Origin of the sequence: Streptomyces sp. NPDC006516, assembly GCF_040611875.1 — a bacterium.
Classification (GTDB): domain Bacteria; phylum Actinomycetota; class Actinomycetes; order Streptomycetales; family Streptomycetaceae; genus Streptomyces.
The window spans coordinates 172,222-228,527 of record NZ_JBEXPD010000005.1 but is presented as its reverse complement, the minus strand read 5'-3'; the positions used below and the strand labels follow the sequence as shown (position 1 = coordinate 228,527).

Below are 56,306 nucleotides of genomic sequence, written 5' to 3'. Positions count from 1 at the left end.
CGCCGATGACGCCGATGACGGCGAGCTCGGTGCGGGGGACGGCCGGTGGGCGTGCTCACTCCCGCCGCTCGGGACACTCTTGCCACTCATGCCCGCGAAGGTAGCCCGGCGCGACTGTGCGTGCACAGCACGCCACGGTGCGTGCACATGTCGGCGTCGGGGCTGTCCGGAGGTGCCCGCACCGCACTGACCACGGAAAACGCAGGTGAGAGGCACCCCAAACCCCTGGTATTGTTTTCTTTGTCGCCGCGGGGAACACCCCGGGACGACAGACACCTTGTCCGGGTGGCGGAATGGCAGACGCGCTAGCTTGAGGTGCTAGTGCCCTTTATCGGGCGTGGGGGTTCAAGTCCCCCCTCGGACACCAGCGAGGACCCCAGTTCATCTGGGGTCTTTTTGCGTTCCCCGGGAGCGCCGGCCGCCGCGCCTGCCGTCTCACCCTCCGACATCACGATCCGGTCTCGTCCCGCCGTCGGGTACTTGTTTTCCTTCGTGTAATCGATTCCAATCTCCCATGTAATCGATTCCACGCCCTTCCAGCTGGTTTCGAGGCTACGGAAACCACAAGGAGGTGGTCCCGGACATGGCGAGCATCAAGGATGTCGCGGCCCAGGCAGGAGTCTCTGTCGCCACGGTCTCCCGCGTACTCAACAGCCATCCCTCCGTCAGCCCGGACGCACGCGCCCGCGTCCTCGCCGCCGTCGAAGCCCTCGGCTACCGGCCCAACGCCGTGGCCCGTTCGCTGCGCACCGACCAGACCCGCACGCTCGGCCTCGTCATCAGCGACGTGCTCAACCCGTACTTCACCGCGCTGGCCCGCTCCGTGGAGGAGGAGGCCCGTGCGCTCGGCTACAGCGTGATCATCGGCAACGCCGACGAGAAGCCTGACCAGCAGGACCATCACGTCCGTACGCTCCTGGACCGCAGGATCGACGGGCTCCTGGTCTCGCCGGCCGACGGCGGGTCCCCGCTGCTGCTGGACGTGGCCCGCACCGGCACCCCGATGGTCTTCGTGGACCGCTGGATCCCCGGACTGGACGTCCCCGTCGTACGCGCGGACGGACACCGGGCCATCCAGGAGCTGGTCGCCCACCTGTACGCCCTCGGCCACCGCAGGCTCGCCATCATCGCCGGCCCCGCCGCCACGACCACGGGCAACGAGCGCGTCGAGGCGTTCCGCGAGGCGATGCGCGCCCACGGGCTCGCGCTCCCCGCCGCCTACATCGGGCAGGGCGACTTCCAGGCCGACAGCGGCCGGCGCGTCACCGAGCACTTCCTGTCGCTCCCCGAGCCGCCCGAGATCGTGTTCGCCGCCGACAACCTCATGGCGCTCGGCGCCCTGGACGCCATCCGCGCACGCGGCCTGCGCGTCCCCGAGGACATCGGGATCGCGGCCTTCGACGACATCCCGTGGTTCGTGCACACCGGCCCGCCGATCACCGCCATCGCCCAGCCGACGGGCGACCTCGGCCGTGCCGCCGTGCGCGCCCTGGTCGACATCGTCGAGGGCCGCCCCCCGCAGTCCGTCACCCTGCCCGCCGCCCTCGTCGTACGCAGCTCCTGCGGCGAGCGCACCTCCACCCCGGGAGCAACGAGTGAGTGAATCGGTCGAGTTGCTGCGCATCGAAGGCGTACGCAAGACCTTCCCCGGTGTCGTCGCCCTGGACAGCGTCGACTTCGATCTGCGAAGCGGCGAAGTGCACGTCCTGCTCGGTGAGAACGGTGCCGGCAAGAGCACCCTCATCAAGATGCTCTCCGGTGCCTACCGGCCGGACGCCGGCCGGATCTTCGCCGGCGGCCAGGAGGTGCGCATCCACGGCGCACAGGACGCCGAGAAGCTCGGGATCGCCACGATCTACCAGGAGTTCAACCTGGTGCCCGATCTGACGGTCGCCGAGAACATCTTCCTCGGCCGCCAGCCCCGCCGCTTCGGAATGATCGACCGGCGGACCATGGAGGCCGACGCCGAGGTGCTCCTGCGCCGCGTGGGCCTGCATGTCTCGCCCAGGGCCAGGGTCCGCGAACTGGGCATCGCCCGGCTCCAGATGGTCGAGATTGCGAAGGCGCTCAGCCTCGACGCACGAGTCCTGATCATGGACGAACCGACTGCCGTCCTCACCTCCGAGGAGGTCGACAAGCTCTTCGGGATCGTGCGCCAACTCCGCGCGGACGGCGTCGGGATCGTCTTCATCACCCACCACCTCGACGAGATCGCCGCCCTCGGCGACCGCGTCACCGTCCTGCGTGACGGCCGGAGCATCGACCAGGTGCCCGCCTCGACCCCCGAGGCGGAACTCGTCCAGCTCATGGTGGGGCGCAGCATCGAGCAGCAGTACCCGCGCGAACGCCCCGAGGCCGGCGCCCCGTTGCTCTCCGTCCGTGGACTCACCCGCGACGGGATCTTCCACGACATCAGCTTCGACGTGAAGGCGGGTGAGGTCGTCGGCCTCGCCGGACTCGTCGGAGCGGGGCGCACCGAGGTCGCCCGCGCCGTCTTCGGTGCCGACCCCTACGACACCGGCACCGTCGACGTGAACGGCGAGCGGCTGGGCAAACACGACGTGACCGCCGCCATGGGTGCCGGAATCGGGCTCGTCCCCGAGGACCGCAAGGGCCAGGGCCTCGTGCTCGACGCCTCCGTGCAGGAGAATCTCGGCCTCGTCACCCTCCGCTCGGCGACCCGCAGCGGAATCGTCGACGTCAAGGGGCAGCGCACCGCTGCCGCGCGCATCGCCGAACAGCTCGGCGTACGGATGGCCGGCCTCGGCCAGCACGTCCGCACGCTGTCCGGCGGGAACCAGCAGAAGGTCGTCATCGGCAAGTGGCTCCTGGCCGACACCAGGGTGCTGATCCTCGACGAGCCGACGCGCGGCATCGACGTCGGCGCCAAGGTCGAGATCTACCAGCTCATCAACGAGCTCACGGCCTCCGGGCACGCCGTCCTGATGATCTCCAGCGACCTGCCCGAGGTCCTCGGCATGAGCGACCGCGTCCTGGTCATGGCCCAGGGCCGCATCGCCGGGGAACTCGCCGCACACGAAGCCACCCAGGACGCCGTGATGGCACTCGCCGTCAGCTCCGCACCCGTCATCACACCCACCGAGAAGGCAGAGGAGGGCCCCCGTGGCCACTGACACGCATCCGAGCAAGGCGGGCGCGGGCGGCGCCGGACACACCCTTCGCCGCCTCCTGCTCGACAACGGCGCACTCAGCGCCCTGGTCGTCCTCCTGGTGGCGATGTCGCTGCTGTCCGGCGACTTCCTCACCACCCAGAACCTCCTGAACGTCGGCGTCCAGGCCGCGGTCACCGCGATCCTCGCGTTCGGTGTCACCTTCGTCATCGTCTCGGCGGGCATCGACCTGTCGGTCGGCTCGGTCGCCGCGCTCTCCGCCACCGTGCTCGCCTGGTCGGCGACGTCCGCCGGCGTTCCCGTCTGGCTGGCGGTCATCCTGGCCGTCCTCACCGGCATCGCCTGCGGTTTCGTCAGCGGCGCCCTCGTCGCCTACGGGAAACTGCCCTCGTTCATCGCGACCCTGGCCATGCTCTCGGTGGCCCGCGGGCTGTCACTCGTCATCTCCCAGGGCCGGCCGATCCCCTTCCCCGACTCCGTCTCCGTACTCGGCGACACCCTCGGCGGCTGGCTGCCCGTCCCGGTCCTCGTGATGATCGCGATGGGCCTGATAGCGGCCCTCATCCTGGCCCGTACCTACATCGGCCGCTCCATGTACGCGATCGGCGGCAACGAGGAGGCGGCCCGTCTCTCCGGGCTGCGGGTCAAGAAGCAGAAGCTGGCCATCTACGCGCTGTCCGGTCTCTTCGCCGCCGTCGCCGGTATCGTCCTCGCCTCCCGTCTGGTCTCCGCGCAGCCGCAGGCCGCACAGGGGTACGAGCTCGACGCGATCGCCGCGGTCGTCATCGGCGGCGCCAGCCTCGCGGGCGGTGTCGGCAAGGCGTCGGGCACGCTGATCGGCGCGCTCATTCTCGCGGTGCTGCGCAACGGCCTCAACCTCCTCTCCGTGTCCGCCTTCTGGCAGCAGGTCGTCATCGGTGTCGTGATCGCCCTCGCGGTGCTGCTCGACACCCTGCGCCGCAAGGCCGGATCAGGCGCCGCGTCCGCAGGCGGCTCGTCCGCCGCCCCCGGTGCACCCGGCAAGGGCCGAAAGGGAGCGATGCAGATCGGCATCGCGGTGGTCTGCCTGGCCGCCGTCATCGCCGCCGTGACCTTCTTCAAGTCCGGTTCCTCCGGCACCACCACCAAGGTGGGCATGTCGCTCTCCACCCTGAACAACCCCTTCTTCGTCCAGATGAAGGAGGGCGCGCAGGAGGAGGCCGAGAAGGCCGGGATCGACCTCACCGTCACCGACGCCCAGAACGACGCCTCGCAGCAGGCCAACCAGCTGGAGAACTTCACCAGTTCCGGGGTGGACTCCGTCATCGTCAACCCGGTGGACTCCGACGCGGTCGGCCCCGGCGTCCGGGGCGCCAACAAGGCGGGCATCCCGGTCGTCGCCGCCGACCGCGGCGTCAACAAGGCCGAGACCGCGACGCTCGTGGCCTCCGACAACGTGGCGGGCGGCAAGCTCGCGGCCAAGACACTCGCCGACCGGCTCGGCGGCAAGGGCAGCATCGTCGTCCTCCAGGGAACCGCCGGCACCTCCGCCAGCCGGGAGCGCGGCGCGGGCTTCGCCGAAGGCATCAAGGCCTACCCGGGCATCAAGGTCGTCGCCACCCAGCCGGCCGACTTCGACCGCACCAAGGGCCTGGACGTCATGACGAACGTCCTCCAGTCCCACCCGGGGATCACCGGTGTCTTCGCCGAGAACGACGAGATGGCGCTCGGCGCCGTGAAGGCACTCGGCAGCAAGGCCGGGAAGTCCGTCGCGGTCGTCGGCTTCGACGGGACCCCGGACGGTCTGACGGCCGTCGAAGCGGGCACGCTGTACGCCTCCGTGGCCCAGCAGCCCGACGAACTGGGCAGGATCGCCGTGCAGAACGCGGTCCGCGCCGCGGAGGGCAAGAAGATCGGCAGCATGGTGAAGGTGCCGGTCAAGGTCGTCACCCGGCAGAACGTCGCCGACTTCTCCTGATCACGGAAGGCACCCCCACCATGTACGAACACGAGGACTCCGTGCCTCCCCGCTACGACCTCCTGGTCGTCGGCTCGGCCAACGCCGACCTGGTCATCGGCGTCGACCGCCGCCCCGGGCCGGGGGAGACGGTGCTCGGCTCCGACCTCGTCGTCCACCCCGGCGGCAAGGGCGCCAACCAGGCGGTCGCCGCCGCCCGCCTCGGCGCTCGAACAGCGCTGCTGGCCCGGGTCGGCGACGACGCCCACGGGCGGCTGCTGCGCGACTCGCAGCAGGAGGCGGGCGTCGACACCGGCGGAGTCCTCGTGGGCGGGGCGCCCACCGGCGTCGCGCTCATCACCGTCGACCCCTCGGGCGACAACAGCATCGTCGTCTCGCCGGGCGCCAACGCCCGGCTGACCCCCGAGGACATCGAGGCGGCGGGGGCACTCCTCGCGGCGGCACGCGTCGTCTCCGTACAGCTGGAGATCCCGCTGGAGACCGTCGCGGCGACGGCCCGCGCCCTGCGCCCGGGCGCCCGGCTGGTCCTCAACCCCTCACCGCCCGCACCGCTTCCCGACGAGGTACTGGCCGCCTGCGATCCGCTGGTCGTCAACGAGCACGAGGCTCGCTCCATCCTCGGGGAGAGCGCGGGCAGCACCCCGGAGGCCTGGGCGCGAGGGCTCACCGCCCTCGGACCCCGTTCGGTCGTGATCACGCTGGGCGCCGAAGGGGCGCTGGTGTCCGACACCCGGGGCGCCGGCGCCGTACGCGTGCCGAGCCCCCGGGTCGACGCCGTGGACACGACGGGCGCCGGCGACGCGTTCACCGCGGCGCTCGCCTGGCGGCTCGGCCTCGGTGAGGACCTCGCCGAGGCGGCGGCCTTCGCCGTGCGCGTGGGCGCGGCAGCCGTCACCAAGGAGGGTGCGCAGGCGTCCTTCCCGAGCGCGGAAGAGGTCGCGGCGCTGTGAAGAAGGCAGGCATCCTCAACCGGCATCTCGCCGGAGCAATCGCTGAGCTGGGCCACGGCGACGGTGTGCTGGTCTGCGACGCCGGCATGCCGATCCCGCCGGGGCCGCGCGTCGTCGACCTGGCGTTCCGCGCGGGCGTCCCGTCGTTCGCCGAGGTCCTGGAGGGACTGCTGGCCGAACTGGTCGTGGAGGGGGCGACCGCGGCCGAGGAGACACGGCGGACCAACCCGGAAGCCGCCGGCCTCCTGGCCTCCCACTTCCCGGACCTGACGCTCGTGCCCCACGAGCGGCTGAAGGAACTCACCGCGTCCGCCCGCCTGGTGGTGCGGACGGGAGAGGCGCGCCCTCATGCGAACGTGCTGCTCAGGTGCGGCGTGTTCTTCTGACCGCGCCCGGCCGCCGTCACTCGAGGCCGTTCCCGCCGCCGTCACCCTCGGCGGCCGGGACCCGGCTCCCTCGCGTCGTAGTCCGTCCTCGCCCGGTCGACCTCGGGCAGCCGCTCGGCGGCCCACCCGGCGAGCGTCGCGAACAACGGCGCCAGGCTGCCGCCCAGTTCGGTGATCTCGTACTCCACCCGAGGCGGGACCTCGGCGTGGTACGTGCGCAGGACGAGCCCGTCGCGCTCCAGCTGACGCAGCCGCTGCGTCAGCACCTTGGGGGTGATGGTGGCGAGACGGCGTTCGAGCTCGACGAACCGCTGCCGGCCGTGTTCGTGCAGCGCCCACAGGATCGGCGTGGTCCACCGGCTGAACACGATGTCGACCACCGGCGCGATCGGGCAGGCCAGTTCGGGCGCCGGCTCCGGACGCATCCGCAGTGTGGCGTCGGTCACAATCGGCCTCTTTCCCCGTTACTTTCCTCTAGGTACCTACTATCCCGGCGGCGGTAGCTTCTCACTCGTCCACAGCGAACGAGAACAAGGGGAGCGAAATATGATCGTGGTGACCGGAGCAACGGGCAATGTCGGGAAGCCACTTGTCCAGGCACTCGCCGCCGCCGGCGAGCAGGTGACGGCCCTCTCCCGGAGCGTGCCGGCAGCGGCCGGGGCCTTCCCGGCCGGCGTACGGCACCGGCCGGCGGACCTCACCGACCCGGCGAGCCTCGCAACCGCCTTCGAGGGAGCCCAGGCGCTGTTCCTTCTGGTGACCGGGGACTGGATGGCAACGTCCGGCGGCCCCGGGGCGATACTCGGCGCGGCGCGGTCCGCCGGTATCCGGCGGATCGTCCACCTGTCCTCCCAAGGGGTGGCCACGCACCGGCACCCGCCCGCGCTGGAGGACGCCATCAAGCGGTCGGGGCTGGAGTGGACGATGCTGCGACCGGGCGGTTTCAGCTCCAACACCTTCCGGTGGGCCGCGGACATCCGCGAACGTCGGGCTGTCGTGGCACCCTTCGGCGATGTCGCGCTGCCGGTCGTCGACCCCGCCGACATCGCGGAGGTGGCCGCCCTCACCCTCCTGGAAGCGGGGCACGAGGGCAGGTCGTACGTACTCACCGGACCGGAACCCGTGACGCCGCGGCAGCAGACGGCGGCCATCGGAGAGGCGCTCGGCGAGGAGGTCCGGTTCGTCGAGCAGAGCCGGGCGGAGGCGCGGGCCCAGATGCTGCGCTTCATGCCCGAACAGGTCGTGGAGAGCACCCTCGACATCCTGGGCACTCCGCTGCCCGAGGAGCAGCGTCCGGCCGCCGACGCCGAAAAGCTCCTCGGCCGCCCTGCCCGTACGTTCGCGACGTGGGCGCGGCGCAACGCGGCCGCTTTCGCGTGAGCCCGGAGACGGTCCTGTCCTACGGCTTCAGCACCTCCCGGAAGGTGTACACGCCCGACGGCTCCATCCGTACCAGCGCCATCGGCTTCCTGTCCGGATTGCCGTCGGACGCGAAGGAGATGGGACCGCTCAGGCCCGACACGGCCTCCCGCCCGCTGAGCTGGAGCAGCATCTGCAACGTGGCGCCCGTGTTGACCTGTCCCTTGCCGTCCGGGCCCGCCGCGTTGCGTACGGCCACCCCGAGGGTCCACAGCGCGTCGTGGCCCAGGATGACCTGGCCGTCCTGGAGCACCTGCATCGTGGTGTCGGAGGCCCCGCCGAACTCCGTCCTGTACAGGGAGAGGAAGTCCGGCAGCGGGTTGTTCGGCGCGGCGTAGACCTTGCCCGCGAGGGCGGGGTGCCCGAGCGAGGTGTAGAGGACGGTCACCCTGCTGTCCGTCCACTCCGTACGGAACTTCTCGCGCCTGGCCTCGCTCTCCAGCGATCCGTAGTACGTGCCGACCGCGTCGTCCCCGGTGACCAGAGTGACCGGGCACCGGCGGTCGGGGGCGGACATGGAGTAGATGAAGTTGCGGATGTTGACGCCGCGCCCGGCGAAGAACACCGCGTCCGGCCGCAGATCACACACCTTGTCGGCGACGGACGAGAAGGCGTTGGACACGCCGTCCACCCCGGAGAGGAACTCCAGCGGGGTGCCCTCGGTCCTCAGCCCCCGCTCGGCCGCCGCCGAAGCGAAGGCCGTCGACATCGAGGTGTTGTAGATGTCGTCCTCGTTGCGGTCGCGGATGACCGCGACCTTGAAGCCGGGGTCCTCCTGCTGTCGCTTCCTGAGGTAGTTGACGGCGGCCCTGGCCTGGTCGCGGTTGGGCGCCGAGGTGCGGAAGAAGCCGGGACGGGCCGCGTCGGAGAGGCCGTCCGCGGTCACCGTCGCCCCCATCATGGGGATGCCCGCGTCACGCAGGGCGTCCACCGCGTTCCTCGTGCCGCCCCGGCTCTGGCCGAAGCCGGCGACGGCGACCAGGCGGTTGTCGTCCTTCGACAGGGCGACGAGGTCGTCGGTGAGCGTCCGCCACTGCTCGGAGCGCAGCCCGAGATTGCCGACGAGCAGGCGGATCTGCGGAAGGTCGCCACGCCCGGCCCCCAGATCGGGGTCGTTGAGCTCCCGCTGCGCGAGGTAGGCGCCGATCAGCTCGCCGCGCAGCCCGTACTTGGCCTCCTCCTCGCCCTTGACCGTGGTCAGCGGTTCCACGTACGCGACGGAGACGTACGCGCTGCCGGACTTCTCGACACGTTCGTTCTCCTCCTTGATCTTGTCCATGACCTCGGTCAGGGACGAGTCGAAGGCGAACGAGCCGTCACTGACGCCGATGCACTCCTCGCGGACGCCCTTCTTGAGGATGCCCGGAGCACACTCCACCTTGTTGTGCTGCCAGGCCTGATACGCCTCCACGCCGCCCCACACCGCGGCGGCCAGCACGACCACGCCGGCGACGACCCACGGCGCCTTCGGCCGGGGCGGACGCGGAGGGACGAACGTCTCGTCGTCGTCGAGGGCTACCACCACGGCTTCCTCTCGTAGCGCTGGGCCATACGCAGCAGCACATGGCGGTCGTGTTCGTCGCCGATGGGCCTGCGGAGCGTCAGGAACTCCTCGACGATGTCGGGATACAGCTCCGCGTACGGATCACCCAGCGGGTCGCCGTAGGGCTGCGCGGCCCCCTCGGGCCGGGGATGCGGGGTGATCCACCCGGCCGCCAGCAGCCGGGTGATGGCCCGACGGGTGGCGTCGCCCCCGGCGACGCCGACCAGGCGTTCGTACCGGTCACGGGCCGCTTCCGGCAGCGCACCGTACCAGCGGCACGGCGCCCGCTGGAGCCACGCCAGGTCCGCGCACCACTCGTCCGCACCCGCCTCGTCGAAGCGGTCCCGCAGATAGTCGACGGCGGAATCCAGGTCGTCCAGGGCCAGATCGTGGTACGCCACCGACCGCAGGTCGCCCCGGCCCACGGCCGCCGCGCGCAGTGCCCGGTGCGCCCCGCCCCAGGAGCCGGGGCCGCCGTCGTCCGGGGCTCCGTCGAGGCGCCGCAGCAGCAGGAAGCGCGTGAGCCGGTGCAGGGCGGGGAGCCCGCCGTCCGGCTCCGGCACGGTACGCAGGTCGTCCGCGCAGTAGCCGACGAACTCGCGCAGCACCGGCTCCTGCCCCTCCCAGAGCGACTCGCACGTCTCCGCCCGGCCCAGGGTGACGCCGGCGGCGGCCCTGGGCATCAGCCGGGCCAGCTGCGAGGAGCAGTCCTTCAGCAGCAGGTCGAGCAGTTCCGGCGCCGCCGACAGGGAGGGCACGGGCAGGACACTGCCGTCGGCCGGAGCGAGGCAGCGGCGCACGCGGTCGTCCCAGGGCAGGCCGGCGGGCATGCGCCGGAGGTTGTCGAGTACGGCGGCTGTGCCCGCGGGATGGCCCCGGGTGATCTCGTACACGATCCAGCCGAGCCACTGCACCGCGTTGTCGGTACGCGGCAGCACGGAGCCGGCCGGGAGCGTGTCCAGCACGGCCGCGGCGTGCGCCTCGACCTCGCGGCGGCTGAGATCGCGCAACTGCCCCGCGGAGACCAGCGGTCCGGCGGACAGCGGCCGGAAATGGGCCGGCTGCGGCCAGCTCTCCCGGTAGTCGGGGCGGCGCCCGCTGCCGGTCTCCGCGCGGACGAGCGTCTCGGGGCGCCTGCGTGCCGTCGTCACGACGAGGAGCGGATCCGGGCGCCCGGAACGCTCCCGCGACTCCAGCAGCAGCGTCAGGAAGGCCTCGCCGGCCGCCGAGTCGACGTTGTCCAGCAGGGCGAGGCAGTGCGTGGTCCGCAGCCGGTCGGCGCGGCCCGAGGCGTACGCGCCGCGCAGGTCGGCCAGGAAGGAGTCGAGCAGTACCCGTTCGGCCTCGGCCCGCTGGGCGGGGTAGCCGTGGTACAGCCGGTTCACACCGACGAGGAAGTCCGCCGTCGCCCCGCGCCCCGGCCCCGAAGCGGACGTGTCGGCCAGACGCCGGCGCAGCCGCACCCCCAGTCGCATGCGTATCCCGCCCTGGACGAGTGGCATCACGACCGAACTCCAGCCGGGCAGCCCGATCCCGGCAAGCTGGGCGACCCCGTCCACGATGCCCTGCAGTTCCTCGTACGAATGCTCCCGCGCACGCCCCGCCCGCAGCGCTTCCGCCATTTCGCGGACGGCCTGCTCCCGGCTGCGCGCGTCCACCGCTGTGCCGACTGCGGCGATCAGCGAGCCCAGGGCGGGGAAGCCCAGTTGGGGGATGCCGTCGTGCCGCGCGCCGAGCTGGAACGCCAACTCGATCAGCACGTCGATGGGCGTCCCGCCCCGCTCGCCGACCGGCTCCAGGTCGATGCTCGCCAGCGGCACCCGCTGGGCCCACCGCCGCAGATGCCCGGTGAGCGCGGTCTTGCCGCTGCCCCGAGGCCCGAGCAGCATCAGCGTGGGCAGGGGGCGCAACGGGCCCTGCTGTCTGCTGAGGATCTCGGCCACGCGACGGCGCACGGCGATGTCCCGTTCTGATCTTCCGGCTCTGTCGTCGGCCATCCAGCTCCCCCCGCCGACTGAACGATTCCCCGTTCTGAAACTCTCGAACTCACGTGTCACAGAACGTTATTCGCTCCGGCGCGCCGGCGTGGCCCTGTCGCTTGAGGCGCCCCCTGCGCGCCTCACGTGCGCCCCGAACGCGCCCCTTCGCTCGGTGTGCACTGCTACGCTCCGAAGGTGACTGCCGGGTCGGCCATGGGCCACGTACGAGTGAGGCGCCCGGCTGACGCATGAGCGCGTGGCGGGCCAGAGCCCCGCCCGCCCTGTCGTGCACCTCCCGCAGGCGCCCCGTACGGCGCCCCGTCCCAGCGGAACCCACGACACGGAGATACGTCAGTCATGCCGCACACACAGCACCCGGACGTGCAGGAGACCCGGCAAGGGGTCGACGCCGTCCAACTGGACCACCACGCCGTCTACGCCAGGGACCGCAGCCTGTCCGCGGAGTTCATCGCCACCGTCCTGGGCCTGGAGGTGGGCCGGCCGTTCGGGCCGTTCCTGCCGGTCGACCTCGGGAACGGTGTGACCCTGGACTACTACGAGCTGCGGGACGAGCCCGTGCAGCCGCAGCACTACGCCTTCCTCGTCCCCGACGCGCAGTTCGACACCATGATCGCCAGGCTGGCCGCTCTGGGGGTCACCTATTACGCGGACCCCCGGCACGGCGAACCTGGGCAGATCAACCGGCTCTTCGGGGCCGGGGGGCCTACTTCAAGGACCCGGACGGTCACAACATGGAGATCATGACGAGGCCGTACGCCCGGCCTCGCTGAGCGGCTCCCCTCAGTCCTGAGAGGGCAACTCCTCCGCGAGGCCGTCCGCCAGCGCGGCCAGCGCCGAGGCGAGCGCGTCGAGCCCCGGCCCCGCCGGGCCGCCGGGCTCGGTCATGTAGAGGTCGCGCCGGATCTCGATCATCAGGGCGCTGACCCGCCTGTCCTTCCCGTAGTGCTTCAACGGCACGTACGTACCGGGGAACGGGCTGTTCAGTCCCGTGCCACCGAATCCGGCGAACGCCGCCTCCGCCCGGGCCAGGAGCCCGGGCGGGGTGTGGAAGCCGTCGGTGCCGAGGCAGACCGGCGGACGAGGTCCGGTGCCGTGCAGTTCGTAGGGGAGCGCGGCGGTCGGATACGAGTGGACGTCGATGACGACCGCCCGCCCCGTGGCGGCCAGCCGTTCGTCGACCGCCGTGGTCATCGCCCGCGCGTACGGGTGGAAGTAGCGGTCGAGCAGCGGCCCGGGGTCCTCCCCGGGTGCGCGGAGCGGCTCGCGGTGGGTGGTGCGGGTGTAGACCGCGCCCATCCCCACGGCCAGCATCTCCTCCCGGTCGTCGGGAAACCGTTCGGGATCGACGACCAGCCGCGACAGTCCGTTGACGAACCGCCATGGAGCCACCGTCGCCGCCTCACAGGCCCTCGCGGCCAGTTCGGCGGTGTGCGCGTCGGTGATGTGGTCGAGCTCGGTCGCGAGCGCGGCGTCATCGAGCACGAGGGTGTCGCGCACCTGCGCCGGGACGACCCGGGAGGAGTGGGGAACATGCAGCAGCACCGGCGACTCGGCGGCGCCGGGCACCAGCTGGAACGGGCGGGGCTGGAAAAGGAGGGAATCAGGTCTCACGGGGCGGTCCTCGTACGTGCGCCGGGGCGGAAGGAGATCTCGTGCTCGCCTGCCACGCTCAGCCGACCGCGCCCGGGCCGCCCGAGGCGAGCCGGTCGTTGAGGTCATGGGCCAGGGAGGAGCCGAGAGACCGGGCCCTGGACAGATGACGCTCGAACGAAGTGATCCGGCGGAACGTTTCGCTGTACGGCACCTGGTCCTCCAGCGGGAGCTGGAGGACGGAAAGACGCCGCACGTCCACACGGGCGGAACTCGACGCGTGGGTCCCGGCATGGCGGCCGTTCGCCGGAGCCCGGAGGCAGCCGGCCAGGAAATGGGCGTCCAGCTTTCCGGGCTCCACGCGCAGGGCGAAGAGCTGGGCCCCCAGGGCGACCGGTGGCCCCTGGTGCACCCAGGCGTCGAACGCCCTGACCACACCCGCCACGATCACGTCGCCTTCCTCGGCGATCGCCGGATGGGCGTCGGGGGACAGCCAGGCACTGGGCGAACCGTCCAGCAGGAGGTCGGGCACGGTGAGGAGCGGCACCGACTCCTCCCGGGGGTCCCGGAAGACCTCCTCCGACTCCGTGGGATGCGCACCCGGTCGCAACGTGACGGCGCCCGCCCTGACCAGCTCGCCGACCGTCACCGTGGAGGGGCGGCGTCCCTGGGCGGGACTCGCGGCGTCCAGCGGTGCGAGCGCCGCGCCCAGTTCACGCAGTGACGAGAAGACGGCGTCCAGTTCGTTCCAGCGCGCGACCGACTCCCTCCCGAGGACATCGGGTCTCGCGGCCACGTGGCGGCCGGGCGTCACATCGACGTCGTCGTCCAGGAGATCCAGCAGCGGGACACGGACCGCTCCGTGCGGGAGAGCGGCTCCCGGCCGGTCCAGGCCCTCCAGCGCGGACAGCGTCAGGTCCTCGGTCGCCTTCCAGTCCGGCCCCCGGCTCCCGGGCCGCGCGTGCCGCGAACCGTCGACCAGCAGGACGTCGGCGGCGCCACGGCCCTTGCCGGCCTCCGGCGCACGCAGAACCCAGAGCTGGAGCGACACGCTGTGGGGCTGCGCGCAGCCCTGCGGCAGAGCAACCACGGCGCGCAGCAGGCCGTTGCGGAGCAGGGAACCACGGATGCGGCGGCCCGCTCGGCGCGAGGCCACGGCGGGCGGAAGCACCACGACGGCGGCGCCGCCCGGCCGCAGGCGGGCCAGCAGGTGCTGCACCCAGGCGAGTTCGGGTTCCGTCCGGGGCGGGAGCCCGTGCACCCACCGGGGGTCGGTGGCCAGCTCCTCGTAACCCCAGTCGCGCTCGTTGAACGGGGGATTGCACAGAGCGATGTCGGCTCTCAGGTCCGGGTACGGGTCGGCGCGCAGCGAGTCGCCGGTCGCGATCCCCGCCCGGACGTCCCGGTCGTCCCCGGTGAACTCCAGGCGTGCCCCGCCCAACGCCGCCAGCGTCGCGTCGGCCTCGCAGCCCAGAAGCTCATACCGCCCGCCGTTCCCCACCGACGCGGCTGCCGAGAGAAGACGCGCCGAGCCGCACGCGGGGTCGAACACCGTGAGGGCGCCGTCCCGTTCCGTCGCCGACCGGGCTCGCATCGCGATACGCGCCATCAGCGAGGCGAGCCGGGTCGGAGTCGCACTGATCTGGCGCACATGGGCGTCGAGCCAGCGCTGCAGCAGGAAGTCGAAGGTCTCGAAGGCCCCTTCGCGTCTGCCGATCTCCGCCGTCTCGGCCACCAGGGCACGGGCCTGCGCGGACAGGAGCGGGGCGCCGGGCCGCTGAGCCGCACCGCGCATACGGTGCGCCGCCTCGGCGATGGCCAGGCCCGACTCGTCCCGGCCGGCCAGCGTCTCGAACCGTGGCCACAGCAGCTCGCGCCCCCCGGCCACCTTCAGCTTGCCGTTGTCCCTGAGCCACTGCTCCACCTCGGTCAGGGCGAACTGCGGTTTGACGTCGCTGCCGCCCACCCGGGCGGGGAAGGAGTCGTGACGCCGCCGCCAGTTGCTCACCGCCGCCCGGCCGACTCCGGCGATCCGTGCGATCTCGGCCAGACTGACCGGCACGGCGTCGGGGGGCGTCATCGGAATCTCCACGGTGCTGGAAGGCATGACAAGGGAAGCCACTCTGGGTGGCACGCTACTACGCCGTTGACTTGGTTCACAGTGCGATGTGGGCGTGCGCGGCAGATCGAGGTGTGCCGGAGTGCCTCCGGGCGCCCTCCGGCTCTTCCCCGGGCGGCAGTTCTGCCGTGCTGTGGAGGCCTCGTCCTAGCGGACGGCCGACGCCACGAACGCGGCCCACCCACAGTGCCCGACGCGCAGCACCGGACCGTCGCCGCCGGCCTTCGAGTCCCGCACGAACACCGCGCCGGAACCGGCCGCGACCTCCACGCAGTCGCCACCTCCGGATCCGCTGTAACTGCTCTTGAACCAGGCCGGTTCGTCCGCGTTCCGGGGTACCCGCTCCACGTTCATGTCTCTCCCACCAGCCGTTCGATGAGCCGCGCAGACTCCACGCCGTTCAGCGCCTGCGATCGCAGCTTGCCATAACGCATGCCGAACGCGCTGACCTGAGCCGGTTCCCGGACGACGCAACCGACTTCCTGCGACTCGATGTATCCGAGGTGCCGGTGCTCATCCGTCTCCAGTACCACGAACGGCCCGTTCAAGCCCGCGTGGAAGCCGGACGCGGCAGGCATGACCTGCACTTCCACGTTGCGCATCAGGCCCACCTCCAGCAGGCGGCGCCACTGTCCGCGCATGACCTCCGCCTCGCCCACCGGGTTGCGCAACGCCTCCTCGCTCACGATGAACGACAGCTCCGCCAACGGCACCCGCGTCAGCAGTTTCTGCCTGCTCAGCCGTGCCTCCGTGTGCTGGTCGACGGTCTCCTCGCTCAGCGGTGGGCAGCGGCCCGCGAACACCGCCCGTGCGTACGCCTCCGTCTGCAACAGCCCTGGCACCAGCAGGGGATCGTAGGAGAACCGGCTCACCACCTCGGCCTCGATGAGCGCGAAGTTGCGGAAGAACTGGGGAAGTTTCGCCCGGTCCACGTCGTCCTGGAGCACTGCCAGGACCCCTGCCGCGTCCAGCACCCGGTCGGCCGCCTCGGTGAACGCCTCCTTCGCGGGGCGTCGGCCCTGCTCGACCGAGGCGACCTGTTCCAGCGAATAGCCGATGGCCTGCCCGAGACTCTGCTGGTTCAACCCGGCCCGCCGGCGCAGGTGCTGGAGGAGCTTGCCGTACGCCACCCACACGCCGGGCAGATCGCCGTCCTCCTTGGCCCTCGCCTTCGTCGCGCGCCCGTTCCCGGGGTCCCGCATCGCCGCCACGCCCCTCTCCGCCACCGCTCCTCCTCCGCACGCCCCGCACCGATCCCCGATTCGCCTCTTCGGGGTGAGGTTCAACGGGAGGGTCGTTTCCCGGGACACGGCTGCCGCTCGTACAGCACCCGTACAAGGCCCGTACAAAGCGGTCGGAGCGCGGAGGGCACCAGCCGTACCGCGCCTCGTCGTACGGACGACGTGCCTGGCAGGGGCGGTTTCCGCCTCCCACCATGGCACCGTGAAGCAACAGGAAGACAGACGCGAGAGCTCATTGCCCGACGCCTTGTTCAGCCTCCGGCTCAGCAGCACACCACGAGGTGCGCGGCTCGCGCGCACACTGGCCGTGCAGCAGCTGGCCGAGTGGTGCGGCGGGGCCTACGACACGGACGCGGTCCGGGCGGTCGCCCTCGTCACGGCGGAGCTCGCCACCAACGCGATCACGCACGGCCGCCTGCCGGGGCGCGACTTCCGGTTGACGCTGCGGCTCATCGCGCGAGGCGTCCGGATCGAGGTCACGGACACGCGTCCCGAGCGCCTTCCACCCATCGCACCGGCCGAACCACGGTGCTCCGAGGCCGATTCGGGACGAGGGCTGCTGCTCGTCGAGGCGTATGCGGACCGCTGGGGCTGCTCCGCTCCCGACGCCTGGACGAAGACCGTCTGGGCGGAGGTGCGGCTGAGCTGACGCCCACCACTCGTGCGCGGCGGGCGACGGCAGGTGGCGCGGGGGAAGGGAAAAGCGGGGTGAACGCCCGCGCGGGCCGACGGGTCGTCTCCGACCTGCCGGCCCGCGCGGGCAGGGTGGATCAGCCCGCCCAGACCTCGGCGTCGTCGGCCGGGACGGTGGTGGCGAGCTTGAGCTCCTTGCGCGCACCGACCGTCTTGTTCGGGTCGATGCCGGTGAACGCCACGTCGTACGCGATGTAGAAGGCGTCCGTGTCAGCGGCCGATGCGGCGTCCTTCCACGAACCGGCGGCCTTCTCCAGCTGCTCGGTGAGCTTGACGGTCTCCGGCTTGACGATGCCCTTCAGGTTCGCGAGGTGGGCGTCCAGCGCAGTGGAGACGGCCTTGGCCTGCTTCTTGTACCCGTCCAGGTCGTCCTCGATCTGCTCCGCCTTCGGCTGGTTCGCCCACAGCGCTTCGTAGACGGCGTTCGCGCCCTTCAGGTACGCGAGCTGGTCGGCGTTCAGGGACTCGTTCTTCAGGGAGTCGGTGAACGTGCCCGTCTCCTTCGCGTACGTGCAGCTCACGGACCGGTCGCCGGTCGCCCAGCTCTCGGCCGTCGGGTAGTAGTAGAAGAGCTCGACACCCTCCGGAACCGCCCAGGTGTCGGAGATGAACTTCAGCGACTCGGCAGGGCACTGCTCGTCGGCGATCTTCGACGCGCCCTCGTCGCCGGGGTACTTCGACTCGCCCTCGATCGAGAACTCGCCGACGACCTGGCCCTCGTGCGCTTCCTCGCAGGGGACGATCTCGACGCTGAACTCCTCGCTCTCGGTCGCCCCGCTGTTCGGGTTGTAGCAGTCGCCGGGCGTGAGCGAGAAGACCGAGCGCTGACGGACGACCTTCTTGGCGCCGGCGGTGGCGCTGTCGATGGCGTCGGAGCAGCCCACCGCACCGATGGCGAGCAGGGCTACGGCGGCGGATATGCCGCGTGCGGAGCGAGACGTGACACCGAGAAACATGGCTGGGGCATCCTCAAACAACGGAAAATCTGTGAACAGGTGTGCGCATCGTATGGCATGGATGCGACATTGCTGTGTTCAGGTCATGTCCGGAGGTCAGTGCGGGGAGCCGCCTCACTTGCGCGGCACCGGCGCTGACCAGCCAGAAGACGGAAGAGGCCCGGCGTGAAAAATTCTTGTGAACTCAGTCAATGACTGACATCCTTGGGGTGAGTGACAGCGTCGGGGGCGCGTGGTTCGTGGCGGCCTCCCTGAGGGGAGGGTGTTCCGCATGTGTGTTTCGCGTCGCCGTTCGGTGCAGGAGGAGTCGAGGGGCCTCGGGCCCCGTCCTCCCACTGGGCGCGTTACGCCATTCTCCTGACAGGCGCTCGGCGAGGCGCGCGCGTATGCTCGCTGCGGCGTCGGGCCGGAGCACGCCGCAGGGGAGGGACAGCCGACGAGGACGCCGGTGCCCGTCTCCGACATCGAGGGCCGGCCGGGGCGCCGAAGCCGCCCTGGGTGCGGGACACGTGTGAGGAGCCGGACATGAGAACCCTTCAGACCGCGGCGCTCCTCGCGTCGGCCCTGGGAGCCGCCCTGATGGCCGGGCTGTTCTGCGCGTTCGCCTACGCCGTCATGCCGGGCCTGTCCCGCACCGACGACCACGCCTTCGTACGGAGCATGCAGCACATCAACCGGGCCATCCTCAACGGCTGGTTCCTGGTGCCCTTCCTGCTGCCCCTGCCGCTGCTCGTGCTGGCGACGGTCCTGGCGGCGATGGGGCACAGCCCGGGTGCCCTGCCGTGGATCGTCGCGGCCCTGGCTGCGTACGCGGCGGCGTTCCTGGTCACCGGCACACGGAACGTCCCGCTCAACGACGCGCTCGACAAGGTCCCGTCGGACGCCGCCCCTGACCGGCTCAGGGAGGCGCGTGCGGCGTTCGAGGACCGGTGGGCCGGATGGAACACCGTGCGGGCCGTCCTCCACACCGCGTCCCTCGGTGCCCTGCTCTGGGCGCTTCACCTGCACGGCTCGGCGTAGACGCGCCGGTCGTGGTCCCGTGGGGCCCCAAGAAGTCCGTCAGGCAGCCACGGCGAGAGCCGGCTTGACGAGGGCGGGGGCGGGGGCGCCCACCGGAATCGCGGCCGGGGCGAAGACCACGATGCGCAGCAACGCGAAACGCCCCACCCCGGCCACGGCGGAGGCCGACAGATACACGGTCTGCTCGACCAGCGCCGAGGGGGAGTCCTGCACGGCGTGCAGCACGAGCAGGGCCGCCGTGGTGAACACGTAGCTGACGGCCACCGTGAGCCCGGACTGCAGGTGGACCCGCCACCCCCTGCGCTCGCTCCTGAAGGAGACGCGGCTGTGCAGTTCCGTGGCGATCACCGTGGAGACGACGGTGATCACCGCGTTGGCGACGACCAGCGGCAGATGAACGGCGAGCAGCACCAGTGCACCACTGGAGGCCAGGCCCACGCCGCCTCCGCAGACGACGAAGCGTACGAAGGCCGCGACGAGCGGGTGGGCGGTGCGCGGCACGGGGCGGTGCGCTGGGGCGGTCACGGGAAGAGCCTCCGGTCGGAGTGCGGAACGGTGTTCTGATTCCACCTCACAGTCTGGGTCTTTCGCGTCCACCGAACGATCCATCCAGACCCCCTACTTATGTGGGGGTAGCCCCCCGGTGCGCCCTGGGGGACAGCCCTGCCTCAAGGTCAGGGAGAAGGCCGGGCCGCGTGACCCCACGCCCCTTCTCTCGTTGACCAAGGCCGCCGCCGTCCGTCGTCCGGCGCAGGTGAGGAGCGGTCATGCACGTACCCCAGCCGGTGCGCCCGGCGCCCTCCGGTCCGGAACCCGCTGCCCCGGCTCCCGCCCGCTCGCGCGCCGCCGGGCCGACCACCTCTCTCCCGCCGGCCGGACGGGGCAGGGGCTCGCTGCTGTGGCTGACGGTGGTCGCCATGGCCTTCGCGGCGGTCCAACTCGCCTTCGTCGTACCAGGATCAGGGCTGTCGTGGGACGAGACGGTCTACGTCAGCCAGGTCGGAGGCAACGTCCCGCCCGCCTTCTTCAGCGCCCCGCGCGCCCGCGGCATCACCTATCTGGTGGCTCCCGCGGCCGCGCTCACCGCCTCGACCACGACGCTGCGGATCTACCTGGCCCTCCTGTCGGCCGCCGGGCTGCTCGTCGCTCTCGGGATCTGGCGCAAGGTCCTGCCCGTACCCGTACTGGCGGGCGCCGGGGTGCTGTTCGCCGGGCTGTGGCCGACGCTGTTCTACGGCCCGGCGGCGATGCCCAACCTGTGGTGCGCGCTGGGAGCCCTGGCCGCGACCGGCTGGGTCGTCAGGGCCCTGCGCGGAGGGACCGGCAGAGCGGAGGTGATCGGGGCCGGAGCGGCGGTGGCACTGGTCGCGCTGATGCGCCCCGCCGACGGATTCTGGCTCGCGCTGCCGACGGCCGTCATGGCCGTCCTGCTGCCGGGCCGGCGGCTGCCGGGCATGTGCGCCGCGCTTCTCGCCGGACTGGCGGCGGGCTGCGCCCCCTGGGCCGCCGAGGCGTACGCCCACCACGGGGGTATCGCCGCCCGGCTGCACCGGGCCGGTGAGATCCAGGGCGGGCTGGGCTGGAACATCGCCGTCGACGACCATCTGCGCGCCCTCGCCGGCCGCACCCTGTGCCGCCCCTGCGACATCGGCTGGGAGAGCCCGGCCACCGCGGTCTGGTGGGTGGCGCTGCCGGTGCTCACCCTCGGCGGGGTCCTCGCGGCACGCAGGGCGGGCCGGGGTGCCGCCGCGCTGGTGGCGGCGGTCAGCGGGGCCGCGATGGCGCTGCCGTACCTCTTCCTGGTCGGATACGCCGCGCCCCGCTTCCTGCTCCCCGCCTACGCGCTGCTGTCCGTCCCGGCGGCCGAATGCGTCGCGCACCTCTTCACCCGGACGCTGCGCGCCCGCAGGCCAACCGGTGCCGCCCTGCTCGCCCTTGCCCTGGCTGCGCATCTCACCGTGCAGTTCCTCGTCCTGAGCCACGTGGTCCGCATCAGCCACGCCACCACCTCGGACTTCGCCGCGGTGGCCCGTGCGCTGAACCGTGCGGGGGTGCGCCCTCCGTGCGTGGTCAGCGGGGACCAGGCCGTGCCGGTCGCGTACTACGCGGGTTGCGCCTCGCGCCAGACCGCCGGCCACGACACGAGCGTCACCACAGAAGCCCTGCGGGCAACCGCACGTCACCTGCCGACAGCCGTCCTGGTCCAGGAAGGGAACGATCCGCCCGCCTTCGCCCACGGGACGCGGACCGTACCCCTGCCTTCCGGCAGAGGCGCCAGGGCTCTCCAGGGGTATCTGCTGCCGGCGTCCGGCGCGCACCTCACCGCGACGGCGACCGGACGCTCCGGCTGACCGGACCGTGTTCTCCTGCCGCGCCGAGCGGTGGGGGAGCGAACGGCGGGTCGAGGTCACGGCCGTCCGAGGCCTCCGGGAGCGCCGGGGTGCGCCCTCCGCCACGCTGCCATCGAGAGGTCCCACTCGTCCCCGGACAGCGCGGTCAGTGAGGCCGGGAAGAGACCGTCCTCCTCCTTGGCGATGTGGTGGTGCAGCTCGTCCACAGCCGCACGCAGTTGTACGACGTCGTCGGCGCGTGCCAGATCGACACGGCCGAGGAACACGGCGAGTTCGCGGTGTTCCCGTACGAGAGCGTCGATGTATCCGGAGTACTCCGGATCGCCGCTCATCACCGCGAAGAGCCCCTGCTCCTCACCCTGCCAGTGGGCACGCAACTCCCGCTCCATGCGGGCGACCAGTTCCCCGGCCAGGGTGCTGTCGCCCTGGTCCAGGGCGCGCAGGGCGTCGCCCGCAGTGTCGGTGACGGACTCGTGCTCCGCGATGAACTCCTTGATCAGAGGGATCTCGCGGCAGCCGCAGTAGTGGCACATCAGCCCACCGTAGCCCGGAAGATGGCTTACGGGCGGTTTGTTCATTCCGTCGGTCGCCGCCACCGTGCCGGGAGCGGGGTCAGAGCTTGGTCAGTACGCCCCGCCATGTCCATCCCGCGCCGAGCACCGCCTCCCGCAGGGGGTCCTTCATCTCGGCGGGGTCGAAGCGGAACACCTCGGTCGTCCGCAGACGGCCGTCGGTACCCCGCCCGAGGGTCCACTGCCGGGAGACCGCGGTCACCTGTCCCCGCGCGTACTCACCCGACATCCTGAGCCGAGGGGTGTCGCCGGCCCAGGTCACCTCCCATTGCTCGTCGAAGGTGCGGACCTCGCGTTTCTCAGGGACCAGACGCATCCGGGTCTTCAGCGTCCGGTCCAGCCGCGTCCGCACGAAGAAGGGCCGCATCGCGGGCTCCGTGATCCGCCACTCCGCGACCAGTCCGACACCCTCCTCGGGCGTGGCACCGCGCACGCGGTACGGCACCTCCGGCCCGTTGACCGCGAGCAGCGCGGCCCGGACCTCCTGCTCGGAACGCGGAGTGATACCCCTCTCGGGATGCCTCGTGCCGGTCAGCCTGTCGAAGATGCCCATCAATTCGTCCTGTCCACTCGGGGGCGGAGGGCCTCACGACTCCGGTTCAGGCGCCGGCTCCGGGCGAGAGGGCTGGGCTGCGACCGGGTGGATGCGCGCGCCCACGCGCAGCAGGTGGTCCCGGTAGTCCCGCGTGTCCAGAGCCAGTGAGCGGTCCAGGCGTGCGGCGTTGAAGAAGATCTCCTCGTGCTCCAGCACCCCCGGATCCACGACGAGTTCGAGATCAGGGTGGAAGCTGAAGGGGAGGATGGTGCCGCTCACGCTTCCCGAGAGCTCCTCCGCCCGTTCCGCCGAGGCGAACGAGACGTAGCTCCCCTCGGCCAGCGCCTTGAGGCCGGGCAGGTCGACCCGGGCGTCCCCGGGGACCACGGCGAGGAAGTACCGCTTGGTGCGCTTGCCGGTCTTGACCATGACGACCAGGCACTTGGCCCCTCGGGAGACCGGATGCCCCCGGAGTGCGCTGACCTCCTCGGTGCGTCCCTCGGGGGCGTGGTCGATGACGCGGTACCGGGCGCCGTGCTCGTCGAGCAGCGACACGAGCCGCAGATAGGCGTCGCCGCCGGTGACGTCCGCGGACTCCTGTGGGGCGGACGCAAACTGCTGGGGCACGGTGACCATCCTTCGTCGAACAACCGCGGGGCCTGGGTGAGGCGTTGCCGTCACGACGATAGAGGGTGCGCACGCGGTGTCGCGCACCACCCGAAGTGGTTCCGCCCGATCGTATGTCGGCCGGCACGCCCACAGGAGCCTCGCTCCCGATGCCCGCACCGTCCACGTCGACAACGGGCGGGCATCAGGAACGGCGCGGGACGGCGACGGTCCGGGCCGGTCGTAGGGCGCGTCGGCGGGCCCTGTCACCGCCCGCGTGTTACGAATGCCGGGCCGACGGACGACCGCCTCCGCGCCCCACCCGGGCGCCGCCTGAAACGCGCCGGTAATCCGCTCGGCGCGGGAGTTTCCTACCCTCGCTCGGAAAACGTCGGAGCAGCAGACGGAGGCGGTGCCGTGGCCGGCGCACCAGCACGCGGACGACAGGCCGGACGCGGCACAGGGCTGTCCCACCGCACCATCCACGGCTACCGCCGTGCGTACCGGATGGCGGGGGAGGGGCCTGCCATCCTCCTGATCCACGGCATCGGCGACTCCTCCGCCACCTGGGCGGAGGTGATCCCCGAACTGGCACGCCACCACACCGTGATCGCCCCCGACCTCCTCGGGCACGGCTCCTCCGACAAGCCCAGGGCCGACTACTCGGTGGCCGCCTACGCGAACGGCGTCCGGGACCTGCTGGGCGTCCTGGGCATCGAGCGCGCCACCCTGGTGGGGCACTCGCTCGGCGGTGGCGTGGCCATGCAGTTCGCCTACCAGTACCCGGAACGGACCGACCGGTTGATCCTGGTGAGTGCGGGCGGCGTCGGGCGGGAGGTCAACCCCGTGCTCCGGGCGGTGTCCCTCCCGGGCGCCGACCTGATGCTGTCCATGCTGCGCCTGCCCGGCATGCGTCACCAGGTCGGCCTCTTCACCCGGCTGATCAAGCTGCTCGACACCGACCTCGGCCAGGACGCGGACGAACTGCTCGACCTCGTGGACGCCCTGCCCGACTCCACCTCCCGCAGTGCCTTCATCAGCACCCTGCGCGCGGTCGTCGACTGGCGCGGCCAGGTCGTCACGATGCTGGACCGCTGCTATCTGGCCCAGGGGATGCCCACACTCCTGCTGTGGGGCTCACGGGACAGCGTCGTCCCCGTCCACCACGCCTACGGCGCCCACGCCGCCATGCCCAACAGCCGCCTGGAGATCTTCAAGGGCGCGGGGCACTTCCCCTTCCACACCGATCCCACCCGCTTCCGGGACCTGGTCGAGGACTTCATGCGCACCACGGCGCCCGCCGACTGGAGTCAGGAACGCTGGCGCGAACTCCTCCGCGCCGGCCGCCCGGGCACCACGCAGGGAGCACCCGACCCCGCTTTCGACCGGGCCGTGGAGCGAGGCCTGCGGGAGGCGAGCGAGCGCAGCGCCACCTGAGGGGGCGTACGGCCGCGGGCCTCCCGCTCCCGCTACGCCTTCCGGGCCACGGCGCACCACATGGGCAGGCTGTCGTCCGGCGTGTCTCCCGGGGCCGGCCGCCAGCGGGTCAGGGTGACCACGCCCGGCTCCAGGATCTCCAGACCGTCCAGGAAGCGCTCCACCTCCTTCTGCGCGCGCGGGGTCGCCGAAGCATGGCTGGCGGCGCGCTCGTTGTAGATCCGCATGGACTCGGCCACCTCGGGGGCGGTGACGTCGGCGGCCGGATGCGACAGGACGAGGAAGCTCCCGGGCGCCAGGCGGTCCAGCAGACGGCGGGTGATGTCCCACGGGTCCTCGGCGTCCTTGATGTACTGCAGGATCGCCACCAGCATGAGGCCGACCGGGCGGCTCAGGTCCAGGGTGCGGGAGGCCGCGTCGAGGATCGTGTCCACGTCCCGCGCGTCGGCCTGCACGTAGTCGGTCTGGCCTTCGGGGCCGCTGACCAGCAGGGCCCGGGCGTGGGTGAGCACGATCGGGTCGTTGTCGACGTACACCACACGCGATTCGGGTGCGGCCTGCTGGGCCACCTCGTGGGTGTTCTCGGCGGCGGGGATTCCCGTACCGATGTCGAGGAACTGACGGATGCCCTCCGAGGCGAGGTGACGCACCGCCCGGCCGAGGAAGGCCCGGTTGGCCCGGACCGACGGCACGATGGTCGGATTCGCCCGGGCGGCGAGCTCGGCCGCCTCCTGGTCCACCGGGTAGTGGTCCTTGCCGCCCAGCCAGACGTTGTAGACGCGGGCGGGGTGGGCGTTGGTGGGGTGGGGGGTGGGCAGCGCGTAATCGTTCATCGTTCGTCACCTCGTGCGGCCAAGACGGCCAGATCGGCCTTGTGTTCGGCCACGGTACCCCGCTGATCCACATCGGATCGCCGACCAGGGCGAACGTACGGGGTACGGCGGGTGACGTGGCGAACTCCCCTGCCGCGCCCGCCCGATGCGCTCCGTGTACGCCCGGGAGCCCGGTGGTCCGCCGGGACTGCGCGCGCACGCCCCGTCCCGGCGACGGCGCCCCGCCTCACGTCCCGGGCGCATGGGGAAGCGGCGGTGCGGCGGCTCGGTGATCCGGTTCCGCGATGGGCCCGGTGTCCGGCACGTCGTGGGCCGGGCCCGGCGGGGCCGGTGCGGCCGCCGGCCTGACGATGCGGTGCTGGGCCAGGCAGACGGCCACCAGCGTGGCCCCCAGCACCGGCCAGGCCACCGCCCCGACACTCACGGCGGCTCCGACGACGACGGGGCCCAGGCTTCGCTGTGCCGACTGGGCCAGGCCGTGCACACCGAGGTAGGCGCCCTGCGCCTCACCGGGGGCGAGAGCGACGGAGAGCTCCCAGGAGGAGAGGGCGTGCAGGATCTCGGCGATGCTGAACGCGACGGCTGCGAGGAGCACCGCGCCGGTGGCGAACCAAGGTCCGCCGTTCGCCGAGACCGCGAGCGCCACCCCGCCCGTCAGGAACGCGGCGCCGATCGGCAGGAGCAGCCGGCGCGCGCCCGCTCGCGTCTCCCCGAAGCGGGAGAGAGGTACCTGGAGCGCGATCACCAGCACGCTGTTGAGGACGAGGACAAGGGGCGCCAGGCCGGCCGGGGCGGTGGTGGCGTGGACGATCCACAGGGGGAAGCCCACCTGGAGCAGACTGTCGTCCAGGAACAGCCAGACCTCCGTACCGGTGAAGGCGAGATAGCGACGGTCGCGCCAGGGGGTCACCGCACCCGCGGCGGCGACGGGCCGGTCCGCCGAGGCGACGACGCGGCTGGGGGCGGGCGGCTCGGCGCACCGGAGGGTCAGGAGCGCGATGACGAGATACGAGGCGACGTTGGCCACCAGGAGCGCCTGGTAGGACCCGGTGGTGCCCACGGTGAGCGCGGCGGCGGCTCCCGCCGCGCCGACCGCCCATCCGATGTTCACCGCTGTGCGCTGGATGGCCTGGTAGCGGACGCGGTGCGGACCCGCGATCCGTGCGGCGAAGAGTTTGGTCAGCACGCTCGACGCACGGTCGGGCAGCGCCCCCAGCGCCGAGAAGAGCGTCAGCAGCACGGGGTCGTGCGTGGTCAGGAGGGCCAGCAGGGCCGCACCCCGCGCCAGTTGGGCGACGACCAGCACGCGCGTCACGGGGAAGCGGTCGGCCAGCCGCCCGGCGAGCGGTGGGCCGGCGATCCCGAGGATCCCGGACACCCCCAAGAGGACGCCGATCTGGGCCACCGACAGGTGCGCGACGTAGATGAAGTAGAGCGTCGAGGCTCCGCTCCACAGGCCGGTGCCCACCTTGTCGATGACGGCGACCACCAGCATGCGCCTGCCGTCCCGGCCGCCCGGCACGGCGAACCGCCGGGCGAACGGGATGCGGCTCGATGTGGGTTCCATCAGCCCCCCTTGACATCATCTTTGTATCGGTACAAACTCTGTTCTGTGGCAGAACAATATGGCATCGCTGGTGGTACGGCCAGGGAGATTTCGGCGTCCGTGGAGAGCCGCGTGGCCGACGGCACGCTCGGCCCGGGCTCCGCGCTGCCCCCGGTGCGCAAGCTCGCCGAGGATCTCGGCGTAAGCGCCGGCACGGTCGCGTCGGCGTACAAGGAGCTGCGCGGGCGCGGCGTGGTGGTGACCCTGGGGCGCGGCGGCACGGTGGTGGCGTCGGTCCCCGCCGTCACCTCGCGGCGCCCTCCCCGGGTGCCCGAGGGGCTGCGGGACCTGGCGGGAGGCCACCCCGACCCCGCCTGCCTCCCGGTGCTGAGCCCGCCCGCGAGCGTTGCCCCCGCGCCTGGGTCGCACCGTGCGTCCCCGAGGCTCGCGGCACTGGAGGACGCCGCCCGCGCCTGGTTCGCCCGGGACGGGGTGCCGACCGGTTCGGTGACCTTCGCGCACGGGGCACTGGACTGCATCGGCCGGCTGCTGTCGACCGAGCTCAGGCCCGGCGACTCCGTGGCCGTGGAGGACCCCGGGTTCCATCACCTTCTCGACCTCGTGCCCGCCCTCGGTCTGCGGATGCTGCCGGTGACCGTCGACGACGAGGGCATCCGGCCCGAGGCGCTCCGCGCCGCGCTGCGGGCCGGGGCCAGGGCCCTGGTGTGCAGCCCGCGTGGCCAGAGCCCGGCCGGTGGACGCTTCACCCCGGCCCGGCGTGACGAACTCCTGTCCGTGCTGGGTGACTTCCCCGAGGTCCTCGTCGTGGAGGACGACCACAACGCGGAGATCGCCGGCGCGGACGCGGTGACCCTCGTGTCCGGAGGGCTGCCCCGCTGGGCCCAGGTGCGTACGGTGTCCAAGCATCTCGGCATCGACCTGCGATGGGCCGCCCTCGCCTGCGACCCGGCCACTCTCGCCCGTCACGACGGACGTCTGCTGCTGACCTCCGGATGGGTGAGCCACATCCTCCAGGCCACCGTGGCCGACCTGTTGGCCGATCGGTCGGTCACCCGGCTGGTGGCCGACGCGGCCCGCACCTACACCGCCCGCCGCGAGGCCCTGCGCTCGGCGCTGGCCGAGCACGGCATCGAGGCCCGCGGGGTGAGCGGTCTCAACGTATGGGTACCCGTCCGCGACGAGTCCGCCGTCGTCAACGGGCTGCGCACCCGGGGCTGGTGGACGGCGGCGGGGACCCGCTTCCGCATCGCGACCCCACCCGGGGTGCGCGTCACCACCGCCACTCTCACCCCGGCCGAAGCGACGGTGCTCGCCCGCGACTTCGCGCAGGCTCTCGCCGAGTCACAGGCGGTGTACGGAGGTTAGGCGCCGCCGACGCGGGGCGCCGCGGGTCAGGGGCTGCGGCGACCTGACCCGGCATGCGGGCCGCCGGATCTGAGCGGCGGCCGTCAGGCGGCGGCGGGGGTGCGGATGGCGGCGATGTCGAACTGGAGCCGGAGCCGCTCGCTCACCATGGCGCCGCCCTCGGCCAGCCGGGCGTTGTAGGTCAGTCCCCAGTCGGAACGGTTGATGGTGGTGGTCCCGTCGAAACCGACGCGCTCGTAGCCGAACGGGTCGGTCACATAGCCGATGTAGGTGAGATCCAGGGTCACGGGACGGGAGATACCCCTGATCGTGAGGTCACCGTTCATGCGGTAGACGTCCTTGCCGACGAGCTGCACGTCGGTGCTCACGAAAACGATCCGCGGGTGGCTCCTGGCATCCAGGAAGTCGCGGCCGACCACATGGGCGTCACGTTGTTCCACGCCCGTGTCGACACTGGCCGTGGCCAGCGAGATCTCAGCCCGGGACCGCTCCGGACGACGCCCGTCGAAGTAGAGACGGCTCTCGTACTCCAGAAACGCGCCGCGAACCGTCGTCACCATCGCGTGCCGCACCGAGAAGCCGATCCTGCTGTGCGCGGGGTCGATCATCCACTCTCCGGTGAGAGCCGCCAGTCGCGGATCCGGCGAAACGGCGGCACCGGCGGCCACCGGAGCGACGGACGGCTCCTCGGTGCGGGGCTCCGGGCGTCGGAGCAAGGAGCTGCGGCTGAAGAGGTTCATGACAGTTAGTTACTCTGGGGTAAGTGACGCCCGCAAGAGATGATCAAGGAACCCGAACATTCATGGTCGGACCTTCACAAGGTGACGTCCTGGCAAAGCTCCGGCGGTAGCCGAACGTACTCGGGCCGAAACGCGATCGCTCACGGCCGAGCCGGCGGAGCCCCTGCACGGAGATGGCTTTCCTCGTGTCGTGCAGGACCGTGAGCGACGGCAGAGCGGTCACACCCGCAGAACACGCACCGGCTACGCGGAGACCTCCAGAACGGCCCACACCGTCTTGCCCGGCCCGTCCGCGCAGTGGTACCAGCCCCAGCGGTCGGCGAGGGCGGCGACCAGGAGCAGGCCGCGGCCGCCGTCCTCGTCGGATGAGGCCGTTTCGGCGGGTGTGGGGAGGCGCTCGCCTCTGCTGTCGGTGACCTCGATGCGGATGGCTGTGCCCTCGGCGGTGAGACGGAGGCGGAAGTCCCGGCCGGATGCATGGCCGTGGCGCACGGCGTTGCTGCTGAGCTCGGCGACGGTCAGCGTCAGTGCGCCGCCGCCTTCGGTTCTCAGCTCTTCGGCTTCGGCTGGGTGAAGCGGAGGTGGTTGCCGAAGGGGTCGCGCAGGCCGCAGTCGATTCCGTACGGCCTCTCCGTCGGCTCGTCGGTGAACTCCACGCCCCGAGCCAGCAGTGTCTCGTACGTCCCGCGGCAGTCGTCCGTGGTGAGGATGAGCGCGCTGCCCAGTGCCCCCTTGGTCAGCAGTTCGCGGACCTGCTCCGCCGTCTCCTCGGACATCGCCGGAGGGCCGGGCTTCTCCAGCAGGACCTGGCGGTCCGGATGCCCTGGGACGCTGACCGTGAGCCAGCGCATGAATCCCATGTCGACATCGGCATTGACCTCCAGGCCGAGCTTGCCGACGTAGAAGTCGAGGGCCTGGTCCTGGTCGAGAACGTAGATCTGTGAGTGCGTGATCGCGTTGAACATGTTGACCACGCTAATCGGCGGAACCGACGAAAACTTATCCGAAACTGCTCGGTCGGCGGTCGGCGGTCGGCGGTCGGCGGTCGGTGCCGACAGGCGGCTCAGGCGCTCGGCCGCGTCCATGCCTTCGTGAAGCACGTGGGCACGTCCGTGGCCGCCGACTCCTTGCGGTACGTCCTCGGCGACCGGCCGACGATGTCGCGGAACGTGCGGCTGAACGTGCCAGTGCTGCCGAAGCCGACCTCGTAACAGATGTCCGTGACGCTTCGGTCGCTCTCCCGCAGCAGGAACATCGCCCGCTCGACGCGACGGCGCTGCAGATAGCGGTGCGGGGTCTCGCCGAAGGTGGCGCGGAAGGTGCGGGCGAAGTGAGCCGGGGAGACATGGGCGATCCGGGCGAGGGCAGGCACGTCCAGCGGCTGCGCGTACGCGCGGTCCATCGCGTCCCGCGCGCGGAGCATACGGCGGTTGGTCTCTTCGGCGGTACGGCTCACAGCACCATCCCACCACAGGACGGCTGCCCGGAGCTGGACGGCACTGTCGTACCCCGTCAGTAGGCTCGGACCATGAGCGTCTCCCTCTACTACTGCGCGAGCCGGGCCACGCCGCTGACGGGTGCCGAGACGGCCGATGTCGGGCGGATCGTCGCCGCCCACATGGCGTCCTTCCCGTACGAGGACCAGGAAAGCCTGTACCTCTACGACAGCGATGACAGCCGGCCGGAAGAGGTCGTCGCCGGTTCCACCAAGATGCCGATCGATCCCGGCAAGGTGCTGCCGGTGCTCGACCATGTGCTGGGTTCCGTCTCCGAGTTGCGCCGCGCTCTGCCGGGAGCGGAGTGGCGCGTGCACATGGATGACCTCGACGTCCCGTGGGATGAGACCGAGGGCTACGCCTTCCCCGGCATGCGCGATCCGGATCTCGCCACCGAGCTGGGTGGCTTGTGAGGTCCCCGTCCACCGTCGGCGATGGGCGCTGCGGTCAGGGCAGTCGTGTCAGCTCGCGGAGCCGGCTGACCAGCGCGTCGACATCGCGTTCGGCCGGCGGACCTGCGGGCGCTGTCGGAGTGGTGTCCGACGCGGCGGTGCGACAGCCCCGGCACAGGCCGTCTGGCAGAGCTTCGGGCGTGCCAGGACGGCCGCACTCGGTGCACTCCGCCGGCAGGCGGCGCCCCCAGGTGACGGCCGGTGCGGGAGCGGTGCTGCCGGTTGGCAGCTTGTCGGTGAGTCGGCGGCGTACGAGGCCCTCGGGGGAGCCCACCTGTGCGGGGAGACCCGCCGTGAGGGCCTGGGTGAGGTAGTCGGCATCCACGCCGCGTGTGAACCAGGCGGCGGCCAGGGGCTCAAGGACGCGGCAGTCGGCTGGAGAGGGCGAGGCGCGAGTACAAGCGGCCGAGCTGGGCCAGCGCGAGGTACGCGGGAGAGGGCGCGATCTGGGCCGCCCCGTGCGTGCGCTGCTCGGGCACGGCAGGGTGAGCGGGCGCGGGGTGCGTCATGCTCGCGGCGGCGGCCTCGGAGGCAACCGCGGTCTGTGGCGGGGCGGGCTCGGGCGGTGCGGCCGGTGATGTGGTCGTGTTCACGGGTGACGCAGTGACCGGGGCCTGCGCACCTTCGCCGGCCGACGGGGGAGTGGGTGTCGCCTCAGGTGCGGGGTGGCTGCCCTCGGTGGTCAGGAACGTGTCCCACCACTCGTTGTCGCGGGCGGTCCGGGACCAGTAGGTGCGAGACACCCAGCGAATCTGGTCCCGCTCGGCAGCCAGGCAGCATACGCGCCGCAGGTGCCCCGCCACCCCGAGGGCTTTCAGGGCGCTGGAGACGGCCATCTGGCCGTACAGAGGCAGGTGTTTGGCCAAGGACTTGATGTCCATCGCCGCGCCTTCGGGGAGCCGGTCGACGTATCCGGCGATGTACCGCTCGCGCTCCGGCACCAGGGCTAAGTCGTCGGCCCGGTGTTTGCTGCACCGCGTCGGGGTCGACTCGTTGGGGGCGCCGTAAGCAGTCGTGACGATGTGCTGCAATCTGATCACCGTCATGTCAGCTGGCCGTGACGAGTGGGGAGGGTAGGGAGGTTTCCCCCAAGCCCTTCTTTCACCTACCGGGTGGACAACATCGCTCGAATCCCGAAGCCCGCGTCCCGGCTCTCGTGTCCCGAAGCTCAAGTGTCGGGTTCGAGCCCTGAGGGAGCCCCTCCAATGAGTGAACGCCCCGGCCCCGGCGCTCGGCGCTCGAGTCCCAAGTCCCGGGGCCTTGCCCACGCTCTGCTCGCCGCTTCACCCCGACGATGGCTTGTTCTGCCACACGCTGTTGAGATAGACCCGGTGCAGCCCTGAAGATGGCTGGGGCAACAGGGAACGGGGGCACGTTGTGCTGCGGAGCGAAGACGGCCCGACCGTCGGTGCGCCATGAGGCAGCGGATGCAGCTCGCGCTTCAGGTGATGCTGGTACTGGTCGCGAGCCTGTTCGGCATCGTCACCAACTACGCCACCGGGGCCGACGAAGCCCCCTGGCTGTTACAGGTCATCCAGAGGGCATCCGTCCCCGCGATCGGTGTGCTGGTCGTCGCGATGGTTGTGGGCCAGGTCGTGGTGTACCGGCTGGAGAATCCGGCGCCACCGCAGGTCGACTGGCCACGTGACCGGGTCCCGTACCCCGGACTGGATGCCTTCGCGGAGGACGAAGCGGCTGTGTACTTCGGACGGGAGGCTCTGGCCGCCGAGTTGACCCGCAGGCTGCACACATCCCCGGACAGGCCGACCGACCGCTTCCTCGTGCTCGTCGGCGCATCCGGGAGCGGGAAATCTTCCCTGGTCAGAGCTGGTGTCATGCCTCGCCTGCGAGAGCGCCGTTGGACGCTGATCCCCGCCTTCACTCCGGGGCCGAACCCGCTGGGCGCGATGGCCGCGGCCATCGCAGCCGCAGGTGGAGGACAGGAAACCGCGGGTGCAGTCCTGCGACGTCTGCGACAGGGACCCACTGCCCTGAGGACCGAACTGACCCGCCTGCGCGGCGGCCGGTTCCGGCGCGTGCTGCTGGTGGTGGACCAGTTCGAAGAGGTTGTCACCCTCGCCGGTGACCGGGAACGCGCCCAGTTCCTCGACACGCTCCGCCTGTGCGTGGAGCAGGACCCGAGTGTTCGCGTACTCGCCACCCTGCGGGTGGACTTCCTCGCTCGGCTCCTGACCACGGGCCACGCCGAGATCTGCCAACATCCCGTCACCGTCGGCGCGCTCGGCAGGGGGCAGTTCGCGCAAGTCGTGGAAGGCCCGGCCGCGCTGGTGGACCTCTCCTTCGCGCCGGGCGTCGTCGACGCCATCGTCGACGACGCCGGCACGGACGACGCCCTGCCGCTGCTCGCCTACCTCCTCCAGGAGCTCTACTTCGCCTCCGGCCCGGGCGGGACCGTGACCGTGGAGCTGTACCGCGAATTGGGCGGCGTGGCGGGCGCCCTCGCACGGCAGGCGGACCACACGGTGTCCGAGCTCGACCATGCCGACGGGATCGCGTTCGTCCTGCGGGTCCTCCTTCGGTTCGTGACGGTTCAAGGTCAGGAGGTGGCTCGGAAGCGCGTTCCGCTGTCCGAGCTCACCGACCGGGAACGGCGCGTCGTGGACGCGTTCATCGACGCACGCCTGTTGATGTCCGACGCGGCCGGCGACGGCACCCCCGGCCAGGAGGAGCCCTACGCACAGGTGACGCACGAGGCGCTGTTCCGCCAGTGGGCCCCGCTCCGCCAAGAGGTCGAGTCACGCGTGGACCAACTGCGCGAGCGCGCCGAGCTGGAGCGGTGGGCCGAGGACTGGGAACGCTCCGGCCGCAATGACGATTACCTCCTCACGGGGGAGCGGCTCTCCCTGGCCCAGCGCAGGCTCACCGTGCTGGAGGAGTCAGGCATCGCGTCCGAGCCGGTCCGTGTGCTGGTGCATTCGTCGCAGCGGCGCGATCTGGCCTTCCTCCGCCGCGTGTCGGACAGCATCGGCCAGTACGCTCTCGGAAGCGCGGAGACGCACCCGGAGCGGGCCGTCCTCCTGTCCCTGGCAGCGCTCGGCGAATGCACACCGACTCCCTCGGCCCGCCGCGGCCTCATGGCGGCGCTCGCCGCGAGCCACCTCCGCACGCGCGTGGATGCGCACACGGACACCGTCAGGCACATCGCCTGGTCACCGGACGGCGGACGGCTGGCCACCGCATCACGTGACGGCAGCGCCCGCATCCTGGACGCCTGGTCCGGGCAGTCGCTGCTCGTCCTGCCGTCCGACGGGGCGATGGTCGAATCGGTCGCATGGTCGCCGGACTCCGCCTACGTCGCGACGGCGGGGCGAGAACGTGTCGTGCGTATCTGGGACGCCGCTTCGGGCGAGTCCGTCCGCCTGCTGACCGGAGCCACGGACATCGTGAGGCAGGTGGCCTGGTCACCTGACGGACAGTACGTCGCCGCCAGTTCGAAGGACTGCGTCGTACGCGTGTGGGAGGCTCGGACGGGGAGCCTCACGCAGGCTTTGGAGGGGCACCGGAACGACGTGTGGGGCGTTGCCTGGTCCCCGGACAGCACACGTCTCGCCTCGGCATCGCACGACCAGACGGCCCGCGTGTGGGGCCTCGCCACTGGTGCCACCGATGTCGTACTGGAAGGCCATACGGACTTCGTCGAAGGCGTCGCCTGGTCGCCGGACGGTCTCTCCATTGCCACAGGCAGCGGTGACCACACCGCCCGTATCTGGGACGCCCGGACCGGTGCCCTGCGGCTGCTGCTGCGCGGCCACACCGACTACGTGTGGAACCTGGCCTGGTCCCCGGACAGCAGGGCCCTCGCCTCCGCGTCCTCCGACCACACCGTGCGCCTCGTCAGCGCCCAGGACGCGAAGGTCCTGGCCGTGCTGCGGGGGCACAGCGACACGGTCTGGGGCGTGACCTGGTCGCCCTCCGGCACCCAGCTCGCGACGAGTTCGACCGACGGTACGGCGATCGTGTGGGACCTGAGGCCGCGGGGAGCGGAGGTCGTCGCGGCCGACGGCCACCGCGGCCCGGTGAACCAGGCAGCCTGGTCCGCCGACGAACAGCGGATCGCCACCGCATGCGACGACGCGACCGTACGCCGCTGGGCCTCCGGCGACGGGACCCCCGTGGGAGAGCCGCTGAGGCTCGACGACCGGGTCTGGAGCGTGGCATGGTCCCCGCTGCCCCAGGACGGCAGGCTCGCGCTCAGCACGAACGACGGTCTCTTCCGCATCTTGAACGACACCGGTGCCGTGCTGGTCGAGCAACGGGGAGAGGTTGTCGAGTCGTGCACCTGGTCACCCGACGGCCGCCGCATCGCGACCGGCGGACACGACGGTATCGTGCGTGTGCGGGACGCAGACACCGGCACCGAGCTCATTTCTCTGGCCGGCCACCAGGACTGGGTCGGCCGCATCGCCTGGTCACCCGGCGGGCGACTCCTCGCCAGCGCATCGGACGACCGCACCTGCCGCCTCTGGGACGTCGCGGAGAGCCGCCAGCTCACCGTCCTGCGTGGCCACGACAATTACGTCGACGACATCGCCTGGTCCCCGGACGAACAGCGGATCGCCACGGCCTCCGGGGATTGGACGGTGGCGGTGTGGGATGTCACCACAGGCCGTCGCATGGAAGTGCTCAAGGGCCACGAAGGGCGCGTCCGTTGCGTCGACTGGTCTCCCGACGGCCGCTTCATCGCCAGCGGCTCGGACGACCGGACAGTCCGTGTCTGGAACGCCGACACCTTCGAGGAGGTCGCCGTCGCAGGCGTCCACCAGGACAAGGTCTCGTCGGTCGCCTGGTCCCGGGACAGCACCCGGCTGCTCACCGCCTCCTTCGACGGAACCGCTCGCATCTGGTCCGCGGACCCCGACTACGACCGGCTCGAAGCCCACGCCAGGGGGCGTGTCTTCCGGACCCTTGACGAGGACGAACGGCGACGGCACCTGCTGCCCCTGGCGGGGGCGTAGACGGCGCGCGTCGGCTCAGTACCACTCCTCCACCGTCCGCTCCTCGGTGCTGACGAGGTAGTCGTCCGGATCGAGGTCCATCGACTTGCGGGCGGGGGAGTCCCAGTACATCGCGTTGCGCTCGGCGAACGTCTCCGGACCCTCGTAAGAGATCAGCCAGACGAACTGGTTGCGCTCCCGATCGACCCAGGCGCCGCCGATCGCGAACCCCAACTCAAGACGCAGCGGCAGGATGTCGGCCTTCCACCGCTGCGCCCACTCGTCCAGCAGGCCTTCGCGGACGGTGTAGGTGCGGAGCTGGGTGGTTTTGGCCATGAGGGGTGTCCTCTCGCGGGTCGACTCGGTGCGCCACTGCAGAGGCTATGTGCTTTACAGGGGGCGGGGATGGACGATCATCGGCCTGCTTGTACCCACTCTTTGGAGGGAGCTACCGGCGAACGCCGTGCAGGCGTGCGAACAGGAGTTGTGTGACGGTGGGGCGCGAGGGACGTGGTGCGTGTGCGTACGGGGACAGGCGGTGGCGGATGACGCAGGACGAGATGGATGCGGGCGTGGGTACAGAGGAGGGCGCGGAGCGCTCGTCGGGCGCCTCCGCCCAGCCGGAGGGCAAGGCGGAGAACGGGGTCGCGGTCGCGTTCGGGCGGCAGTTGAAGCTGCTACGGGTGAGAGCGGGGCTGGACCGGGTGGAGTCGGCAAGCGAGGGGGATACGCGGCGCAGTCGGTGGCCTCGTTCGAGCAGGGCGGCGGATTCCTCAGCCGGAGTTCACTGACAAGGCGGACCGTGTGTTGGACGCCGGGGGACTGCTGGTGGCGCTGAAGGAGGAACTGGCGCGGTCGCAGTATCCGGCGTTCTTTCGGGATGCTGCGCGGTTGGAGGCGAAGGCGGTAGCCCTCTGTGTGTACGGGCTTTATGCGGTGCCAGGCCTGTTGCAGACGGCGGACTATGCGCGGGCAGGATTCCAGCAGGAACGGCCGTTGCTTGACGATGAAGTCATTGGGCAGGGAGTGTCAGCTCGACTGGCCAGGCAGGAGATCTACGATCGACGCCCCGCACCGCTGTTGAGCTTCATTGTGGATGAGGCTGTACTTCGCAGGCCGATCGGCGGTCGGACAGCGCTGCAAGGCCGGCTGGAACACATGCTGCGCCTCGGTGAGAAGCGCAACGTCGAAGTGCAGGTGATGCCCCTTGACCGTGAGGACCACGCGGCACTCGGCGGACCTTTCACGCTGATCGACACTGCACACGGGCAGCGCATCGCCTATGCCGAAGTACAGGGTGACAACCGTCTCTGCACGGGCCGCGCAACGGTCCGCGAGCTCGAAGCCCGCTATGGCATCATCCGGTCACAGGCTCTCACTCCTCGTGAGTCCTCGGAGTTCATCGAGAAGCTTCTGGGAGACAAATGACCATCCACCACACCAGGCTGGCGACACTCGATTTGGCGTGGTCCAAGAGCAGTTACAGCACAGGTAACGGCGGCGAGTGTGTCGAGTTCGCGGCCGCAGCAAACCACGTGTACATCCGGGACTCGAAGCAGGTCAACGGCCCCGTGCTGACCGTAGGGCCGAAGGCCTGGGCTGGGTTCGTGGGGCTCGTTACTGGCTGATCAACGTGCGTAGAGGGCCCGCCGCGACGCCGAACCAGCGCTGCGGCGGGCCTCTCCCGTTCGCATAGGTACTACTCGTCCACGTTCTCCTCGCGGCGGATCATCCGCCACGCCGCGGCTGTGCCGGGGCGGCCCGCCCCGGCAGAGAGCTGATCTTGACGGGTGCGATACGGGAACGCTCCTTCACGGCAGCAAGGGCCGGCCCTCACGTGCGGCCGCGAAGTGCTCGGGCCTGAGTGCCTCTTCACCGTATTTCGCGGTGAAGGCCCGCACGCGGCCCAGCGCGGAGTCGGGGTCGGGCGGGCCCTCGCTCACGGTGAAGCCGTAGACGGCTTCGGCGAAGGCGATACCTATCTGTTGCGGGTCGTTCATGTCCATGGGCGAACTGTAGGCCGAAGGTCTGACATGGAGCCCCCTCGATATCGTTGCTGCCGGTGGCCGAGCGCGCCGGGCGCGGGGGAGGACGTCGATGAGCGTGGTGCGGAAGCTGAGCGGTGCGGGGGCGGCGGTGCTGCTCGTCGCGACGGCGGTCGGCTGCACGGGGAGCGGGCGGGGCGAGCCGACCGCATCGGCGGGTGCGCCCGAGGTGCGCACCGACGCCTCCCGACTGGCCAAGTGCGTGGAGTTGCCGGGGAGACCGGAAAAGGTCCGCTGGCGCGTCCGGACGCTGGGGACTGTCGACGGCAGAGCGCCCGGCCCTACCGACCACCAGCTGGAAGGTGTCATCTGGCTCGTCGACGGGGAAGCGGCGCGGTTGAGCGCCGAGGGGCCCTGGGAGCCCGAGCCCTCCGGCGCGTCCGTACCGGAGGAGTTGTCTCCCACACTCGGCAAGGTGCACGGCTGGACCAGGAACACCGGTCTCGAGGACGAGGCGGCCGAGGGAGCGCCGCACTTCCTCCTCAACCAGGGAGCGAACGCCCTCTACGTCTGGGCGCTCAACCCGCAGTGCCAGTCATGAGCGATGCCCTGGGCTGCGGATGAGGCCCGACGCCGCGGGGCGCCCATGACTACTGCGCGGCGGCCATCCACAGTTCCACGTCGGTGAGGATCAGGCGGCCCGGCCGCTGCGTTTCGCTGTCCGGGACCACCGCCCGCACCACGGGCTGGTCGCCCTTCTCCACGGTCACCTTCGCCCCGTCGAACTTCGGGGACTCGTCGCTGATCACCTTCCGCAGATCGGCCTCCAGCTTCTTGGCCGCCGCGTCGTCCTCGACCACGAAGCACAGCACCTCGGTGTTCGCGGCGGCGGACTCGGCCCGCTGGCCCAGGGCGGCCAGGCGCACCGGGTTGGAAGAGCGGAGCGGATTGAAGTCCGCGCGGTAGACGTCGCCCAGGCACTCGGCGGCGCGCCGGAACTCCTTGTCGTCGGCCAGCGAGGAACCCTCCTCCGGGTCGACGGCCGCCATGGGGTCGGAGTCCCGGGCCGAGTAGGAGATCTCGTCCTCCGAGACCTGGAGCGAGGCCCCGCTCCCCTCGGGATGCGACCAGACCTCCTCGCCGTCCCGCTCGCCCCGCTCGTAACCGCCCGACTTCAGCGCCTTGGTCATCGCCGGCACGTCGAACGAACCCTCCCAGTGGCCCGCCTCGTCGGTGTCGACCGCGGTGTCGATCTGGGAGACCTTGAACCGCTTCCCCAGCAGGCCGGGCTGATACGGGTTCAGCAGAGGGCTGCTCGGCTGCGAGACGGAGGCGAACCGCTTCGGGTCGTCCTTGCTCAGCTTGCGTACCTCGTCGGCGTCGAGGAACGACACCTGCTTCCCGCGGGTGTCGTCGGCAAGGGATCCGAGCCCCGTGAGCAGCTTGGACCCGCTGTCCCCCTCCTCGGAGCCGGACGAGCAGCCGGTGCCCGCGATCAGGAGGACAGTGGCGAGAACGGTGGCTCCGACGGCCGGTTTGCGTGCTGATATGCGCATGATCAAGCAGCGTATACCGAGGCCCGGCGGAGGACACGGCTGCGCGTGCTCCAGGGCTTCCCGGCTCCGCGCGGAGACCTCGCCGCCCGGCCCGGCCGTACGGCGGACGTCAGACGATACGGGTGAGTTTCTTCGCCGTGCTGCAGTGCTCGGTCCGTCCGTGGCGCCACAACTGCACCGCGGTCAGGGTGAGGAGCGCGGCGAACACGGCGAGGAGGGTGCCTGCGATCGCCGCCTGCCGGCCGCCTGCCGCCGAATCGTCGAGGGAGAGCAGGCCTAGGGCCGAGAGCAGCATCCCCGCCACGTACACCGAGCGGACGCGCCGTAGCTGCCGCACCGCACGAGGAGCAAGAGCAACACGCTTCACGAGAGCCATGCCCCCTCCGTACCCCGTGTGGGAGCGATGAGACACCGCTGCGCCGTTGTTTTCCGGGCACCAGACGGGGTGACCGCCCATCGCCCGGTGTGAGGAGCCGACCGTGACCCTCGTGCAGCTCGACCTTCCCGACCCGACGGCCATGCGAGGACGCTGGGCGGCACTCGCCGCCGTGCAGGCCGCCGCAGGGCACGGTGAGCGGTGCCGGGCCCTCCCGCAGCTCTGGCACTACGACGACGGGCACGGCAGCTGGGCGGACCTGCACCATCTGGGCGAGGGGCGCGCCGTGCTCCTCGGGCAGGACCGGAACGAATCGCAGACGTTCTACGCAGAGGCGTCGGACTTCTTCGAGGAGCCGGAGACGGACCTGCTGGCCGGTGCGCCCGGCTGGTGGGAGCCGCCCGTGCGCCGGGTGCGCGAGGAGCAGCTCTTCCTCGGCTTCGTGTACGGCTACGACGGCAGCGTCTGGCAGCGTGCGGACTACGAGAGCGAGGACGGGTTCAACGCTCTCCGCCTGCCGGCGCTCAGCGGCGAGTGGACCCGTGAAGCCGTCGTGGCAACCGCCCGGCGCGCCGGTATCCCGGCACCCGCACAGGAGTCCGTCGACGCGCTGATCGCCGCGGATGCCGCGCTCGACCCCGCCGCGGTGTCCGCCGTCGTCCCCGCCGGCTGGGACGCGGAGGCCGGAGCGGTGGCGGGCCGTCTGTTCCTGACGGGTTGACGCGGGCGTTCAGCAGGGGCGGCCTCCGTTCGGCAGGGTTGACCCCGCGTTCGGCACTCGTGAACCTCCAAGTATCTTGATTATTGAAATACATTGGATGGTGCGAGGGAGTCCAGAGTGATCTCGTCGGTGTTCGCCGTGCTCGCGATCGCGCAGTTGTGCCTGGCGGTCTCCGCCGCGCGCTACTGGCGTACGGCGCCAGGCCTGTTGGCCGTCGTGCCGGCGGCGGTGTGTGCCGCGCTCGTCTGGGACAACGGCGTGATCGCCCTGGGGGAGTTGGCGGGAGCCGGGCCCCTGCTGGAGGCCCTGAGCGTCCCCCGCTTCGTCGCACACGCGCTCCTGACGCCCCTTCTCGTCCTCTGGTCGTTGTCGGCGGTCGCCCGCGCCGGGCTGCCGTGGGCGCGGCGCAAGGGAGTGCGGGGCGCCGCTGTCGGCCTCACGGTCCTCCTCGTGGTGGCGGGGGTGCTCCACGACATCATCGGCCTGACGCTGCGCACGGAGCGCTGGGCGGACACCCTGCGCTACACGAACGACGCGGCATCTCCGGTGGGCCCGCTGCCTGCCATCGTCACAGGGCTGGTGGTCCTCTTCGCGGGGATCGTGCTGTGGCGGTCCACAGGGTTCGTGTGGCTGGCGGTCACCGCCGCCGTGATGGTGGTGGTCTCCGGGGCGGCCGCGCAGATACCCGTGCTGGGCAACGCCGCGGAAGTCGTCCTGAACGTCGGGCTGTTGCTGACCGTCCGGACGCTGCTGCGCCAGGAGCGGACATCTTCGCCCCCGGCTGTTCGCAGCGGTTCTCGTTCACAGTGACGGAGACGGCCACGTCGACGGCCGACATGGTGAACTCGGGCTCCTGCGGGGACACGCTCAGGCGGTAGACGGTGTCGACGTCCTCGGTGGAGACCTCCGAACGGCCCACCGACGCGTCCGCATGGGCCGCCCCGCGACCGGTCTCGCGATCACTCCCCAAAGCTTCACTCAACCTCCCTATAGTGGGGCCGCGTTGATCGTATGGCCGCAACGCGCGAAGCCGTCTTCCAGGAGTCCGTACGATGACGACCCCCTTCTTATCCGCCGCGTCCGCGTCCGGTGGCAGCTGCCCCGCGCACACAGCCACCGCCCCGGTGCCGCTCAGCGGGCCCGCCTTCCACACCGAACCGCAGTCCCTGTACCGGGACATGCGGCACTCGTACGGACCCGTGGTGCCGGTCGAACTCCCCGGAGGCTTCCCGGCGTGGCTCGTCATCGGCTACCGCGAGCTGCACCAGGTCACCAGCGACGGTGAGCTCTTCCCCAGGGACGTCGGGCTGTGGAACCAGTGGGAGCACATCCCCGAGGACTGGCCGCTGCTCCCCATGGTCGGGCGGCCCATGCCGTCCATCTACTTCACCGCGGGTGCCGAGCACCGGCGGCACTCCGCGCTCGTGGTGCCCGCGCTCGAGGCGGTGGACATGAACGAGATCCGGGGCCACTGCGAGGAGCTGGCCGACCGGCTCGTCGACGGCGTCTGTGCCCGGGGCACGGCAGACCTCGTCGCGGACTTCGCCGAGCCGCTGCCCGTGCTCGTCCTCGCCCGGCTCGTCGGCTTCCCCGACGAGGAGGGCAGGGACATCGCCCGGGTTCTGAAGGACCTGGCCGACGGCGGCCCCGGGGCGCAGGAGGCGTACGGACGCTTCGGTGAGCACATGCGGCACCTGGTGGCGGCGAAGCGGACCGCGCCCGGGGACGACGTCACCTCCCGCATGCTCGCCGACCCGGAGCCCTTCACCGATGAGGAGTACGCCCTCGACCTGATGGCGATCACCGCCGCCGGGCACCTCACCACCGCCGACTGGATCAGCAACTCCCTGCGGCTGATGCTGACCGAGGATGAGTTCGCCGAGTCCCTCGTCGGCGGGCGGCGCAGCGTCGGGGAAGCGATGAACGAGGTGCTCTGGGAAGAGAGCCCGACCCAGATCCTCGCCGGCCGCTGGGCGGTCCGCGACACCCGGCTCGGCGGGCGGGACATCCGCGCCGGGGACATGCTCCTGCTCGGCCTCGGCGCAGCGAACACAGACCCGCTCGTGCGTCAGGAGCTGGGCGTCGGCCGAGCCGGGCGCCACCCGGGCAACGGGGCGCATCTGGCATTCAGCCACGGCGAGTACCGCTGCCCCTTCCCGGCGCAGGAGATCGCGGAGACCATGGCACGTACCGGGATCGAGGTGCTCCTCGACCGGCTGCCCGACCTCGAACTCGCCGTCCCCGCGAAGGACCTCGTACGCCGGCCGTCGGCCTTCCTGCGCGGGATGAACGCGCTGCCCGTCCGGTTCGCCCCCGTACACACGACAGGAGACCCGCTGTGAAGTGCCCGTACGCGACGGTGGTTGTCGACCCCATGGTCCAGGACCTCGACGGTGAGACCGAGAAGCTGCGGAACTCCGTCCCGCTCGCCCGGATCGAGCTGCTCGGGGTCCCCGCCTGGACCGTCACCCGGCACGCCGAAGCCCGCCGGCTGCTCGTCGACCCGCGTCTGGTGAAGGACCTGGACGCGTGGGGACTCTGGCAGAGCGGGGAGGTCACCCACGCCTGGCCGCTGATCGGCATGATCGACGCCGGTCGTTCCATGTTCACCGTGGACGGCGAGGAGCACCGGCGGCTGCGGACGAAGACCTCCCAGGCGCTCACCCCCCGCCGGCTGGAGGCGATCCGGCCGGACATCGAGAAGTTCACCGAGGAGCTCCTGGACGCGCTGGCCGAGCGGGGCAAGGAGGGGGTCGTCGATCTCAAGACGGTGTTCGCCCAGCCCCTCCCGATGAAGGTGGTCGGACTCCTCATGGGGGTGGACGAGGCGCTGCATCCCATGCTGACCCGGCAGTACAAGGCGTTCTTCTCCATGCTCACCCCGCAGGAGGACCGGCTGGCGCTGCTCGCGGAGCTCGACGTCTTCTACGCGGAACTGGTGCGGGAGAAGACCGCGCACCCCACCGACGACCTCACCAGCGGGCTGATCCTCGCCGAGGAGGGCGGGGAGCCCCTCACCGAGGAGGAGGTGGTCGGCAACCTCAAGGCGATGGTGGCGGCGGGGCACGAGACCACGATCGGGCTCATCCTCAACGCGGTCCGCGCGCTGCTCGCGCACCCCGGGCAGCTGCGGATGGTGCTGGACGGGAAGATCCCGTGGGAGACGGTGATCGAGGAGACGCTGCGCTGGGACACACCCACCACCCACCTGCTGATGCGGTTCGCCACCGAGGACATCCAGGTCGGCGATCAGGTGATAGCCAAGGGAAAGGGCGTGGTGATCTCCTACCGGGCCATCGGCCGCGACACCGACCAGCACGGGGACGACGCCGACGCCTTCGACATCACCCGGCCGACGCCGATCCGACACATGACGTTCGGCCACGGCCCCCACATCTGCCCCGGCGCCGCGCTGTCCCGGGTCGAGGCCGGTATCGCGCTGCCCGCGCTGTTCGGACGCTTCCCCGACCTGAAGCTCGCGATCGAGGACGACGAGATCCGCAAGCTGCCGGTGATGACGCAGAACGACATGGAGGCGTTCCCCGTGCTGCTGCACGGCTGAACGGCCACCGAGGTCGGCGAGGGGCGGCTCGTGCACGGCTGAACGGCCCCCGGGAGGGCTGTCCGGGGTTGCCCTTCGCACCCCGGACGACCCCTTGTCCGGGATATCGAACGCCGTCCGATTTTTCGGTGAAACCGTGCGGCGCGCGGCAACCGATACGCGGCCGGCGGCGACTGCGGAATGCACTCCCACCCCCGACCCCCCAAGGAGGTCCCCTCGTGAGCCGCACTCTGAGGAGAACCCTCGCGGTCCTCCCCGCCGCGTTCCTGATGGCCCTCGTGCCGGGCAACGCCTCGGCCTACCCCAACCCCGGTGTCGTCAACGGCGACATCGTCGTCCACGACCCCAGCATGGTCCGTAGCTCGTCCGGCCAGTACCTGCTCTACTCGACCGGCGAAGGCATCCAGCTGCGCACCTCCACCGACCGCACCGCCTTCGGCCGCTCCGGAAACGCCTTCACCACCAAGCCCAGCTGGTGGAAGAACTACTCCTCGGCGTCCGACCCCTGGGCCCCGGACATCTCGTACCGCAACGGCAAGTACCTGATGTACTACGCCGTCTCGTCCTTCGGTTCGAACACGTCGGCCATCGGTCTCGCGGCCTCCACCACAGGCCAGGCCGGCAGCTGGAGCGACTACGGGATCGTCTACACCTCGAACTCGTCGAGCGACTACAACGCCATCGACCCCAACCTGTTCGTGGACGACGACGGCAAGTGGTGGCTCTCCTTCGGCTCCTGGTGGACCGGGATCAAGATGATCCGGATCGACCCGTCGACCGGCAAGCAGTACTCCGGGGACACCGCCCGGCGCTCGCTCGCCTCACGCCCCACCGGCACCAAGGCCGTCGAGGCGCCCTCCATCGTGAAGCGCAACGGCTACTACTACCTGTTCGCCTCGTACGACACCTGCTGCGCCGGCACCAGTTCGACGTACAAGATCAAGGTGGGCAGGGCCACCAGCGTCACCGGTCCCTACAAGGACAAGAACGGCGTCAGCATGCTCAGCAACGGCGGTACGCCCGTCATGGAGTCCCACGGCCGTTACATCGGCCCCGGCGGTCAGTCGGTCCTCGCGGACTCCGACGGCGACCTGCTCGTCTACCACTACTACGACGGCCAGGACAACGGCACCCCGAAGCTCGGCGTCAACCTCCTGAACTGGAGCAGCGGATGGCCCGTCGCCTACTGACCCTGCTGAGCGCCCTGCTGCTGGCGCTCGCCCTCGGGCAGCCGACGTCGGCGTCGGCGGCCGAGGGGCGTCCTTACACCAACCCGGTCAAGGCGCAGAAGGGCGCCGACCCCTGGATCTCGTACCACGACGGCAACTACTACCTGGTGTCGACGAGTTGGACCGACGTCATCACCATGCGGAAGTCGCCCACACTGGCCGGGCTCTCCACCGCTCCGAGCGTGCAGGTGTGGCAGGGCGACGCGGCCTCGCGCTGCTGCAACATCTGGGCGCCCGAACTGCACTACTCGGGCGGTCGCTGGTACCTGTACTACGTGGCCGGGCAGAACATCTCCGACTACAACCCCACACAGCGCGTCCACGTGCTGCAGAGCGCCGGGTCCGACCCGATGGGGCCCTACACGTACAAGAACCAGCTCGGCAGCACCTGGATGCTCGACCCCAGTGTCCTCACACTCAACGGCTCGATGTATCTGCTGGGGAGCGCGAGCGGCGGCGGGACACAGAATCTCGTGATCGCGCCGATGTCGAACCCGTACACGCTCAGCGGCTCCTTCTCGACCATCTCGACGCCCACCTACGACTGGGAGAAGTCGGGTGGCGCGGTCAACGAGGGCGCCGAGGTGCTCCAGCGTGGCGGGAAGACGTTCATCATCTACTCCGCGAGCGGCTGCTGGACGCCCGACTACAAGCTCGGCCGGCTCACCCTGACGGGCTCCAACCCGCTCTCCGCGTCCTCCTGGACGAAGAAGTCCACCCCCGTCTTCCAGCGGAACGACGGCGCCGGCGTCTACGGCCCCGGTCACAACGGCTTCTTCAACTCGCCCGACGGCACGGAGAGCTGGATCGTCTACCACGCCAACGACTCGGCGTCCGACGGCTGTGACAACGGACGCACGGCACGGGCCCAGAAGTTCGGCTGGAACTCCGACGGCACTCCGAACCTGGGCACCCCGGTCGCCCAGGGCACGACACTGGCCGGGCCGTCCGGCGAGACGGCGGCGACCCCTGCCGCGTACACCGTCGTCAGCCGGGCCACCGGGAAGTGCCTGGACGTGAGTGGCGCCTCGACCTCCGACGGGGCGAACGTGCAGCAGTGGACGTGCGACGGCAGCGCGAAGCAGCGGTGGCGCATCGAGGACAGGGGGGACGACACGAGCCGTCTGGTGAACGCCGCGACGGGCAAGGTGCTCGACACGGCGGACTGCTCCGCGGCCGACGGCGCCGATCTGCGTCAGTGGTCGTGGCTCGACAACACCTGCCAGCGCTTCCGCTTCGTCACGACCGAGGCCGGCTGGGTGCGCATCGTCAACCAGGCCACCGGAAAGGTCGCCGACGTGGCGAACTGTTCGGGGGCCGACGGCGCGGACGTACGGCAGTGGACCTGGCTGAACAACACCTGCCAGCAGTGGAAACTCACACCGGTCGGCTGAGGCCTTCCCGGCCCGCCGAGGCCGTCTCCGGCCTCGGCGGGCCGCGGAGGCCGCCGCGAGCTCACGGACCCCGGCGCCCGTAAGCTGCGGCGCCATGGCAGACCTCCTCGCCCTCGCCCCGCACCGCTCCACCACGGCCACCCTCCTCGCGGGTGCGGCGCGCGAGCGCGGCATGGACGTGACCGTCCTGCCGCGCGGCGGCCCCCGGGCCGCGCCGCCGCCGGGCACCCGGGCGTACTACTACGGCGGCCCGCTCTTCGCCGACTCGGCCCTCGGCGGCCTCGGGATCGCCCTCCTCGAACCGGACGGCAGCTGGCTGGACGGTCTGCCGCACGCGTTCACCGGCCGCCGCGTCGGATGCGTCCCGCTCAGCGAGGCCCGGCGTGCACCGGGCCCGCTCTTCGTGAAGCCACCCACCGACAAGAGCTTCCCGGCCGCCGTGTACGCCGACGGCACCCGGCTGAGGCTTCCCGCGAGCCCGCTCGACGACCCCCTCGTCCAGGTCAGCGAAGTGGTCACCTGGGTCAGGGAATTCCGGCTCCATCTGCTGGACGGGGAGATACGCACCGGCTCGCAGTACGCCGTCCACGGCCGGCTGGACGTCGCGCCCCTCGCCGGCCACGGGGACGAGGCCGAGGTGCGCGCGTTCGCCGCACGTCTGATCGAGGGGCACGGGGACTCCCTGCCGAGCGCGGTGGTGCTCGACATCGGCCTGATGCGCGGGAGCGACGCCCCGGGGGAGGGCCGGTGGGCTGTCGTCGAGGGCAACATGGCGTGGTTCAGCAACGTGTACGCCGGCGACCCCGCCCGAGCCCTCGACGTGGTGCTCCGCGCGGCGGGCCCACGGGCCGACATCGGTGAAGGGGACGCGCGATTCCGGCGGGCGTAGACGTCGTGCCCGGTACGCGGGCGTAGCCCTCGTGGCCGGCAACCTTTCGGGCGGCCGTGGCGACTACTGCCAGGAACCCCCACCTCTTCCCCCCTCCCGACCGAACGGATCCCGCCATGGCAGCGAACGGACGACGTACAGAGCTCCGCACCGGACCGCGCAGGGCGCTGACGGCCGGGGTCGCGGCGGTCGTGGCCGTCGCCACCCTCCAGGCGTTCGGGGCGGCCTCCGGAGCGGCGGCGGCCACCACGCTCACCGTCGCCAAGGACGGCAGCGGGCAGTACACCACGGTGCAGGCCGCGGTGAACGCGATCCCCGCGGGCAACACCACGCGGACCGTCGTCTCCATCAAGCCGGGGACCTACCGCGAGCTGGTCAAGATCCCGTCCAGCAAGAAGAACGTCACCCTCCAGGGCAGCGGATCCAGCCGCAAGGACACCGTCATCGTGTACGGCAACGCCGCCGGCACCCAGAAGCCCGACGGCTCCGGGACGTACGGGACGAGCGGCAGCGCGACGGTCGCGGCCGAGGCCGACGGCTTCCAGGCCCGTAACCTCACGATCTCCAACGACTTCGACGAGGGCGCCAACCAGAGCCTGAGCGGACACCAGGCGGTGGCCCTGCGGACGGCGGCGGACAAGGTCGTCCTCGACTCCGTGATCGTCAACGGTGACCAGGACACCCTGCTGCTGGACACCGCGTCCAAGGCAACCCTCGGCCGGGTCTACGTGACCAACTCCTACATCGTCGGCAACGTCGACTTCATCTTCGGCCGCGCCACCGCCGTGATCGACACGTCGGTCATCACGCTGAAGAAGCGGTGGGACGGCAGCTCCGCCGGCTACATCACGGCCCCCAGCACGGCAGCCGACCGCAAGGGCTTCCTCGTCATCGGTTCCACCGTGAACGGTGACGTCTCGGCGTCCTCCTTCCACCTCGGCCGGCCGTGGCACGCGGGAGGTGACGCCGCGCTCGACCCGATGGCCACCTTCCGGAACACCACACTCGGCGCGGCCGTCAAGCCGGCTCCCTGGACGGACATGAGCGGCTTCTCCTGGAAGGACGACCGCTTCGCCGAGTACAGGAACACCGGACCCGGCTCCGGTGCGGCGAGCGGCGACCGGCCGCAGCTCACCGACGCCCAGGCCGCGCAGCAGGAGACCGCCGACTGGCTGGCGGGCTGGACACCTTCGGCGTCCTGAGTCACGGTGTGCAGAGGCAGAAGCAGCGGTCGAAGCGCTTCGACTCCCACTCTGGACAGTCCCTGTGAGCGAGTCTAGGCTCCACGGTGTCTGTGCATGTCAGAGTGCGAAGGGGAGCACAGCAGAGCGCTGTCGAAGCGCTTCACCAGTTCTCCCTTGCGATCACCATCTGTAGGGGAGAAGCCGAATGGTCACGCTTGCCGAGGTCGCCCAGCATGCCGGAGTCTCGGCGAGCACGGTGAGCTACGTCCTCAGCGGGAAGCGGTCGATCTCCGCCTCCACCCGGGAACGGGTGGAACTCAGTATCCAGCAACTGGGCTACCACCCCAACGCCGGAGCGCGCGCCCTCGCCAGCAGCAGGACCAACATCATCGCGCTGATGGTGCCGCTTCGCACCGACATGTACGTGCCCGTGATGATGGAGATCGCCATCGCCGTCGCCACGAGCGCCCGCACCCACGGCTACGACGTCCTGCTGCTCACCGGCGAGGAGGGCCCGGCCGCCGTGCGGCGGATCGCGGGAAGCTCGCTGGCGGACGCGATCATCCTGATGGACGTCGAACTGCACGACGAGCGGCTGCCGTTGCTCCGTGACTCCGGGCGGACGGCGGTCCTCATCGGGCTCCCCGCCGACACCTCCGGGCTCACCTGTGTGGATCTCGACTTCGAGGCCACGGGCGCGCTCTGCGTGGAGCACCTCTCCGGCCTCGGCCACCGCGAGGTCGCCGTCATCGGGGAAGCCGCCGCCGTCTACGAGCGCCACACCGGCTTCGCCGAGCGGACCGTGGACGGCATACGCGCCAAGGCCCAGGACACCGGGACACGGATCCTGCACCGGCCCTGCGAGGGCGGGTACGCGGCCATGGCCGGCACCCTGGCCCGGATCTTCGACGAGCGGCCGGGCACGACCGGGTTCATCGTCCAGAACGAGGCGGCCGTCGAGCCGCTGCTCAACCTCCTCCAGCAGCAGGGGCGCGCCGTGCCGGAGGACGTGTCCGTCGTAGCCGTCTGTCCCGAACAGGTGGCCACCCAGGCATCGGTTCGGCTCACCTCCGTCGCCATCCCGGCACAGGAGATGGGGCGCCGCGCGGTGGAGCAGGTGGTCGCGAAGCTCGCGGGCCGGGGCACGGACGAAGTCGACCTGCTGGAACCGGTTCTGACGGTGCGTGCGAGCACGGGTCCCGCACCGGCCTGAGCGGGCGGGACGGGCCGGGGGCGTCCCCCCGGCCCGCACGGATCAGCTCGACGAGACGTTGAACCCGTTGGTCGTGAAGTTCAGGCCGCCGGACGACGAGGTGATCTCGTAGCCGAACTGGACGTCACCGATGGTCTCGTCGCCCCACCAGCCCTTGGTGTCCTTGATCCACTTCAGGATCGGGAGGATGTTCACGGTCCCGGACGTGGAGTCCGAGGTCCGCAGGAACGAGAAGACCTCGTTGGCCCCGTTGTCACCCTTGTAGACGGTCCACGTGTGGCCGCCGAGGGTCACGTTGCCCTGCGAGGTGCCCAGCGGGCCGACGGCGCCGTTGTAGTTGACCCAGAGCATGACCTCGTAGTCGTAGTCCGTGTCCCAGATGTCGTACGACGTGTTGTAGGCGCCGGAGGACGGGACGGTCACGTTGTAGCCGCTCGTCAGTGACGAGAGTGAGCTCAGCGGCTTGTTGACGATCTTCTTGGCGTTGGGGTACGACTTGATGCCACCGGTGTTCGGGTGGTTCGCCGTCACGCCCCAGTTGCTGGACGAGTTGGCCCAGATGGACTGGCTGCCCGCGCCGGAGCCCCAGATGTTGTTGTAGAGGATGTACCCGTCGGACGTGGTGTAGTTGCCCCACTGTTCGGACGAGGTCCAGATCGCGGCGTGGGCCGGTGCCGCCGCGAAGCCGATGAGGGCGGCCACGGCCGCCGACGGCGCCAGGAGCAGCCTGGTCAGGGTGGATCGTGCCATGGGGTGTTCCTTCCATGTGGGGATGGAGGACTGCTACCGCGCCCCCAGGGTGAGGACGCGGTCCACGCCGGCCGTCAGCTCCAGCGGAGCCGTGGGGTTTCCGGCGGTGGTCTCGGTGAGGGTGAAGCCGTCGCCCGTACGCACGTCGACCCGCGCGTCGCGGGTGGGGCGCAGCACGGCGGTGGCGCCGTCCTCGGACCAGCTGAGGTCCAGGCACGCGCCGAACCGCATCCGTACGCCGCGGAGTTCACCGGCCGGACAGGCCTCCGGGACGGCGGGCAGCAGCACCAGGCGGCCCGGTGCCGACTGGACGAGCGACTCGATCACGGCGGCGGGCAGGGTGTGGGCCGCGTCCGCGTTGTAGACGTTCCGTGAGGGATAGTGCGCGCTCATCAGGGAGTCGTGGAAGAAGTCGCCGCCGAGCACCGCGTCCAGCGCCGCCGCCACCCGGGACGGGTCCCGCAGCCGGGCCGCGATCAGCGCGTGGTGGAGATGACCGTGGGCCGAGTCGTTCTCCGAGCCCCGTAGTTCCAGGGCGCGGTGGGCGGCGGCCGACAGCTCCGGGGTGTCGTACGGATTGATCGAGTCCAGTGGCCACACCGGGTAGAGATGGCTGAGATGGCGGTGGTCGTAGGTCTCGCGCAGACCCGGCCACGCCCACTCGGCGAGCGCCCCGTCCTCGTTCACGAGATAGGCCGGAAGCCGGGCGGCCAGCGCCTTCCAGCGGGCGGCGGACGGGTGGCCGGGCGCGTGCTCGGCGGCCGTCGTCAGGGCGTGACGCGCGGCCGCGATGTCCATCGTGGCGTTCACCGTCACCCAGCTCGCGTTGGCCGGCCGGTTCTCCGGGGAGTAGGACGGGACGACCGCCAGGTTTCCGTCCGGATCCTCGCAGCTGAGGAAGTCCTCGTAGAACAGGGCCACTTCCACCAGCGCGCCGGTCAGTGCGGCGTCCGGGGTTCCCGTCGTCACCTCGGCGTGCTCGAGGAGCGGCTGAAGAAGCCAGTCCGCCCCCGCCGTCCACAGGTGCAGCGGATAGGCGCGCTGGAAGTGCCGGGTGTGGCCCGACTCGCCGTCCGTGTGGGACGGGGCGACGACACCACGGGCCCCGAAGAGCGCCCGGGCGTTGTCCCGCCAGTGGGCCAGTTGCCCGTGCACCAGCGCGGCATGGGCCTCGGTCACCTCCGGGAGCGCCGCAGACGCGGCCGAGGCGATCTGGAGGTTGAGGTTGGCGTTCGTGGTGAACGCCCCGGACCAGGCCGTGTCCCAGTCCCCGGTCCACAGGCCCGTCAGCCTGGGCGGAAGCAGTCCGGACGAGGACAGCAGGTGATAGCGGCCCGCCGCGAAGAGCCGCTCCAGCAGTGCGGGGCTCTTCGGGGTACGCAGCAGCTCACTCCCGGCAAGCTCCCGCTCCGGCGCGGCGTCCCGCAACGCGAAGGAGGCACGCCCGTACGCCGCCCGGTGCAGCGGCCGGTGCCGGTCCAGCAGGGTGGCGTAGTCCTCGCGCGGCAGGGCGGCCCACAACTCCCCGGGTTCGGGGCGGCCCGCCGCCCTGACGACCCGGGTCGTCAGGGTGAGGCCGCGCGCCCCCTCGATCCGGATGCCCTCGCCCGCCACGGAGACCCGGCCACCGTCGACCTGGACCACGGTGACGCCCGTGTAACCGAGCCCGCTGCCCGGGTAGCCCACCCGCAGGGCCAGGTGCGCCCCGTCCGGGGTCAGCACGGTGGAGCGGCCGACCGCCAGCCGCGCCGGAGCACCGGGAAGCGCGTGGTCCAGGGTGACGTCGGCGGTCAGTCCGGGATCGGTGACATGCTGCACCACCACGTCATCCGCCCGCGACACGAAGACGTGGCTGCGCCACGCCTCGTACGAGGCCGTCACCTCGCCCGTGGTGAAGTCGACCTCGCGGCGGTAGCCGGCGACCGCCTCGTGCAGCCCGCGGCCACGGCGGACACGGGTCAGGAACGCCGGGTGGAAAGGCTGCACCCACACCAGCGGGCGCCCCCCGCCGAAGTTCTCGGCGGCCGTCGTGTCGCCGGACAGGAGCGCGTCCTGGAGCCGGCCGAGCCCGTCGGCCAGCGCGGGCGGCGCGAGGTTCTCGCTGCCGTTGGGCCGCACCAGGCTGTGGTGGTTGACGATCACCCGGTCGTCGCCCGGATCGCCGTACACCATCGCCCCGTGACGGCCGTTGCCACTGAGGAAGGCGTCCTCCCAGCGGGTGGCGGGGCCGGGCTCCCACGTGCCGTCGATCATGCCGGGACGTCTCCGAGCACGGCCACGCCGTAGCGGCCCAGCTCCACACTGCCGTCCGTCTCCGTGCCCGTCAGCAGGTCGAGGCGGCGCCCCGGCAGCTTCACCTCCGCGGGGGAGCGGCCGTGGTTCAGGAGGAAGAGGAGTCCACCGCGCCGTACGGCCTCCACCTCGGCGGGCAGCCCCTCCAGCACCGGGCGCACGCCCGCTCCCGCCGCCGCCCGGCCGAGCAGGTCGCGCAGGGCGCCGGGCTCCGGGAGGGTGGACACATACGTGGCGGTGCCCTTGCGGAGCACCGCGGGAAGCCCGTCCAGCTCGCCGCCCCGGTAGGCGCACACCGTCTCGGCCGAGCCGTCGGGCTCCAGCTCCTCCGACCACAGGGTGCCGCGCAGACCGTCGCACTCCACCGTGGCGCCCGCGTCCAGGGGCCACCACTCGTGCACCGTACGGATGCCGAACAGCTCCCGCAGCCGGCTGTCCATGCCGCCCGGCCTCACCCGGCCGTCCATGTCCGCGACACCGGTGAAGAACCCGCACACGAGGGTCCCTCCGTCCCGGACGTACGCGACGAGGTTGTCGACGGCGGCGTCGCTCAGGAGGTAGAGCTGCGGCACGAGCACCATGCGGTAGCCGCTCAGGTCCGCCTCGGGCCGGGCGAATCCGGTGGCGATGCCCCCCTCCCACAGTCCCCTGTGCCAGGCCCGCACCAGTTCCGTGTACGCGACGAGCGAGGACGGGCGGTCCTGCTGGGTGGAACCCCACCAGGCGTCCCAGTCGTGGAGCACGGCGACCTCGGCGGTCACCTCGGTGCCGCTCACCTCTGCGCCGATCAGCGCCAGTTCGGCGCCGATCCGCTTGACCTCACCGAACGTACGGCCGTGTTCGCCGGCGTGGCTCAGCATGGCGGAGTGGAACTTCTCCGACCCCTGCCGGGACTGGCGCCACTGGAAGTAGCAGACGGCGTCCGCGCCCCTGGCCACGGCCTGGATCGACCAGAGCCGGTTCAGGCCCGCGGGCTTGGGGTGGTTGACCTCACGCCAGTTGACCGAGCCCGCGGCCTGCTCCATCACCATCCAGGGCCCGCGCGCCTGCGAGCGGGTCATGTCGGCGAGCATCGCGTTGTACTGGCCGCCCAGCGGGTCCTTCGGGTCCGGGTAGATGTCGACGGAGACGACGTCCTCGCGCTCCGCCCAGGCCCAGGCGTCCTGGCCCTCCCAGAGCGGCATGAAGTTGGTCGTCACGGGGATGTGCGGGGTGTGCCGGGCGACGATGTCCCGCTCGGCGGAGTAGCACTCCAGCAGGGCGTCGGAGGTGAAGCGCCTGAAGTCCAGCTCGTGCGCGGGGTTGCGCAGGTACTGGACGCGGCGCGGCGGCAGGACCTCCGCCCAGGTGTCGTAGCGCTGGCTCCAGAAGGCCGTGCCCCACGCCTTGTTGAGTGCGGCGACCGTGCCGTGCCGGGCGGCCAGCCAGCGGCGGAAGTGGGCCGCCGTCTCGTCGCACCAGCAGTGCGTGCAGTACTCGTTGTTGATGTGCCACATGGTCAGCGCCGGGTGGTTCGCGTACCGCGCCGCGAGGTCCTCGGTGAGGGCGGCGGCGTAGCGGCGGTAGACCGGTGAGCTCGGGCAGAAGTGCTGCCGCGAGCCGTAGTTGACGACCGCACCCTCCTCGGTGCGCGGCAGCGTCTCCGGGTGCAGCGCGCCCATCCACGGCGGGGGAGAGGAGGTCGGGGTCGCCAGGACGACCCCGATGCCACCCGCGTGCATCAGGTCCATGAGCCGGTCCAGCCAGCCGAACTCCCGTGCTCCTGGGCGTGGTTCGATCATCGCCCAGGAGAAGACCCCGAGGGTGACGGAGTTGACCCCGGCCTCCTTCATCAGCCGTACGTCGTCGGCCCACACCTCCTCGGGCCACTGCTCGGGGTTGTAGTCGCCTCCGAAGAGGACGCGGCCACGGGTGGCGTCGTGCAGGGACGGCATGGACGTCTCGTTCCTCTACTTCGGGTCTGCGTACTGGATGCCACGGCCGTTCGTGCCCAGATAGACACGGCCGTGAACGCGGGGGTCGCCGGTGATGACCTCACCGGTCCACCCCCACTGGTGGGAGTCGTCGTTGATGCGGACCCAGGTCGCGCCCGCGTCGTCGGAGCGCAGCACCGCCACGCCCTCGTACGTCGCGGAGACGCGCCCGGTCTGGAAGACGGCCGGATAGCCGGCCCCGCCCTTGCGCGGGGCCGCCTTCCCGAAGCCCAGGGCATAGGAACCCTGGCAGCCGGCCACCGGTGCGAAGGTGAGTCCGCCGTCCTTCGAGCGCAGCAGACCGTTGTCCTTGGCGGACAGCCACAGGTCCCCGGTCCGTCCCGGCGCCGCCGCGATGCGGAACTGCGCGTCCCCGGACGGCAGTCCGGTGGCCCCCTCGACAAAGGTCGCGCCCTTGTCGGTGGAGCGGAAGACCGTCCCGGTGTCCGTGTCGTACACGTAGAAACGGGCGGGATCGAGGGGGTCGGCGACCGGAGTGCCACCCTTGGGGAAGGAGGTCACCTCGGCCCAGGTCGCGCCGCCGTCGGTGGAGCGGTGCGCCGGGTACTTGGTGCCGTCCCAGTGGACGAACGACCACAGGAGCGTCGCTCCGTCGGCCGAGACCGCCACGGGCCCGGGGGCCGAGGACGCCATCGCCGGCTGCGAGGCGAACGGCTGCCAGGTCGCCCCGCCGTCGCGCGAGTACGCTCCCGCCGAGTCCGAGCCCGAGGGCCATCCGGTCCGCACGACGTACGACGGCTCGAGCGTGGCAAGGGCGAGCCCGGTGGCCGTGCCGAATACCGGGTTCGACGCCATCCCGCGCGACGGGGAGGCGGTCAGCGAGTCGTGGTACATGACCCCGATGTCCCCCAGGCCGCTGAGCAGCCGGGCTCCGGACGGGGGCGCGATCAGCTGGCGTACGGACGACTCCTCCAGGCCCCGTATCTCCGGGGCCCAGTGCACGAGGTCACGCGTCCCGAAGACGGTGGCGCCGGTGCCGTAGACGATGTGCCGCGAGTCGTGCGGGTCGACGGCCAGGGCCTGGATCCACCAGCCGAACTTCGGCTCACCGCCCCACTTCAGATAGGGGGTCTCGGCGACGTCGAGCACCGCCGTGTCCTTGAGGGAGGTCCAGGTCTCCCCGCCGTCCGTCGAACGGAACAGCGTGTCCACCGGCCCCCAGCGGTTGTTCGTCGAGACGACGACCGTGCCGGGGCGGGACGCGTCCACGGCCACCCCGCCGTAGCCGAACGCGTCACCGGCAGCCG

General features: G+C 71.2%; 50 protein-coding genes, 1 tRNA gene and 4 pseudogenes (2 of these 55 only partly in view). 27 read left to right on the top strand and 28 right to left on the bottom strand.

Features of this window, described 5'->3' with window-relative positions:
* A protein-coding gene (locus ABZY45_RS17440; RefSeq protein ID WP_356740820.1) for a DUF2254 domain-containing protein crosses the window boundary here: on the bottom strand, positions 1-90 show its start. The gene continues 1,275 nt to the left of window position 1, outside the view; only the first 90 of its 1,365 coding nucleotides appear in the window; its start codon is at positions 88-90; the stop codon falls past the left edge of the window.
* A 189-nt stretch (positions 91-279) separates the two neighbouring features.
* Here ABZY45_RS17440 and ABZY45_RS17435 point away from each other — a divergent pair.
* From ABZY45_RS17435 to rbsD, 6 genes are all read left to right on the top strand, one after another.
* Positions 280-367, top strand: a tRNA-Leu gene (locus ABZY45_RS17435).
* Between the two features lie 216 nt (positions 368-583).
* The gene (locus ABZY45_RS17430; protein WP_356740818.1) at positions 584-1,603 is read left to right on the top strand and encodes a LacI family DNA-binding transcriptional regulator; all 1,020 of its coding nucleotides are present in this window, start codon (positions 584-586) and stop codon (positions 1,601-1,603) included.
* On the top strand, positions 1,596-3,134 hold the full coding sequence (locus ABZY45_RS17425; RefSeq protein WP_356740816.1) for a sugar ABC transporter ATP-binding protein: 1,539 nt from the start codon (positions 1,596-1,598) through the stop codon (positions 3,132-3,134). Before ABZY45_RS17430 ends, ABZY45_RS17425 begins: the two co-directional genes overlap by 8 nt.
* Positions 3,124-5,088, top strand: a complete 1,965-nt coding sequence (locus ABZY45_RS17420) for a substrate-binding domain-containing protein (RefSeq protein ID WP_356740814.1) — start codon at positions 3,124-3,126, stop codon at positions 5,086-5,088. The genes ABZY45_RS17425 and ABZY45_RS17420 overlap by 11 nt, the downstream gene beginning before the upstream one ends.
* Before the next feature lie 20 nt (positions 5,089-5,108).
* A complete protein-coding gene (locus tag ABZY45_RS17415; protein WP_356740812.1) occupies positions 5,109-6,038 on the top strand; it encodes a ribokinase in 930 nt (309 codons plus the stop codon).
* Positions 6,035-6,424 carry a D-ribose pyranase gene (gene rbsD, locus ABZY45_RS17410; RefSeq protein WP_356740810.1) on the top strand — a complete coding sequence of 130 codons (390 nt, stop codon included), beginning with the start codon at positions 6,035-6,037 and terminating at the stop codon, positions 6,422-6,424. The genes ABZY45_RS17415 and rbsD overlap by 4 nt, the downstream gene beginning before the upstream one ends.
* A 41-nt stretch (positions 6,425-6,465) precedes the next feature.
* Here the strand turns inward: rbsD and ABZY45_RS17405 are convergent, their stop codons facing one another.
* Positions 6,466-6,849: a helix-turn-helix domain-containing protein gene (locus ABZY45_RS17405; RefSeq protein ID WP_356741089.1), complete on the bottom strand. Its 384-nt coding sequence runs from the start codon at positions 6,847-6,849 to the stop codon at positions 6,466-6,468.
* Positions 6,850-6,970: 121 nt separating this feature from the next.
* On the opposite strand from ABZY45_RS17405, the gene ABZY45_RS17400 reads away from it, so the two are divergent.
* Positions 6,971-7,804 carry an NAD(P)H-binding protein gene (locus tag ABZY45_RS17400; RefSeq protein ID WP_356740808.1) on the top strand — a complete coding sequence of 278 codons (834 nt, stop codon included), beginning with the start codon at positions 6,971-6,973 and terminating at the stop codon, positions 7,802-7,804.
* 19 nt (positions 7,805-7,823) lie between these two features.
* Here ABZY45_RS17400 and ABZY45_RS17395 read toward each other — a convergent pair whose 3' ends face one another.
* Complete coding sequence (locus ABZY45_RS17395; RefSeq protein WP_356740806.1) at positions 7,824-9,368, bottom strand: ABC transporter substrate-binding protein; 1,545 nt, start codon at positions 9,366-9,368, stop codon at positions 7,824-7,826.
* Positions 9,359-11,383, bottom strand: a complete 2,025-nt coding sequence (locus tag ABZY45_RS17390; protein WP_356740805.1) for an ATP-binding protein — start codon at positions 11,381-11,383, stop codon at positions 9,359-9,361. Before ABZY45_RS17390 ends, ABZY45_RS17395 begins: the two co-directional genes overlap by 10 nt.
* Positions 11,384-11,722: 339 nt before the next feature.
* Between ABZY45_RS17390 and ABZY45_RS17385 the strand changes: the two are divergent.
* Positions 11,723-12,156, top strand: a pseudogene (locus ABZY45_RS17385) (VOC family protein).
* A 10-nt stretch (positions 12,157-12,166) separates the two neighbouring features.
* Here the strand turns inward: ABZY45_RS17385 and ABZY45_RS17380 are convergent.
* The 4 genes from ABZY45_RS17380 to ABZY45_RS17365 all read right to left on the bottom strand — a co-directional run bounded on the left by ABZY45_RS17380 (position 12,167) and on the right by ABZY45_RS17365 (position 16,297).
* Positions 12,167-12,997, bottom strand: coding sequence for an N-formylglutamate amidohydrolase (locus ABZY45_RS17380; protein ID WP_356740803.1), 831 nt, complete (start codon positions 12,995-12,997; stop codon positions 12,167-12,169).
* 58 nt (positions 12,998-13,055) lie between these two features.
* Positions 13,056-15,056, bottom strand: coding sequence for an N-6 DNA methylase (locus tag ABZY45_RS17375; RefSeq protein ID WP_356740801.1), 2,001 nt, complete (start codon positions 15,054-15,056; stop codon positions 13,056-13,058).
* A 186-nt stretch (positions 15,057-15,242) separates the two neighbouring features.
* Positions 15,243-15,449, bottom strand: a complete 207-nt coding sequence (locus ABZY45_RS17370; protein ID WP_356740799.1) for a DUF397 domain-containing protein — start codon at positions 15,447-15,449, stop codon at positions 15,243-15,245.
* On the bottom strand, positions 15,446-16,297 hold the full coding sequence (locus ABZY45_RS17365) for a helix-turn-helix transcriptional regulator (protein ID WP_356741087.1): 852 nt from the start codon (positions 16,295-16,297) through the stop codon (positions 15,446-15,448). Before ABZY45_RS17365 ends, ABZY45_RS17370 begins: the two co-directional genes overlap by 4 nt.
* A 241-nt stretch (positions 16,298-16,538) precedes the next feature.
* Here ABZY45_RS17365 and ABZY45_RS17360 point away from each other — a divergent pair, with 241 nt between their 5' ends.
* Complete coding sequence (locus tag ABZY45_RS17360; protein ID WP_356740797.1) at positions 16,539-16,985, top strand: ATP-binding protein; 447 nt, start codon at positions 16,539-16,541, stop codon at positions 16,983-16,985.
* A gap of 121 nt (positions 16,986-17,106) precedes the next feature.
* On the opposite strand, the gene ABZY45_RS17355 is transcribed toward ABZY45_RS17360, so the two are convergent.
* Entirely contained in the window at positions 17,107-17,985 is an 879-nt protein-coding gene (locus tag ABZY45_RS17355; protein ID WP_356740795.1) for a septum formation family protein, read from the bottom strand.
* A 525-nt stretch (positions 17,986-18,510) separates the two neighbouring features.
* Between ABZY45_RS17355 and ABZY45_RS17350 the strand changes: the two genes are divergently transcribed.
* Entirely contained in the window at positions 18,511-19,005 is a 495-nt protein-coding gene (locus ABZY45_RS17350) for a DUF1772 domain-containing protein (RefSeq protein WP_356740793.1), read from the top strand.
* Positions 19,006-19,044: 39 nt separating this feature from the next.
* Here ABZY45_RS17350 and ABZY45_RS17345 read toward each other — a convergent pair whose 3' ends face one another.
* The gene (locus tag ABZY45_RS17345) at positions 19,045-19,530 is read right to left on the bottom strand and encodes a GtrA family protein (RefSeq protein ID WP_356740791.1); all 486 of its coding nucleotides are present in this window, start codon (positions 19,528-19,530) and stop codon (positions 19,045-19,047) included.
* Between the two features lie 242 nt (positions 19,531-19,772).
* Here ABZY45_RS17345 and ABZY45_RS17340 point away from each other — a divergent pair, with 242 nt between their 5' ends.
* Positions 19,773-21,356, top strand: a complete 1,584-nt coding sequence (locus ABZY45_RS17340; protein WP_356740789.1) for a hypothetical protein — start codon at positions 19,773-19,775, stop codon at positions 21,354-21,356.
* Positions 21,357-21,412: 56 nt separating this feature from the next.
* On the opposite strand, the gene ABZY45_RS17335 is transcribed toward ABZY45_RS17340, so the two are convergent.
* From ABZY45_RS17335 to ABZY45_RS17325, 3 genes are all read right to left on the bottom strand, one after another.
* Positions 21,413-21,889, bottom strand: a complete 477-nt coding sequence (locus ABZY45_RS17335) for a hemerythrin domain-containing protein (RefSeq protein ID WP_356740787.1) — start codon at positions 21,887-21,889, stop codon at positions 21,413-21,415.
* 79 nt (positions 21,890-21,968) lie between these two features.
* Positions 21,969-22,481: a hypothetical protein gene (locus ABZY45_RS17330; RefSeq protein WP_356740785.1), complete on the bottom strand. Its 513-nt coding sequence runs from the start codon at positions 22,479-22,481 to the stop codon at positions 21,969-21,971.
* 33 nt (positions 22,482-22,514) lie between these two features.
* Positions 22,515-23,090: a YbaK/EbsC family protein gene (locus tag ABZY45_RS17325; RefSeq protein ID WP_356740783.1), complete on the bottom strand. Its 576-nt coding sequence runs from the start codon at positions 23,088-23,090 to the stop codon at positions 22,515-22,517.
* Between the two features lie 396 nt (positions 23,091-23,486).
* Here ABZY45_RS17325 and ABZY45_RS17320 point away from each other — a divergent pair, with 396 nt between their 5' ends.
* Positions 23,487-24,506, top strand: a complete 1,020-nt coding sequence (locus ABZY45_RS17320) for an alpha/beta hydrolase (RefSeq protein ID WP_356740782.1) — start codon at positions 23,487-23,489, stop codon at positions 24,504-24,506.
* A 32-nt stretch (positions 24,507-24,538) separates the two neighbouring features.
* Here the strand turns inward: ABZY45_RS17320 and ABZY45_RS17315 are convergent, their stop codons facing one another.
* Entirely contained in the window at positions 24,539-25,339 is an 801-nt protein-coding gene (locus tag ABZY45_RS17315; protein ID WP_356740780.1) for an SAM-dependent methyltransferase, read from the bottom strand.
* A gap of 226 nt (positions 25,340-25,565) precedes the next feature.
* Positions 25,566-26,906, bottom strand: a complete 1,341-nt coding sequence (locus ABZY45_RS17310; RefSeq protein ID WP_356740778.1) for an MFS transporter — start codon at positions 26,904-26,906, stop codon at positions 25,566-25,568.
* A 45-nt stretch (positions 26,907-26,951) separates the two neighbouring features.
* Between ABZY45_RS17310 and ABZY45_RS17305 the strand changes: the two genes are divergently transcribed.
* Positions 26,952-28,271 carry an aminotransferase class I/II-fold pyridoxal phosphate-dependent enzyme gene (locus ABZY45_RS17305; protein WP_356740776.1) on the top strand — a complete coding sequence of 440 codons (1,320 nt, stop codon included), beginning with the start codon at positions 26,952-26,954 and terminating at the stop codon, positions 28,269-28,271.
* Positions 28,272-28,354: 83 nt separating this feature from the next.
* On the opposite strand, the gene ABZY45_RS17300 is transcribed toward ABZY45_RS17305, so the two are convergent.
* The 4 genes and pseudogenes from ABZY45_RS17300 to ABZY45_RS17285 all read right to left on the bottom strand — a co-directional run bounded on the left by ABZY45_RS17300 (position 28,355) and on the right by ABZY45_RS17285 (position 30,434).
* The gene (locus ABZY45_RS17300) at positions 28,355-29,011 is read right to left on the bottom strand and encodes a YceI family protein (protein ID WP_356740774.1); all 657 of its coding nucleotides are present in this window, start codon (positions 29,009-29,011) and stop codon (positions 28,355-28,357) included.
* Between the two features lie 243 nt (positions 29,012-29,254).
* Positions 29,255-29,542: pseudogene (locus tag ABZY45_RS17295) on the bottom strand (ATP-binding protein); the annotation flags it as partial.
* A 17-nt stretch (positions 29,543-29,559) separates the two neighbouring features.
* Positions 29,560-29,976, bottom strand: coding sequence for a VOC family protein (locus tag ABZY45_RS17290; protein WP_356740772.1), 417 nt, complete (start codon positions 29,974-29,976; stop codon positions 29,560-29,562).
* 98 nt (positions 29,977-30,074) lie between these two features.
* Entirely contained in the window at positions 30,075-30,434 is a 360-nt protein-coding gene (locus ABZY45_RS17285) for an AraC family transcriptional regulator (protein ID WP_356741085.1), read from the bottom strand.
* A 105-nt stretch (positions 30,435-30,539) separates the two neighbouring features.
* On the opposite strand from ABZY45_RS17285, the gene ABZY45_RS17280 reads away from it, so the two are divergent.
* A complete protein-coding gene (locus tag ABZY45_RS17280) occupies positions 30,540-30,920 on the top strand; it encodes a hypothetical protein (RefSeq protein WP_356740770.1) in 381 nt (126 codons plus the stop codon).
* A gap of 34 nt (positions 30,921-30,954) precedes the next feature.
* Here ABZY45_RS17280 and ABZY45_RS17275 read toward each other — a convergent pair.
* Positions 30,955-31,840: pseudogene (locus ABZY45_RS17275) on the bottom strand (MarR family transcriptional regulator).
* Between the two features lie 546 nt (positions 31,841-32,386).
* On the opposite strand from ABZY45_RS17275, the gene ABZY45_RS17270 reads away from it, so the two are divergent.
* A complete protein-coding gene (locus tag ABZY45_RS17270) occupies positions 32,387-35,935 on the top strand; it encodes a WD40 repeat domain-containing protein (RefSeq protein WP_356740768.1) in 3,549 nt (1,182 codons plus the stop codon).
* 15 nt (positions 35,936-35,950) lie between these two features.
* Here the strand turns inward: ABZY45_RS17270 and ABZY45_RS17265 are convergent, their stop codons facing one another.
* On the bottom strand, positions 35,951-36,250 hold the full coding sequence (locus ABZY45_RS17265) for an NIPSNAP family protein (protein WP_356740766.1): 300 nt from the start codon (positions 36,248-36,250) through the stop codon (positions 35,951-35,953).
* Positions 36,251-36,459: 209 nt separating this feature from the next.
* On the opposite strand from ABZY45_RS17265, the pseudogene ABZY45_RS17260 reads away from it, so the two are divergent.
* Together ABZY45_RS17260 and ABZY45_RS17255 are read left to right on the top strand one after the other, a co-directional pair.
* Positions 36,460-37,342 (top strand): annotated as a pseudogene (locus ABZY45_RS17260) (helix-turn-helix transcriptional regulator).
* On the top strand, positions 37,339-37,542 hold the full coding sequence (locus ABZY45_RS17255) for a DUF397 domain-containing protein (RefSeq protein WP_356740764.1): 204 nt from the start codon (positions 37,339-37,341) through the stop codon (positions 37,540-37,542). The pseudogene ABZY45_RS17260 and the gene ABZY45_RS17255 overlap by 4 nt, the downstream one beginning before the upstream one ends.
* 183 nt (positions 37,543-37,725) lie before the next feature.
* Here ABZY45_RS17255 and ABZY45_RS17250 read toward each other — a convergent pair whose 3' ends face one another.
* Entirely contained in the window at positions 37,726-37,920 is a 195-nt protein-coding gene (locus tag ABZY45_RS17250; protein ID WP_356740762.1) for a hypothetical protein, read from the bottom strand.
* A gap of 91 nt (positions 37,921-38,011) precedes the next feature.
* On the opposite strand from ABZY45_RS17250, the gene ABZY45_RS17245 reads away from it, so the two are divergent.
* Positions 38,012-38,500 (top strand): hypothetical protein, encoded by a 489-nt coding sequence (locus ABZY45_RS17245; protein WP_356740760.1) that lies wholly within the window; start codon positions 38,012-38,014, stop codon positions 38,498-38,500.
* A gap of 49 nt (positions 38,501-38,549) precedes the next feature.
* Here the strand turns inward: ABZY45_RS17245 and ABZY45_RS17240 are convergent, their stop codons facing one another.
* On the bottom strand, positions 38,550-39,455 hold the full coding sequence (locus ABZY45_RS17240; RefSeq protein WP_356740758.1) for a hypothetical protein: 906 nt from the start codon (positions 39,453-39,455) through the stop codon (positions 38,550-38,552).
* Positions 39,456-39,564: 109 nt separating this feature from the next.
* Positions 39,565-39,831, bottom strand: a complete 267-nt coding sequence (locus ABZY45_RS17235; protein WP_356740756.1) for a hypothetical protein — start codon at positions 39,829-39,831, stop codon at positions 39,565-39,567.
* Positions 39,832-39,934: 103 nt separating this feature from the next.
* Here ABZY45_RS17235 and ABZY45_RS17230 point away from each other — a divergent pair, with 103 nt between their 5' ends.
* The 9 genes from ABZY45_RS17230 to ABZY45_RS17190 all read left to right on the top strand — a co-directional run bounded on the left by ABZY45_RS17230 (position 39,935) and on the right by ABZY45_RS17190 (position 50,023).
* Positions 39,935-40,552, top strand: coding sequence for a proteophosphoglycan 5 (locus ABZY45_RS17230; protein ID WP_356740754.1), 618 nt, complete (start codon positions 39,935-39,937; stop codon positions 40,550-40,552).
* 117 nt (positions 40,553-40,669) lie between these two features.
* On the top strand, positions 40,670-41,362 hold the full coding sequence (locus tag ABZY45_RS17225; protein WP_356740752.1) for a hypothetical protein: 693 nt from the start codon (positions 40,670-40,672) through the stop codon (positions 41,360-41,362).
* Between the two features lie 242 nt (positions 41,363-41,604).
* Positions 41,605-42,894 (top strand): cytochrome P450, encoded by a 1,290-nt coding sequence (locus ABZY45_RS17220; protein ID WP_356740750.1) that lies wholly within the window; start codon positions 41,605-41,607, stop codon positions 42,892-42,894.
* 32 nt (positions 42,895-42,926) lie between these two features.
* Positions 42,927-44,114, top strand: coding sequence for a cytochrome P450 (locus ABZY45_RS17215; RefSeq protein ID WP_356741083.1), 1,188 nt, complete (start codon positions 42,927-42,929; stop codon positions 44,112-44,114).
* 269 nt (positions 44,115-44,383) lie between these two features.
* A complete protein-coding gene (locus ABZY45_RS17210; protein WP_356741082.1) occupies positions 44,384-45,304 on the top strand; it encodes an arabinan endo-1,5-alpha-L-arabinosidase in 921 nt (306 codons plus the stop codon).
* Positions 45,286-46,737 (top strand): family 43 glycosylhydrolase, encoded by a 1,452-nt coding sequence (locus tag ABZY45_RS17205; protein ID WP_356740748.1) that lies wholly within the window; start codon positions 45,286-45,288, stop codon positions 46,735-46,737. Before ABZY45_RS17210 ends, ABZY45_RS17205 begins: the two co-directional genes overlap by 19 nt.
* A 94-nt stretch (positions 46,738-46,831) precedes the next feature.
* On the top strand, positions 46,832-47,626 hold the full coding sequence (locus tag ABZY45_RS17200) for an ATP-grasp domain-containing protein (RefSeq protein ID WP_356740746.1): 795 nt from the start codon (positions 46,832-46,834) through the stop codon (positions 47,624-47,626).
* Between the two features lie 116 nt (positions 47,627-47,742).
* Positions 47,743-48,828, top strand: coding sequence for a pectinesterase family protein (locus tag ABZY45_RS17195; protein ID WP_356740744.1), 1,086 nt, complete (start codon positions 47,743-47,745; stop codon positions 48,826-48,828).
* A 187-nt stretch (positions 48,829-49,015) separates the two neighbouring features.
* Positions 49,016-50,023 (top strand): LacI family DNA-binding transcriptional regulator, encoded by a 1,008-nt coding sequence (locus ABZY45_RS17190; protein ID WP_356740742.1) that lies wholly within the window; start codon positions 49,016-49,018, stop codon positions 50,021-50,023.
* A 42-nt stretch (positions 50,024-50,065) separates the two neighbouring features.
* On the opposite strand, the gene ABZY45_RS17185 is transcribed toward ABZY45_RS17190, so the two are convergent.
* The 4 genes in view from ABZY45_RS17185 to ABZY45_RS17170 are tightly spaced (at most 33 nt apart) and all read right to left on the bottom strand, a layout consistent with a single transcriptional unit that may run on beyond the window.
* Positions 50,066-50,773, bottom strand: coding sequence for a hypothetical protein (locus ABZY45_RS17185; RefSeq protein ID WP_356740740.1), 708 nt, complete (start codon positions 50,771-50,773; stop codon positions 50,066-50,068).
* 33 nt (positions 50,774-50,806) lie between these two features.
* Positions 50,807-53,026, bottom strand: coding sequence for a glycoside hydrolase N-terminal domain-containing protein (locus tag ABZY45_RS17180; protein WP_356740738.1), 2,220 nt, complete (start codon positions 53,024-53,026; stop codon positions 50,807-50,809).
* Positions 53,023-54,999, bottom strand: coding sequence for a beta-galactosidase (locus ABZY45_RS17175; protein WP_356740736.1), 1,977 nt, complete (start codon positions 54,997-54,999; stop codon positions 53,023-53,025). The genes ABZY45_RS17180 and ABZY45_RS17175 overlap by 4 nt, the downstream gene beginning before the upstream one ends.
* Before the next feature lie 15 nt (positions 55,000-55,014).
* Positions 55,015-56,306, bottom strand: the 3' portion of a protein-coding gene (locus ABZY45_RS17170) for a 1,4-beta-glucanase (protein ID WP_356740734.1). 943 nt of this gene lie beyond the right edge of the window; only the last 1,292 of its 2,235 coding nucleotides appear in the window; its start codon lies beyond the right edge, outside the window; the stop codon is at positions 55,015-55,017.

Bases quoted from the DNA above. Each gene is read 5' to 3' on its own strand.
- ABZY45_RS17190 (WP_356740742.1), top strand. From the start codon at position 49,016: ATGGTCACGCTTGCCGAGGTCGCCCAGCATGCCGGAGTCTCGGCGAGC.
- ABZY45_RS17200 (WP_356740746.1), top strand. From the start codon at position 46,832: ATGGCAGACCTCCTCGCCCTCGCCCCGCACCGCTCCACCACGGCCACC.
- ABZY45_RS17430 (WP_356740818.1), top strand. From the start codon at position 584: ATGGCGAGCATCAAGGATGTCGCGGCCCAGGCAGGAGTCTCTGTCGCC.
- ABZY45_RS17220 (WP_356740750.1), top strand. From the start codon at position 41,605: ATGACGACCCCCTTCTTATCCGCCGCGTCCGCGTCCGGTGGCAGCTGC.
- ABZY45_RS17185 (WP_356740740.1), bottom strand. From the start codon at position 50,773: ATGGCACGATCCACCCTGACCAGGCTGCTCCTGGCGCCGTCGGCGGCC.
- ABZY45_RS17310 (WP_356740778.1), bottom strand. From the start codon at position 26,906: ATGGAACCCACATCGAGCCGCATCCCGTTCGCCCGGCGGTTCGCCGTG.
- ABZY45_RS17265 (WP_356740766.1), bottom strand. From the start codon at position 36,250: ATGGCCAAAACCACCCAGCTCCGCACCTACACCGTCCGCGAAGGCCTG.
- ABZY45_RS17315 (WP_356740780.1), bottom strand. From the start codon at position 25,339: ATGAACGATTACGCGCTGCCCACCCCCCACCCCACCAACGCCCACCCC.
- ABZY45_RS17270 (WP_356740768.1), top strand. From the start codon at position 32,387: ATGCAGCTCGCGCTTCAGGTGATGCTGGTACTGGTCGCGAGCCTGTTC.
- ABZY45_RS17175 (WP_356740736.1), bottom strand. From the start codon at position 54,999: ATGCCGTCCCTGCACGACGCCACCCGTGGCCGCGTCCTCTTCGGAGGC.
- ABZY45_RS17215 (WP_356741083.1), top strand. From the start codon at position 42,927: ATGGTCCAGGACCTCGACGGTGAGACCGAGAAGCTGCGGAACTCCGTC.
- ABZY45_RS17180 (WP_356740738.1), bottom strand. From the start codon at position 53,026: ATGATCGACGGCACGTGGGAGCCCGGCCCCGCCACCCGCTGGGAGGAC.
- ABZY45_RS17280 (WP_356740770.1), top strand. From the start codon at position 30,540: ATGAGCGTCTCCCTCTACTACTGCGCGAGCCGGGCCACGCCGCTGACG.
- ABZY45_RS17300 (WP_356740774.1), bottom strand. From the start codon at position 29,011: ATGAACCTCTTCAGCCGCAGCTCCTTGCTCCGACGCCCGGAGCCCCGC.
- ABZY45_RS17250 (WP_356740762.1), bottom strand. From the start codon at position 37,920: ATGGACATGAACGACCCGCAACAGATAGGTATCGCCTTCGCCGAAGCC.
- ABZY45_RS17340 (WP_356740789.1), top strand. From the start codon at position 19,773: ATGCACGTACCCCAGCCGGTGCGCCCGGCGCCCTCCGGTCCGGAACCC.
- ABZY45_RS17240 (WP_356740758.1), bottom strand. From the start codon at position 39,455: ATGCGCATATCAGCACGCAAACCGGCCGTCGGAGCCACCGTTCTCGCC.
- ABZY45_RS17335 (WP_356740787.1), bottom strand. From the start codon at position 21,889: ATGTGCCACTACTGCGGCTGCCGCGAGATCCCTCTGATCAAGGAGTTC.
- ABZY45_RS17405 (WP_356741089.1), bottom strand. From the start codon at position 6,849: ATGCGTCCGGAGCCGGCGCCCGAACTGGCCTGCCCGATCGCGCCGGTG.
- ABZY45_RS17255 (WP_356740764.1), top strand. From the start codon at position 37,339: ATGACCATCCACCACACCAGGCTGGCGACACTCGATTTGGCGTGGTCC.
- ABZY45_RS17235 (WP_356740756.1), bottom strand. From the start codon at position 39,831: ATGGCTCTCGTGAAGCGTGTTGCTCTTGCTCCTCGTGCGGTGCGGCAG.
- ABZY45_RS17375 (WP_356740801.1), bottom strand. From the start codon at position 15,056: ATGACGCCCCCCGACGCCGTGCCGGTCAGTCTGGCCGAGATCGCACGG.
- ABZY45_RS17350 (WP_356740793.1), top strand. From the start codon at position 18,511: ATGAGAACCCTTCAGACCGCGGCGCTCCTCGCGTCGGCCCTGGGAGCC.
- ABZY45_RS17210 (WP_356741082.1), top strand. From the start codon at position 44,384: ATGGCCCTCGTGCCGGGCAACGCCTCGGCCTACCCCAACCCCGGTGTC.
- ABZY45_RS17290 (WP_356740772.1), bottom strand. From the start codon at position 29,976: ATGTTCAACGCGATCACGCACTCACAGATCTACGTTCTCGACCAGGAC.
- ABZY45_RS17355 (WP_356740795.1), bottom strand. From the start codon at position 17,985: ATGTTTCTCGGTGTCACGTCTCGCTCCGCACGCGGCATATCCGCCGCC.
- ABZY45_RS17245 (WP_356740760.1), top strand. From the start codon at position 38,012: ATGAGCGTGGTGCGGAAGCTGAGCGGTGCGGGGGCGGCGGTGCTGCTC.
- ABZY45_RS17330 (WP_356740785.1), bottom strand. From the start codon at position 22,481: ATGGGCATCTTCGACAGGCTGACCGGCACGAGGCATCCCGAGAGGGGT.
- ABZY45_RS17370 (WP_356740799.1), bottom strand. From the start codon at position 15,449: ATGAACGTGGAGCGGGTACCCCGGAACGCGGACGAACCGGCCTGGTTC.
- ABZY45_RS17415 (WP_356740812.1), top strand. From the start codon at position 5,109: ATGTACGAACACGAGGACTCCGTGCCTCCCCGCTACGACCTCCTGGTC.
- ABZY45_RS17400 (WP_356740808.1), top strand. From the start codon at position 6,971: ATGATCGTGGTGACCGGAGCAACGGGCAATGTCGGGAAGCCACTTGTC.
- ABZY45_RS17195 (WP_356740744.1), top strand. From the start codon at position 47,743: ATGGCAGCGAACGGACGACGTACAGAGCTCCGCACCGGACCGCGCAGG.
- ABZY45_RS17390 (WP_356740805.1), bottom strand. From the start codon at position 11,383: ATGGCCGACGACAGAGCCGGAAGATCAGAACGGGACATCGCCGTGCGC.
- ABZY45_RS17365 (WP_356741087.1), bottom strand. From the start codon at position 16,297: ATGCGGGACCCCGGGAACGGGCGCGCGACGAAGGCGAGGGCCAAGGAG.
- ABZY45_RS17285 (WP_356741085.1), bottom strand. From the start codon at position 30,434: ATGCTCCGCGCGCGGGACGCGATGGACCGCGCGTACGCGCAGCCGCTG.
- ABZY45_RS17205 (WP_356740748.1), top strand. From the start codon at position 45,286: ATGGCCCGTCGCCTACTGACCCTGCTGAGCGCCCTGCTGCTGGCGCTC.